The 57,671-nt window shown below is 72.0% G+C and carries 24 protein-coding genes, 1 tRNA gene and 2 pseudogenes (2 of these 27 running past the window's edge); 2 read left to right on the plus strand and 25 right to left on the minus strand.

Annotation, left to right across the window (positions count from 1 at the left end; all coding sequences use genetic code 11):
* From OG568_RS23665 to OG568_RS23750, 18 genes are all read right to left on the minus strand, one after another.
* Positions 1-1,206: the start of a non-ribosomal peptide synthetase gene (locus OG568_RS23665; protein ID WP_329533010.1), read on the minus strand. Its footprint begins 4,785 nt before the window's first position; the window shows 1,206 of its 5,991 coding nt (coding positions 1-1,206); its start codon is at positions 1,204-1,206; the stop codon falls past the left edge of the window.
* Position 1,207: 1 nt separating this feature from the next.
* Positions 1,208-4,486 (minus strand): amino acid adenylation domain-containing protein, encoded by a 3,279-nt coding sequence (locus OG568_RS23670; protein WP_329533011.1) that lies wholly within the window; start codon positions 4,484-4,486, stop codon positions 1,208-1,210.
* Positions 4,483-5,301, minus strand: a complete 819-nt coding sequence (locus OG568_RS23675) for a thioesterase II family protein (protein ID WP_329533012.1) — start codon at positions 5,299-5,301, stop codon at positions 4,483-4,485. The genes OG568_RS23670 and OG568_RS23675 overlap by 4 nt, the downstream gene beginning before the upstream one ends.
* 218 nt (positions 5,302-5,519) lie before the next feature.
* Complete coding sequence (locus OG568_RS23680; protein ID WP_266437956.1) at positions 5,520-6,182, minus strand: DUF4097 family beta strand repeat-containing protein; 663 nt, start codon at positions 6,180-6,182, stop codon at positions 5,520-5,522.
* Between the two features lie 38 nt (positions 6,183-6,220).
* Complete coding sequence (locus OG568_RS23685) at positions 6,221-8,473, minus strand: MMPL family transporter (protein WP_329533013.1); 2,253 nt, start codon at positions 8,471-8,473, stop codon at positions 6,221-6,223.
* 215 nt (positions 8,474-8,688) lie between these two features.
* Complete coding sequence (locus OG568_RS23690) at positions 8,689-8,982, minus strand: hypothetical protein (RefSeq protein ID WP_434481827.1); 294 nt, start codon at positions 8,980-8,982, stop codon at positions 8,689-8,691.
* Positions 8,979-9,341: an ArsR/SmtB family transcription factor gene (locus tag OG568_RS23695; protein ID WP_266437962.1), complete on the minus strand. Its 363-nt coding sequence runs from the start codon at positions 9,339-9,341 to the stop codon at positions 8,979-8,981. The genes OG568_RS23690 and OG568_RS23695 overlap by 4 nt, the downstream gene beginning before the upstream one ends.
* 247 nt (positions 9,342-9,588) lie before the next feature.
* Positions 9,589-10,848, minus strand: coding sequence for an MFS transporter (locus tag OG568_RS23700; protein ID WP_329533014.1), 1,260 nt, complete (start codon positions 10,846-10,848; stop codon positions 9,589-9,591).
* The gene (locus OG568_RS23705) at positions 10,845-11,819 is read right to left on the minus strand and encodes an ornithine carbamoyltransferase (RefSeq protein WP_329533015.1); all 975 of its coding nucleotides are present in this window, start codon (positions 11,817-11,819) and stop codon (positions 10,845-10,847) included. The genes OG568_RS23700 and OG568_RS23705 overlap by 4 nt, the downstream gene beginning before the upstream one ends.
* An 88-nt stretch (positions 11,820-11,907) precedes the next feature.
* Positions 11,908-32,232 carry a non-ribosomal peptide synthetase gene (locus OG568_RS23710; RefSeq protein WP_329533016.1) on the minus strand — a complete coding sequence of 6,775 codons (20,325 nt, stop codon included), beginning with the start codon at positions 32,230-32,232 and terminating at the stop codon, positions 11,908-11,910.
* Entirely contained in the window at positions 32,229-37,214 is a 4,986-nt protein-coding gene (locus OG568_RS23715) for a non-ribosomal peptide synthetase (protein WP_329533017.1), read from the minus strand. The genes OG568_RS23710 and OG568_RS23715 overlap by 4 nt, the downstream gene beginning before the upstream one ends.
* A 102-nt stretch (positions 37,215-37,316) precedes the next feature.
* Positions 37,317-37,526, minus strand: a complete 210-nt coding sequence (locus OG568_RS23720; protein ID WP_266584470.1) for an MbtH family protein — start codon at positions 37,524-37,526, stop codon at positions 37,317-37,319.
* Between the two features lie 261 nt (positions 37,527-37,787).
* A complete protein-coding gene (locus OG568_RS23725) occupies positions 37,788-38,726 on the minus strand; it encodes a TauD/TfdA family dioxygenase (RefSeq protein WP_095853351.1) in 939 nt (312 codons plus the stop codon).
* Between the two features lie 59 nt (positions 38,727-38,785).
* Entirely contained in the window at positions 38,786-39,775 is a 990-nt protein-coding gene (gene sbnB / locus OG568_RS23730) for a 2,3-diaminopropionate biosynthesis protein SbnB (protein ID WP_329533018.1), read from the minus strand.
* A gap of 8 nt (positions 39,776-39,783) precedes the next feature.
* Entirely contained in the window at positions 39,784-40,731 is a 948-nt protein-coding gene (gene sbnA / locus OG568_RS23735) for a 2,3-diaminopropionate biosynthesis protein SbnA (RefSeq protein WP_329533019.1), read from the minus strand.
* A gap of 200 nt (positions 40,732-40,931) precedes the next feature.
* On the minus strand, positions 40,932-43,670 hold the full coding sequence (locus OG568_RS23740) for an amino acid adenylation domain-containing protein (protein WP_329533020.1): 2,739 nt from the start codon (positions 43,668-43,670) through the stop codon (positions 40,932-40,934).
* Positions 43,671-43,858: 188 nt separating this feature from the next.
* Complete coding sequence (locus tag OG568_RS23745) at positions 43,859-44,938, minus strand: hypothetical protein (protein WP_329533021.1); 1,080 nt, start codon at positions 44,936-44,938, stop codon at positions 43,859-43,861.
* A 165-nt stretch (positions 44,939-45,103) separates the two neighbouring features.
* The gene (locus OG568_RS23750; RefSeq protein WP_329533022.1) at positions 45,104-45,361 is read right to left on the minus strand and encodes a hypothetical protein; all 258 of its coding nucleotides are present in this window, start codon (positions 45,359-45,361) and stop codon (positions 45,104-45,106) included.
* Between the two features lie 330 nt (positions 45,362-45,691).
* Here OG568_RS23750 and OG568_RS23755 point away from each other — a divergent pair, with 330 nt between their 5' ends.
* Positions 45,692-45,952, plus strand: a complete 261-nt coding sequence (locus tag OG568_RS23755) for a hypothetical protein (protein WP_329533023.1) — start codon at positions 45,692-45,694, stop codon at positions 45,950-45,952.
* 617 nt (positions 45,953-46,569) lie between these two features.
* On the opposite strand, the pseudogene OG568_RS23760 reads toward OG568_RS23755, so the two are convergent.
* Positions 46,570-46,953: pseudogene (locus OG568_RS23760) on the minus strand (NUDIX domain-containing protein); the annotation flags it as partial.
* A gap of 4 nt (positions 46,954-46,957) precedes the next feature.
* Positions 46,958-47,327 (minus strand): annotated as a pseudogene (locus tag OG568_RS23765) (hypothetical protein); the annotation flags it as partial.
* Positions 47,328-47,390: 63 nt separating this feature from the next.
* On the opposite strand from OG568_RS23765, the gene OG568_RS23770 reads away from it, so the two are divergent.
* Positions 47,391-48,128, plus strand: coding sequence for a site-specific integrase (locus OG568_RS23770; RefSeq protein ID WP_443077736.1), 738 nt, complete (start codon positions 47,391-47,393; stop codon positions 48,126-48,128).
* Between the two features lie 142 nt (positions 48,129-48,270).
* On the opposite strand, the gene OG568_RS23775 is transcribed toward OG568_RS23770, so the two are convergent.
* The 5 genes from OG568_RS23775 to topA form a co-directional block, all read right to left on the minus strand.
* A tRNA-Thr gene (locus OG568_RS23775) sits at positions 48,271-48,344 on the minus strand.
* A gap of 107 nt (positions 48,345-48,451) precedes the next feature.
* Positions 48,452-50,011, minus strand: a complete 1,560-nt coding sequence (locus OG568_RS23780; protein ID WP_329533024.1) for an alpha/beta hydrolase — start codon at positions 50,009-50,011, stop codon at positions 48,452-48,454.
* Positions 50,012-50,258: 247 nt separating this feature from the next.
* Complete coding sequence (locus OG568_RS23785; RefSeq protein ID WP_329533025.1) at positions 50,259-51,464, minus strand: DNA polymerase III subunit delta'; 1,206 nt, start codon at positions 51,462-51,464, stop codon at positions 50,259-50,261.
* 142 nt (positions 51,465-51,606) lie between these two features.
* Complete coding sequence (gene tmk / locus OG568_RS23790) at positions 51,607-54,831, minus strand: dTMP kinase (RefSeq protein WP_329533026.1); 3,225 nt, start codon at positions 54,829-54,831, stop codon at positions 51,607-51,609.
* Between the two features lie 180 nt (positions 54,832-55,011).
* Positions 55,012-57,671, minus strand: partial view of a type I DNA topoisomerase gene (topA, locus tag OG568_RS23795; RefSeq protein WP_266627117.1) — the 3' portion only. Its footprint extends 154 nt past the window's final position; only the last 2,660 of its 2,814 coding nucleotides appear in the window; the start codon falls outside the window, past its right edge; its stop codon occupies positions 55,012-55,014.

Here is a 57,671-nt window from a genome sequence, read left to right on the forward strand (position 1 = left end):
GTCGAGCGGGAAGTTCTGGAAGACGGTGGTGGTGTCGAAGAGGGTGCCGTGCCCGGCGGCCCGCTGGACGCTCACGAGGCCGAGGTGGTGGTGGTCGAGCAGTTCGGCCTGTTCGGCCTGGAGCCGGGCGAGCGCGGTCAGGGCGGGCTCGTCCTCATGGAGCCGGATCCGGACCGGGACGGTGTTGAGGAGCATCCCCACCATCCGTTCCGCTCCCGCGAGCTGCGCCGGACGGCCGGAGACCGTGCCGCCGAGGACGATGTCGTCGCGGCCGGTGAGCCGGCCGAGCAGCAGGCCCCAGGCGAACTGGACCACCGTGTTGGCGGTGACGCCGTGCACGCGGCCGTGCTCGGCGAGCCGGTCGGCGACCGCGGCGGGGAGCTGCGCCCTGACCTCGTCCTGCGGGGCGGGCGGCAGGTCGGCCGCGTGCGGGGCGTACAGGGTGGGTTCGGCGAGCCCGTCGAGCGCGGCCGCCCAGGCCTTCTCGGCGCCCGGCCGGTCCTGGGCACGCTGCCAGGCGAGGAAGGAGCGGTACGGGACGGCCGGGGGCAGTGCCGCGTCCGGGCCGTCGGCGTACAGCGTGAACAGCTCGGTCAGCAGCAGCGGCACCGACCAGCCGTCCCACAGGATGTGGTGGGCGGTCAGCACCAGCCGGTGCCGCCCGGTGTCGAGCCCGAGCAGCGCGAACCGCAGCAGCGGCGGACGCGACAGGTCGAAGCCCCGGGTGCGCTGGGCCGCGGCGAGCCGGGCGGCCTCGTCCTCGCGCTCGTCCTCGCCGAGTCCGTCGAGGTCGAACTCCTCCCAGGCGAGGGGCACATGCCGGTGCACCAGTTGGACCGGACGCTTGAGCCCCGCGTGCCGGAAGGCGGCGCGCAGCGCGGTGTGCCGGGCGATCAGCCGCTCGGCGGCCGAGCGGAGCGCGGCCCGGTCGAGCGCACCCTGCAGGTCGATCCGGATCTGAGTGGCGTACGCGTCCACGGCGCCCGCGGCCCGCGCGTCGGCGGCGTGGAGCAGGAAACCCTCCTGGAGCGGGGAGAGCGGCAGCAGCTCCTCGATGCCCTCGGGGAGGGCGCGGGCAGGGCGCGCGGCGGGCGCGGATCTTGATGCCTCGACGGCCGGGACCGGCCCGCGTGGCGTCTCCCGCGGCGTCTCCCGTGCTGTGTTCGGTGCCGTGTTCTGTGCCGTGTTCTGTGCCGTCGGTGTCATGTCAGTGCCCCGCTTCCACGGCCAGGTCGGCGTCGGCCAGGCCGAGCTCGTCGGCGAACCCGGCTTCCAGTACGGCCAGTTCGTCGTCGTCCAGCTCGATGAGCGGCTCGTCGGAGAGGGCCGGGGCAGCCGGCGCCGGCCGTGCGGACTCGGCGATCGCGGCGGCCGTGCGCAGCCGGAAGACGTCGCGGGAGCTGATCACCAAGCCGGCCTCGCGGACCCGGGCGACCACCTGCATCGCCATGATGGAGTCGCCGCCCAGTTCGAAGAAGGAGTCCTCGACGCCGGCCCCGGCGATGCCGAGGACCTGCTGGAAGGCGGCCGCGAGGATCTCCTCACGGGCGCCGGCCGGGCCCCGGCCGCCTCCCGCGGTGGGGGCCTCGGGGGCGGGCAGCGCCGCACGGTCGACCTTGCCGTTCGGCGTCAGCGGCAGCTCGTCGAGCGCCACGATCGCCGAGGGCACCATGAACTCGGGTAGCCCGCCCGAGAGTTCGGCGGCCAGCCGCTCCGGCCGGAGGTCCTCGCCGACGACGTACGCCACCAGGCGGCGGGCACCGGGGCGGTCCTCGCGGACGAGGACGATCGTCCCGGCCACGCCGTCGAGCGCCATCAGGGCGGCCTCGATCTCGCCGAGCTCGATGCGGAAGCCGCGCACCTTCACCTGGTGGTCGGTGCGGCCCACGTACGCGAGTACGCCGTCGGCGCGCCAGCGCACCAGGTCACCGGTGCGGTACATGCGCGAGCCGGGCGCCCCGAACGGGTCGGCGACGAACCGCTCGGCGGTCAGACCCGGGCGGCGCACATAGCCGCGCGCCAGGCCCGCGCCCGCCAGGTACAGCTCGCCCGCGACCCCGGCCGGGACCGGGCGCAGGCCGCCGTCCAGGACGTACGCCCGCATGTTGTCGAGGGCGGCACCGATCGGCGGCACGTCGTCGACGGTGTCGAGCGGGAAGTGGGTGGCGTAGGTGGTGGTCTCGGTCGGCCCGTAGACATGGGCGAGCGCGAGCTCGGGGCAGGCCTCGCGGACCCGGCGCATGGCGGCGGGGGTGGCGGCCTCGCCACCGGTCAGGACGGTGCGCAGGGGCGCGAAGGCGGCCGGGTCCTCCCCCGCGATCAGGTTGAACAGGGCGGTGGTCAGGAAGACCCCGGTGAGACCGTGGCGGGCGGCGAGCTCCCGCAGGCCCGGCGCGTCGAGCCCGGCGGGCGGAGCCACGACGATCCGGCCGCCGGAGAGCAGCGGCACCCAGATCTCGTAGGTGGAGGCGTCGAAGGCGTGCGGGGAGTGCATGAGCAGGCGCTCGTGGGCGCCGCCCCGCCAGCGCCGGTCGGCGGCGAACGCGGCCACGTCGCGGTGCGCGACGGCGACACCCTTGGGCACGCCCGTCGAGCCGGAGGTGTAGATGACGTACGCCAACTGGGCGCTGTCGATGGGGATTTCCAGGTTGCCGGGATCGGCGTCGGCATCGGCGGCGTGGGCGGTGGTGCCGGCGACCCGCAGGACGGTGACGTCGGCGGCGAAGCCGAGGGCCGCGTCGTCCCGGTCGGTGATCAGGACCGGGGCACCGGTGTCCTGGAGCACCCAGCCCATCCGCTCCGGCGGGTACCCGGCGTGCAGCGGCACGTACGCGGCGCCGGACTTGACGACGGCGAGGGTCGCCACGACGACGTCCGGCGAGCGTTCCAGGAGCATCGCGACGGGGGTCTCCGCGCCGACGCCCAGCGCGGTGAGGCGGCGGGCGAGGGCGTTGGCACGGGAGTTGAGCTCCCGGTAGGTGATCTCCCGCTCGCCCGCGGCGATCGCGACCGCGTCGGGGGTGCGGGCGGCCTGCCGCTCGAAGAGGGCGGCGAGACTGTCGTCCGGCACCGGGTACGCGGTGTCGTTCCAGCCGTCGAGGAGCTGGGCCAGGGAGTCGGCCGGCAGCAGGTCGACCGTGGCGAAGGAGCGGTCGGGTGTCTCGGTGACCTCCTCCAGGAAGTGCAGGAACCACTCCTGGCAGGCGGCGAGGTCGGCGTCGGTGTAGCGCTCGGGGTTGCCGTCGAAGTCGATGCGCAGGCCGGTGCCGTCGCCCCGGTCGTAGAGGGCGACGGACAGGTTGTCGACCGGGCCGAGGCCCAGGTTGTGGATGTCGGCGCGACAGCCCGCGAACCTCAGCTCGTAGTCGAACGCCATGATGTTGACGACCGGGCCCATCAGGCCCTGGTCGCTGCCGGTCAGGCCCAGGTCGCGGCGGAGGTCCTCGTAGCGGGCCCGCTGGTGCTTGAGCGCGCCGCGCGCCTCCCGGGTGACCCGGGGCATCAGCTCACGCATGGAGTCGCCCGGGGCGACCTCGATGCGCAGCGGCAGCACGTTGGAGGCGAGCAGCGGAGTGCGGCGGATCGCGGGGGTGGCGCGGCCCGTGACCGGGAGGCCGACGACGACCTCGCGCTGTCCGGTGACGCGGTGCAGGAACGCGGCGGTGGCGGCGACGGCGAACAGCGGCCAGCGGGTACGGCAGCCGCGCGCGGCCACGGCGAGGTGGTCGGCGTACTCCTGCGGCAGCCTGCTGGTGCGGCGGATCCGCACGGCGGGCGGGGCCGCCGCGGCGCCGGGGCCGCCGGAAAGGTGGTCGCTGAGCAGCGCGGGTGCGGGCATCCCGGCGAGCCGCCCGCTCCAGTACTCCCGGTCGTCGCCGGCCTGTTCGCCCGCGCGGTACGCGGCGTCCTCGGCGAGGGTCTCGGCGAGCGGGGCGAACGGTTCGAGGCCGCCCTCGACGGCGGTGGTGCCCGCCAGCTCCGTGTAGGCGTCGGCGACCTTGCGGGAGATCAGCGAGCCTCCGAAGCCGTCGATGAGGATGTGGTGGACGCGCTGGTAGTAGAGGAAGCGGTCGTCGGCGACGCGGAACAGCGCGAACGTACTGAGGTGGCCCTCGGCCAGGTCGATCGGGCGCTCCATGTCGTCGTCGATCCACGCCCGGGCGGCGTCGAACGCCTCCGGTTCGGTGCGCAGGTCGAAGTACGGGAGCCCGGGCAGCGGCCCGTCGTCGACGAGCTGCCAGAGGCCCCCGTCGGGGTCCTCGACGACGCGGCGGACCCGCAGCGTCTCGGCGTCCGTGAGGAGCCGGTGCCAGGCGGCCTCCATCAGCTTCGGGTCGAGCTCGCCCGTGATGTCGAAGTACTCGGCGATGTTGTAGGCGAAGCCGGTGCGGTCGAGGCCGTGCGCGAACCAGACTCCGGTCTGCGGCACCGACAGCGGCAGCCGCCGCAGGGCGGGAGCGGGCGGGTCGGACGGGTGGCGGTTCACGGGCGGGTCCCCCTGTCGGCGGGTGCGGTCACGGTCGTCGCGCGGACGGTCCCGGGCAGTTGGGCGGCGAGCCGGTCGGTGAGCAGCTGCATCAATTGCTCACCCGCCGTCTCCAGGTAGAAGTGGCCGCCGGGCAGGGTGTGCACCTCGTGTCCGGCCACGGTGTGCCGCGCCCACTGGGCGGCGTCGTCCGGTGTGCAGGAGCGGTCGCTGTCGCCGGTGACGACGGTGACCGGGCAGGTCAGCGGGGCGCCCGCGGTGAACCGGTACTTCTCGATGAGGCGGAAGTCACCGCGCAGCACGGGCAGCGTCAGCTCACGCAGCTCGGGGTTGTCGAGCAGGGCGGCCCCGGCGCCGCCGAGGGCGCGTACGTACTCCATGGCATCGGCGTCGCCGCTGAAGCTCAGGGCGCGGCTGATATCGATGTGCGGGGCCTTGCGGGCGGAGACGAACAGCCGGATGGGGGCACCCGGGTGGGTGGCGCGCAGCCGGCGCGCGGTCTCGAACGCGACGGTGCCGCCCATGCTGTGGCCGAAGAACGCGGCGGGCTTGTCCAGGCGCGGTCTGATGGCCTCGGTGACACCTGCGGCGAGCTCTTCGAGGGTCTCGGCGAGCGGTTCGCCGTAGCGGTCCTGGCGGCCCGGGTACTGAACGGCCACCAGCTCGATGTCCGGCGGAGCGAGCCGGGCCAGCTCGCGAAAGGTGCTGGCCGCGCCGCCCGCGTGCGGGAAACAGAACAGCCGCAGTCTGGCGGCCGGACGGACGGCGAACACCCGCAACCAGTCGGTGCCGGTGGCGGCCTGGACAACAGTCATGAGCGCGGCAACTCCCTGCTCGTCAGCGGTGGTTCGGTGGAGGCGGTGAGATGCACCGCGACAACGGTGAAGCCCCGGACGGATATCCGTCCGGGGCTTCACTCTGCCGGGAGTGCCTATATTTTTCCGTTACGCGACCATGACGGGGGACGTGAAGGCCCCGTACGGAGACGGCCCTCCAGGAGTCTCGTGAACTGCCGGTTCCCGACAGGACTTGGCTAGGCGGACTGGACGGTGACGTCGCCGCCCGCGCTGTGCGCCTTGACCTTGTTGGCCGAGCCGTCGTTGACCGGCACGTCGACCTTCTTGTTGCCGCCGTCGGTGGAGGCGTCGACGGCGTACGAGCCCTTGGGGAGTTTGACCGTCACGTTGCCGCCCTCGCTGTCGGCGTTGACGCTGGCGGGTGCCGTGCCGAAGGCCACGTCGACGTTGCCGCCGCCGGTCTTGGCGACGACGGTGCCGCCGAGGCCGGTGCCGGTGATGTTGCCGCCGCCGGTGCTGGCGTCGACCTTGACGCCGGCCGGCACCTCGATGCGGTAGTCCACGGAGCACTTGGAGGAGGAGCCGCCGCAGTCGCCGCCCTTGAGGGCCAGCGCGCCGCCGGAGACGGAGTGCTCGGTCTTCGGCTTGCTGTCGCTGTACTCCAACCGCTCGGTCACCTTGATCGCGCTGCCGGTGCCGGCCACGATCTCGATGTTCCCGCCGTTGTTGTCGACGCTCACCCCGGTGACCTTGTCGGTCACGTCGTACGACTGGCTGGAGCTGGAGGCGGACTTGCCGAGGCCGTCCGACTCCTGGCACCCGGTGGTGACGACCGCCGCGGCCGCCACGGTCACCGCGCACACGACGAACTTCTTGAGGCTCCTGCTGTCAATGCTCACGAGGATCTACCTTCTCATCTTCCGTGCGGGGGGTCGGCTTATCGGCGGGACGTGGCGAGGTCGGCGGACTCCGCCTCGGGCGCGGCGAGTTCGCCGGTGGCGGAGACGGGCGCCGGGGTGGCGGCCTGCGGGCGCTTGCCCCAGGCGCGGTCGCCGAGGAGGGTCAGCGCGGCAGGCAGGAGCAGGCCGCGGACGATGGTCGCGTCGATGGCGATCGCGGCGGCCATGCCGACGCCGAGCATCTTGTACTCGATGCCGGACATCGTGGCGAAGAGCGCGAAGACGGAGATCATCACGACCGCGGCGCTGGTGACGACGCCGGCGCTGGAGCCGACCCCGCTGACCACCGCGTCCTTGGCGCTGTCGCCGCGCTGCCACAGCTCGCGGACCCGGCTGAGGATGAAGACGTGGTAGTCCATGCTCAGGCCGAACAGGATCACGAACATGAAGAGCGGGAGCCAGCTGACGATTCCGCCGTAGGAGTCGAAGCCGAGCAGACCGCCCAGGCCGCCGTTCTGGAAGCCGAGGACGACCAGGCCGTAGGCCGCCCCGATGGAGAGCAGGTTGAGCGCGATGGAGACGAGGGCGACGACCGGCGCGCGGAAGGCGAGGGTCAGCACGACCAGCGCGAGGACCAGGACGAAGGCGAAGACCCAGGGGGCGCGGCCGCTGAGCGCGGAGGCGAAGTCGTGCTGTCCGGCGATGGAGCCGGTGACGGCGTACTCCAGGCCCTTGGTGTCCTTGAAGGCCTTCGGCAGGGCGTCGTCGCGGAGCGTCCTGAGCGCGTCGGTGGAGACCTTGTCGGTGCCGGAACCGGCCAGCGGAACCTTGATGACCAGGGCCTCGCCGACCTTGTGGGTGGAGATCTGCTCGCCGAGGGCCGGGCTGTCGGCGGCCTCGCGGCGCAGTTCGGCGACGGCCGCGTCGGCCTTGCCGGTGGTGGCGCCCTCGCCCCAGACGACGACCGAGGCCGGGGCGGGACCGCCGGGGAAGGCCTCCTGAATGCGGACGCCGGCGTCGACGGCCTCGATGGAGCGCGGCAGCGAGCGGGTCTGGCCCGGGTCGGAGAGCTTCATGTGGAGCGCCGGCGCGGCCAGGGCGAGCAGCAGGACCACGGCGGCGCCGCCCATCAGCAGCGGCCTGCGCACCACGCCGCGGGCGATGGCGGTCCAGGTACGGGACTCGGTGGCGGCGGTGCGGCGGCGGCCCAGGAAGGGGATGCGCAGCGCGTCGACGCGGCGGCCGAGCAGGGAGAGGGTGGCGGGCAGTACGGTGACCGAGCCGAGGACGGCGAGGCCGACCACGAGAACGGTGCCGACGGCCATGCCGTTGAAGACGTCGATGCCGGTGATGAAGAGCCCGGCGACGGAGAGCATCACGGTGATACCGGAGACGACGACCGCGTGGCCGGAGGTGCGGGCGCTGGCCTCCAGGGCCTCGATGGCGGACCTGCCCGCGGCGCGCTCCTCGCGTTCGCGGCGCAGGTAGAAGAGCGAGTAGTCGACGCCGACCGCCATGCCGATCAGCAGGACCACGGAGGAGACCGTGCTGTTGGCGGGGATGAAGTTGCCCACGACGCCGAGCAGGCCGAGGGCGGCGAGCACCGAGGTGACGGCGAGCAGCACCGGGATGCCGGCGGCGACCAGGGCGCCGAAGACCACCAGCAGGATGATCAGGGTGAGCGGCAGCGAGGTCAGCTCCGCCTTGGCGAGGTCCTTGTCGGCGGCGTCGTTGACGGCCGTCTGCAGGGACAGGTCGCCGGCCTCGGCGATGCGCACGTCCGGGTGGGCGGCCTTGGTCTTCTGCACGGCGGCGAGCACCGATTCGAAGTGCGCGTCGACCTGCTCCTCGGGGCCCGCGACGGTGAGGCCGACCAGGCCGGAGTGGCCGTCCTTGGAGATCTGCTCCGCGCCCTCGGCGCCGAGGGGGGACGCCACGTCGGTGGCGGCGCCGCCGATCGCCTTCAGGTTGGCGACCAGGTCCCGGGCGGCCTGCTGCAGCTTGGCGTCGTCGGCGAACCTCGCGGAGGTCCGGTTCTTGGCCTCGACCAGCACGGACTCCTGGTAGGGCTCCTCGACGTCCTGGTCGCGGATGATTTTCTGGGCCCGGCCGGACTCACCGGGGTCGGAGGTCTGCGCGCCGGACCCGGCCGCACCGCCGATCAGCACGGCGAGCACCACCAGCAGGAGCCAGCCCCCGATCGTCTTCTTGGCATTGCGGGCGGACCAGCCGGCGACCCGTACGGTCAGCGGCCTGCGCCCTTCCCCCAGCGGTGACGTGGGGGGTGTCATGCTCGGCATGAGATGGTCTCCTATGCAGGGGAGTGCAGTGCGGTAGCGGACGCACGCCGGCCGGGGTCACGGCCTTCGGTTCCTAGGCCTTGCCGTGACACCAAGATCGGCTGTGCGGGACTTTCGTGTATTCCCTTGCCCGGGCCGCGCCACCGAGCGCCAACTCGGTGGTGCGGCCCACGGCACGCAGGGGGGTGGGACCAGGCCGCTCGGCCCTATTCGATCTCGCGCATCATCTTCTCCATCGAGACGATGGCCTGACGCGCCTGCGTGAGCTCTTCGGACGTACGGCGGTGAAGCTCCACGTTGTCCTCGAGCAGTTGGGCGTACTTGGCGGTGAGCCGGCGGTACTCGTCCTCCCGGGCGGCCAGCATGCGGGCCCGCCAGGTGGCGGCGATCTGCCAGACGATCACGATCAGCAGCAGGAAGACGCCGCCCGACGCCACGAGGCCCGTCGAGTCGCCGCTCCACGGATCACTGGCCAGCTTCACCGTCTCGTACCCGTTCACTTCGCTCCCTTTGTGGTGCTCGCGGTCTCGTTCTTGCTCTCGTCCTGATCGGTCAGGGTCCGGGCCGCGTCGGCCACGGTCTCGGGGGTCAGATGCAGGACGAAGGGGGTGACTTCGAAGTACTTCATCGCCTTACCGCCCTCCGACAGTTCGAGTACTCCGGTCACGAGCCCTGCCGCCTCGAGGCGCTGCAGATGCATATGGAGCAGCGGGCGGCTCATACCGATCTCGCGGGCGAGCCGGCTGACGTAGTTACGCCCCTCCGACAGCGCCGCGATGATCCGCATCCGGTGCGGATTCCCGAGCGCTGCCAGCATCTGCAACACCTCATCACCGGTCGGGGTCAGGAATGTTTCCATCGCGACCTCTTTCATGTGTAAGAAAACCATGACAGGTGCCCGAGGTACCTGTCAACAGTTTCTTACACGTGAAAGACAGACGCTGTGGAGTTGTCCCGCCGCGCCGCATGGCGGAGCACCGGACCCATGGGGGCGTCCGGTGCTCCGAGCCTTCCGTGCGGCTCTATATCCCTTCGATATTCGGGTATGCCGACGACGGGCACCCGGAGTCGGCCCACGCCGCCGGGTGCCCGCCGACCGGGCCGGATCAGCCCTGCCGCTCCTCCGCGCCCATGCCGCGCACCGCGGGCGTGGCCAGGGCCACGAGGGCGAGGACGGCCATCGCGGCGGCCACGCCCAGAACGCTCCGGTACGTGCCCGCCGCGGCCAGCAGCAGCCCGCCGGCCAGGGCTCCCAGCGAGTTCATGCCGGAGCCGACGAGGCCGAACACGCTCATCGCGCGGCCCTGCATCTCGTCCGGGGTCACCCGGACCTGGTGCACCCCGGCGGCCACGTTGAGCAGCGCCCCGGCCCAGCTGGTGCCCGCGCACAGCGCGCCGAGTACCACCGGCTGCCCGGTCAGCGCGATCCCGGCGATCAGGCCCGCCCAGCCGAGCAGCGCACCGATCAGGATCGCGGGCAGCGGCAGCCGCTTCATGAACCAGGAGGCGGTCAGCGCGCCCAGGACGCCGCCGACGCCCTCGATGATCCCGATGACGGCCATGTACGAAGGCGGGTACCCGCCCTCCTTGACGATCAGCACCAGGGCCAGATTGAGGATCTGGAACAGCAGGTTGCTGCCGCCGACGATGACGATCGCGGCCCGCATGAAGCGCTGTCGCCACACCCAGGCGATGCCCTCGCCGATCTCGGCCCGCATCGACCGTCCGGCCTCCTCGTCCCGCTCGTCCTGGAACGACTTGGGGATGAGCAGCAGCGTGACCAGCGCGAAGAAGTGGGTGAACGCGGCCACCCCGAACGGCAGCCAGCGGAACGCCTGGAAGAGGACCGCCGCGCTCGGCTGCCCGAGCAGCCCGGCGGCCTGGCCGCGCGCCTCGTTCTGCGACAGCGCGGCCGACAGGTGGTCGGGGTGCACGACGTGGCGTACGGCGGCCCGCTCGGCGAGCTTGTAGAAGATCACCGCGCCGCCCTCCAGGAACGCCGCGGCCATCACGTGCGGCACCGACAGCACCCCGAACCACAGCGCGGCGGCCAAACTGCCCATCGAGACGAGCCCGACCGCGTCGCACACCACCATCAGCCGCCGCCGGTCCCAACGGTCCACCAGCGCGCCGGCCGGCAGCAGCAGGAGCAGCTGTGGCAACAGTGCCGCCGAGCCGACCAGGCCGGCGTCGGCGGGCGAGCCCGTGTACCAGAGCATCAGCAGCGGGTACGCGGAGACCGCGGCTCGGACGCCGAACTGGGACAGTCCCGCACCGGACCACAGCAGCAGGAAGTTCTTGTTGCGGCGCAGCGGGGGCGGCTTCTCGGTCTCCTCGGGGACCTCGGCCTGATCGAGCAGGGTCACCGGCCCGCCGCCACGGCCATCGGCTCGGAACACGGGACGCCGCCGACGGTGCCGAGGCGGCACCACTCCAGGACCGCCATCGCGCTGTGCATCTTGTTCTCCGCCTGGTCGAAGGCGATGCTGTGGCGCCCGTCCAGGACGTCGGCGGCCACCTCCTCGCCGCGGTGCGCGGGCAGGTCGTGCATGAAGACCGCGCGCGGGCTGGTCTTCCACAGGTCGGCGGTGACCCGGAACGGCAGGAAGCCGGCGCGCCAGTTGGGGTCGGCCTTGGCGGTGCCGGTGGTCTGCCAGCGCGTGGTGTAGATGACGTCGAAGTCGCCCGGGAGGGCGTCCATGTGGTGGTGCTCGACGACCGACGAGCCGGTCCGGGCGGCCTGTTCGTCCGCCCGGCGCCGTACCTGCCCGGCCAGCCCGTACCCCTGGGGCGTCCGCAGCTCCAGCGTGGTGCCGTTGAAGCGGCTCAGGCCGAGGGCGAGCGCGGCGGCGGTGTTGTTGCCCTCGCCGAGGTACAGCACCCGCAGCCCGTCGACCCGGCCGAACCGCCGCAGCAGCGTGGTGAGATCGGTGAGGCCCTGCGTGGGGTGCTCGTCCGCGCTCATCGCGTTGACCACCGACATCCGCCGCTGTGCGGCCCAGCCGCGCAGCTCGGCGGGGTCGCCCGCGGTCCGTGCGACCAGCACGTCCAGCATCCGGGAGAAGACCCGGCCGGTGTCCTCGGTGGTCTCGCCGGTGTTCAGCTGCAGGTCGTCCGGCCCGTACGAGAGGATCTGGCCGCCGAGCCGCAGCGCCCCGGCCGAGAAGGCGGTACGGGTCCGAGTGGAGGTCTTGCGGAAGTAGACGCCGGTGACGGTGCCGGCCAGCGGGCCTCCGTGGGCGGCGGTGCCGGCGGAGAAGTCGGCGCCGCGGGCCACGATCGCGCGGAGTTCGGCGTCGGAGAGGTCGTCGAGGGAGATGAGGTGCCGAGGGGTCACTGTGTGCTCCTGGGTGCGTCGATGGCGGCCGGTCCGACGGGGTGGACCAACGAGGCCCTGCCGGACCGGCCACCGGAAAGGGGCGGGGTCAGACGGTGTCCATGGCGGCGGCGATCGCCTTGACCACGTGCTCGCCCGCGTCCCCGTTGGTCAGCACGACCAGTCCGGAGCCCGCGGTGAGCCGGGTGACGGACACCCCGTGGTACCCCGTCGGGGTGCCGCCGTGGCCGAACTGGGTGTCGGCGCCGTTGGCGTCGACCACGGTGCCCAGACCGTAGAAGGTGTCCCGGTGGGGCGTGAGCAGCTCGGCCGCCGTCTCCTCACGCAGCAGCGCGAGCGGCCTGCCGAGCGCCGAACGGCGGATCTCCAGGGCCAGCTTGGCGAGGTCGGGCGCGGTGGACCAGAGGCCGGCGGCAGCCGCGTCGGGGCGGATCCGGCGGCCGCCCTCGATCTGCCGGCCCTCGGCGTCGTGACCGAGCGCGACCTTGCCCACGCGCCCCGGCATGACAGGGAAGCCCTGGTCGAAGCTGCTGTCCCGCATGCCGAGCGGGTCGAGCACCAGGGTCCGCATCAACTGGTGGAACGGCTCGCCGGTGGCGTCCGTCATGGCCTGCTGGAGCACCGAGTAATGGACGTTGGCCTTGCGGAAGACCGTGCCGGGTTCGAGGTCCCGGCCGACCGGGGCGGTCGTCGTGGGCCCGCTGCCGTGCAGCAGGTCGAGCAGGGTCGGTACCGCGTCGCCGGGCTGGAAGCCCTTGCCCGGGGTCGGCGTGAGACCGGCCAGGTGGCCGAGCAACTGCCGTACCGTGACCGGGACCTGACCGTCCGGCACGCGCCAGCCGCGCAGATAGGTGTTGACGTCCTCGTCGAGGGCGAGCACCCCGTCCCCGACCAGCCGCAGCGCGCCGAAGGCGGTGACGTGCTTGCTGAGCGAGCCGACCTGGAACGTCGTGACCGGCGTGACCGGGATCCCACCCGCGGCGAGGCCGTGTGCCTCGGCGGCGACCAGTTCGCCGCCGATGATGACGGCGACGCTGACCCCGGGCACCCGGTACCGCTCCAACACCTCGGCCGGCACCGGCAGCAGGCTCGCCGGGGCGGGCCCGGGGGCGGGCTTGGGCGCGGCGGCCGCGACCGCCTCGTCGACGGCCGCCGCCAGCTCCGCCAGCGTCTCGTGCTGGTAGAGCATGAACAGCGAGAGCGGCAGCTGGGCCTCACGGGCGGCGGCGACCACCTGGATGACCAGAATGGAGTGGCCGCCACGGGCGAAGAAGCTGTCGGTGGCGCCCACCCGCTCCACCCCGAGCACCCTCGACCAGATGGCCGCGAGGGCGGTCTCGGTCGGGGTGGCGGGCTCCACGAACTCGCCCTCGCTGTCGGCCTCTTCGGGGCCGGGCAGCGCCTTGCGGTCGACCTTCCCGTTGGCGTTCAGCGGCATCGAGTCGAGGACCGTGAACGTCGCCGGGACCATGTAGTCGGGCAGCTTCCCGGTGCAGTGCCGGGCGAGCGCGCCCGCCTCGACGGCCTCGTCGAGCACCACGTACGCGGCGAGCCGCACATCGCCCGGGGCGTGCTCACGGCCCGTGACGAAAGCCGCGCGGACCGCCGGGTGGCCGAGCAGGACGGCCTGGATCTCGCCGGTCTCCACCCGGTAGCCGCGGATCTTGACCTGGTCGTCGGCGCGGCCGAGGAACTCGACCGTGCCGTCGGCCAGCCAGCGCGCCAGGTCGCCGGTGCGGTAGATCCGGGCACCCGGGGGACCGTACGGGTCGGGCAGGAACGTCTCGGCGGTCAGGGCGGCGCGGCCGATGTAGCCGCGGGCGACTCCGGTGCCGCCGACGTACAGCTCGCCGACGGCCCCGGCCGGTACCCGGCGCATCCCGCCGTCCAGGACGCGCATCACCATGCCGGGAAGCGGGCGCCCGATCGGCACCACCTCGGCGGCGAGAGGCCACGTCAGCGGAAGGACACTGGTGCCGACGGAGGCCTCGGTCGGCCCGTACTCGTTGATGAGCCGTCCCGCTCCCAGCACCTCGGCCCAGCGGGAGGCGAGTTCGCCCTGGAGCGCCTCGCCCGCGACCACGATCACTCCGGCGAGGTCCCGGGCCTGCTCGTCGCTCACCTGGTGCGAGAGCACCTCCAGGTGGCCGGGGGTGAGCTTGAGGAAGGCGTACGGGCCATGGGCGAGCAGCCGCTCCCCCAGCTCGGACAGGTCGAGATCCTGCGGCAGCAGCACCACGGGCCGGCCGGCGAGCAGCGGCGCCCACAGGTTGGGGACGACCAGGTCGAAGGCGACCGAGGAGAAGACCGCGCCGCCGCCGATGCCCGCGCCGACGAGTTCGCGGACCGCCCAGCCCAGATGGTTGGCGAGCCCCCGGTGGGAGACCGCGACACCCTTGGGGCGGCCGGTGGAACCCGAGGTGTAGATGGCGTAGGCGAGCCGGTCCGGTTCGCCGGGGACGCCGGCGGGGGCCGTCGGCCGGGCCGCGATCGCGGCGGCGTCGGCCGCCAGGTCGACGACCGTGACCCCGGCGGCGAACCGGTCGGTGTACCCGGTGCCGGTCAGCGCGAGGGTGGCGCCCGCGTCGTCGAGCATCGTCTCGATACGGGCGGCCGGGAACGCCGGGTCGAGCGGGATGTAGGCCGCTCCGGCCTTCCACACGCCGAGCAGCGCGGCGTGCAGGTCCGGGCCCCGGTCGAGGAGCACACCGACGAGCGACTCGGTGCCGACTCCCTGGGCGAGCAGGTGGTGCGCGATCTGATTGCCGCGCGCCTCCAACTCGGCGTAGGTCAGGGCGAACCCGTCCCCGGCGACCGCGACGGCGTCCGGGGTGCGGGCGGCCCGCTCGGCGAACACCTCGTACACCGGGCGGTCGGTGGTCGCCCCCTCGGGAGCCGCCTCCCAGCCCGCGATCCGGCCGGTCTCGTCGGGCGGCAAGCAGCCGGAGCGGGCGTCGCCGTCCGCACCGCCCGCCATCTCCACCAGGACCTGGCGGTAGAGGGCGGCGATCCGCTCGCCATGGGCCCGGGCGACCGCGCGGGGCGCGCAGCGCAGCTGGAGCCGGCCGGGGGCGGTGCCGACGGAGAAGCCGAACTCGTTGGAGCTGGCGCCGATACTGGCATCCGCGTCGACCCGGGCGCCCAGGTCCTGCTGCCCGGCGGCGACCGAGGTGAAGTCCTGATAGCTGAAGTACACCTCGACCAGCCGGGAGCCGTCGCCGAACTCCCGCTGGATGGCGGGCATCGGGAAGTGCCGGTGCGGCCAGCCGGCGAGCTCCGCGGCGAGGGTCCGCTCGACGAGCTCGCGCCAGGTGCGGGCGCCGTCGGTGTACCCGATGGGCTGGATGTTCAGGAACATGCCGTGCACCCGGTCGGCGCCGGCCGCCTCGGGCCGCACGTGCGAGGTGAGGCCGGTCAGGAAGGCGGGCTCGGGAGTGAGCAGGCTGAGCGCCTTGAGATGGCCCGCGAGCAGCACGCTCTTCAGCGGCGCCTGGGCCTGCGCGGCGAGCCGTTCCAGGCCCTCGGTCAGGTCGGCGTAGCCGACGTCGAGGAGGTACATCTCCTCGGACGCGTCCGGGTCGGTCTCGCCCCAGCCGGCCGGCAGCGCGAACCGCTCGTGTCCGGCGACGACGGCCTGCCAGTGGGCCCGGTCCTCCCCCGACTCCAGGGCCCGCGCCTCGGCGGCGACGGTGTCGGCGAAGCGCACGGAGGGTGCCTCGTGGGCGGGCAGCTTCCCGGCCAGGGCCCCGTCGTACAGCGCGAGCAGTTCGGTGAGCAGCCCGCCCAGGCTCCAGCCGTCCAGGATCACATGGGAGTTGACGGCGGTGAGCTGGCGGCTCCCGTCGGCGCACAGGTGGACGGTGACGTCCAGCAGGGGCGCGGCGGCCGGATCGAGCGCGGTCCGGCCACGCTCGTCGACGTAGGCCTCGATGGCGGCGGTGGCACCGGCCTCGCCGAGCCCGGTCAGGTCGACGACCTTCAGCCGGAGTTCTGTGGTGCCGTGCACCAGTTGCAGCGGGACGCTGTAGGTGTCGAGGTCGACGCTGGTGCGCAGCACGTCGTGCCGGGCCACCAGGGCGTCCAGGGCCCGCTGGAACGCGGCGGCGTCGAAGGGCCGTGCGTCGCGCAGCCGCAGGCTGGTCACCAGGTGGTAGTCGGGTCGCTCGGGCGCTGACAGCATCTCGATCTGCATGCCGAGCTGGTTCTGCGTCAGCGGATAGGCGTCCACCACACCGGCGGGCAGCAGCTCACGGTCTGCCGTGGATATCTGGGCGTACGGCGCGACCGGGGCCGGGGCGGCGGCGGGCGCGGCACCGGTGCGCCCCGCGAGCAGCTCGGCGAGCGGGCCGAGGACCGGCCGCTCCATGAGCTCGCGCACGCTCAGCTCGTACCCGGCGTCCCGCAGTGTGCCCACGAGCAGTACGGCCCGGATGGAGTCGCCGCCGAGGTCGAAGAAGCTGTCGTGGACGCCGGCCTTGTCGACGCCGAGCACCGACTGGAACACCGCGGCGACCTGGGCCTCGATGGGCGTGCGGGGAGCGACGTAGTCGGCGGCCGAGCGGAGCTGACCGCCCTCCTCCGGGGCGGGCAGGGCGCGCTTGTCGAGCTTGCCGTTGGTGGTGAGCGGAAGGGTGTCGAGCGCCACGAAGGCGGCCGGAACCATGTACTCGGGCAGGGTCCGCGCCAGGTGTGCGCGCAGGGCGCCCGCGTCGGGGAGGAACTGCCCGGCCGCCACGAGGTAGCCGACGAGTCGCTTGTCGCCGGGGGTGTCCTCGCGGACGACCACGACGGCCTGGGCGATGTCCTCGTGCGCGGTCAACGCGGCCGAGATCTCGCCGAGCTCGATGCGGTAGCCGCGGATCTTGACCTGGTCGTCGATACGGCCCAGGAACTCGAGGCTGCCGTCCTCACGGCGGCGGGCGAGGTCACCACTGCGGTACATCCGGCCGCCGGCCGGCCCGAACGGGTTCGGCACGAACCGCTCCGCGGTCAGGTCCGGACGCCCGAGGTAACCGCGCGCCACACCCGGGCCCGCCACATGGATCTCACCCTCGGTGCCGACAGGCACCTCGGCGCCCTGGGCGTCGAGCAGGTGCACGGTCAGGTCGGCCAGCGGACGGCCGACCGGGTTGCCCGCGCCCGGTGCGAAATCCCGCTTGGTGAGCCGGTGGTAGGTGGTGTGCACGGTGGTCTCGGTGATGCCGTACATGTTGACGAGCGAGGTGCGACCGAGGCCCAGTCTGTCCGTCCATGGCTGGAGTTCGGAGACCTCCAGCTTCTCCCCCGCGAAAATCACCGCACGCAGGGAAAGCTGCTTGACCCGGCGGTCACCGGAGGCGGCGGCCGCGACCAGGGACCGGAAAGCCGTCGGCGTCTGGGAGAGAACCGACACCTCCTCCCCCACCAGCAGATCCAAGAACTCCTCCGGCGCACGCGTCACCGCCTGCGGAACCACCACCAGCCGCCCACCATGAGCCAGCGCACCCCACATCTCGAAAACCGACACATCAAAGGCATACGAGTGCGCCATCGACCACACATCGCACTCATCGAACCCGTAATGCTCCTGCGCCGTCTCCAACAACCGCACGACATTGGCATGCGTCAGCACCACACCCTTGGGCCGACCCGTCGAACCCGACGTATAGATCGTGTAGATCACATTGTCCGGATCAGAGACCCGCACCGGATTCTCCACCGACGCCGCAGCCAACGCGGCACACGTCTCCTCCGCGTCCAGCACCACCACCGCACCCGCAAACACACCCGACAACGACGGCAACAACCCCGACGTCGTCACCACCACCCGCGCCCCCGCGTCCCCCAGCACAAACCCCAGACGCTCCACCGGATTCGCCGGATCCAACGGCAGATAACCCGCCCCCGACTTCAGCACACCCAACAACGTGGGAACCAGATCCACACCCCGCTCCAGATGCACACCCACCAGATCCTCCGGACCCACACCCGCCGCACGCAACACATGCGCCAACCGGTTCGCCCGCTCATTCACCTCCCCATACGACAACGACAACCCACCCGCCACCACCGCCACCGAACCCGGCGACCCCACCACCCACGCCTCGAACAACTCATGTGCGAGAACGCCCACTTCAGCCTCCCCCTGTACTGGTTCCGTGGTTCCGAACTCGTCGAGCCCGATCTCTCCGTCGAGCGCGATCTCTCCGTCGAGCCCGTTCGCGATCGACTCCAGAACCTCGCGGTACATCCGGGCCAGGAGCTCGCCGTTGGCGCGGGTGATCAGGCCGGTGTCGCTGTGGATGCCGATCTTGCGGTCGCCGTGCGCGTGCACGGAGAGCCCGAACTCGGTCGGCGCCTCGCTGATGCCCGTCCCGGTGTCCACCAGGTCGGTGTCGGTCTGGTGGAAGTCGATGTAGTTGAAGTGGACGTCGAGCAGGCGCCGTCGGCCGCCCCAGGCACGCTGGATGGCGGGCAGCGGGTAGCGGCGGTGGGCCCAGATCTCCGTCTCGCGGCGGAACACCTGGGCGATCGCCTCGCGCCAGGAGCGCGCCCCGCGCTCGTGGGCGAACGGCAGCGTGTTGAGGTGCATGCCGATCACCTGGTCGGCGCCGACGGCCTCGGGCCGGGCGTGGAAGACCACACCGGTGTGGAAGGCCGCGGCGTCCGTGAGGCGGCCCATGACGGTCAGGTGGGCGGTGAGCAGCACGGTCTTGAGCGGCACGTCCGCCTCGGCGGCCCGCGCGCGCAGGGCCTCGGCGAGCGAGTCCAGCGGCACGTCGATGCCGTACGGCTCCGCGGTGGCCGGGTCGCCGGCCCAGGCGGCGGGCGGGGCGAGCCGGGCGTGCTCCTTGACGATCCGCTCCCAGTAGCCGCGGTCGGCGGCGCTGTCCAGCGAGTCGAGTTCCCCCGCGACGAAGTCCGCGAAGCGCACCGGCGGGGCCTGGTACGGGGCGGACTCGCCCGAGTCGCGGAACTCCCGGTAGGCGTTCACAAGCTCCATCTCCAGGGTGTGCTGGCTCCAGCCCTCGACGATCACGTGGGACTGGGTCAGGGTCAGCCACCAGGCGTCGTCGCTCTCCAGGTGGATGGCGACGCGCAGCAGCGGGGCGACACGGAAGTCGAACAGGTCGGCGCGCTCGGCGGCGACGTACGCGAGCAGTTCGCGCTCGCCGTCCACCGGGCCGGTCCCCCTCAAATCGTCGATCCGGACGGGCACTTCGGCCGTCGCGTGCACCACCTGCATCGGTACGCCGTAGCCGGTGATGTGCACCGAGGTGCGCAGCACGTCGTGGCGGGCGGTGACGGTGCGGACGGCGGCGCGCAGCGCGTCGGCGTCGAAGGGCCGGTCGTCGCGGATCCGCTTGGAGACCACCGTGTGGTAGTTGTTGCGGCCGTTCTCGGAGAGCAGTTCGGCGACCATGCCGAGCTGGACCTGGCCGAGCGGGTAGGCGTCGACGGCGTCGGCGGGCAGCAGCGCCCGGTCGGCCGCGCCGATCAGGGAGAACGGGCGGACCGCACCGGCCTGGACGGTCAACCTGTCGCGCCCGGCTGCCAGTTCGGCCAGGGCCGCGACCGTGCGGTGCTCGAAGACGTCCCGCACGGACACGTCGTAGTCCCGGCCGCGCAGCGCTCCGACGACGGTGACGGCGCGGATCGAGTCGCCGCCCCGGTCGAAGAAGCCGTCCTGGGCGCCGATCCGGCGGGCCCCGAGGGCCTGCTCCCAGACCTCGGCGACCGCGCGCTCGGCCTCGGTGGCGGGCTCGGCATACGCCGCGTCGGCGTCCGCGTCCGCCTCGGGGACCGGCAGGCCGCGCCGGTCGACCTTGCCGTTCGGGGTGAGCGGCAGGGCGTCCAGGGTGACGTAGGCGCCGGGGACCATCGCCGGCGGCAGCTGATCGGCGAGCTCGGCGCGTAGCGCGGCCACGTCGAGCGTGTCGTCCTCGGCGGGCACCAGGTAGGCGACCAGGAGCTGGACGCCCGGGGTGTCCTCACGGACGACCGCGGCGGCGTCGGCGACCTCGGGCCGGTCGACGAGCACGGCCTCGATCTCGCCGAGTTCGATGCGCTGGCCTCGGATCTTCACCTGGTGGTCGACGCGGCCCAGGAACTCGACGTCGCCCTCCCGGTTCCAGGCGACGACGTCACCGGTCCGGTACAGGCGGGAGCCGGCCAGGCCGTACGGGTCGGGCACGAACCGCTCGGCCGTCAGACCGGGGCGGCCACCGTAGCCGCGGGCGACGCCGACGCCACCCGCGTAGAGCTCGCCGGGGACACCGACCGGGACCGGGGCCAGGTGCTCGTCCAGTACGTGCAGCCGGAAGTTGCGGACCGGCCTTCCGATGGTGACGCGGGTGTCGCCGATCTCGTCACCGGCCCGGATCAGGGCGTGTGTGATGTCGTCGGAGCACTCGGTCGGGCCGTAGGCGTTGACCATCGGCACGTGCGGGAAGCGGTCGAACCAGCGGCGGCACAGGTCCGGCGGCAGCGCCTCGCCGGTCACCACCATCCAGCGCAGGGACGGGAGCCGGACATCGAGGGCGCCCGCGTCCATCGCGTCGAGCGCGGCGCGCAGCAGTGACGGTACGACTTCGAGGACGGTGATGTGCTCGTCGGCGGTGCGCGGGAACAAGGACAGTGGGTCGAGGGCGGTGTCCGCGTCGGCCACCCGGACCCGGCCGCCGACCGCGAACGCGGCGAGCATCTGCCACACCGAGATGTCGAAGGCCATCGACGCGTTCTGCACGATGCTGTCGGCGTCGGTCAGTTCCAGGTCCTCGACCTTGGCGAGCAGGTGGTTGGCCATGCCGTGCCGGTGGACGTGGACGCCCTTGGGCCTGCCGGTGGAGCCGGAGGTGTAGATGACGTACGCCAGGTCGTCGGGGTGGGCGGTCTCCGGCAGATCGGTGGCGTCCTGCGCGGCCCAGTCGGCCGGCTCGTCGAGCAGCACCGCGGCGGCGTCGATCCCGGCCAGGGCGTCGGCGTACGAACCCTGGGTGATCAGCACCTTCACCTGCGCGTCGGCGGCCATGAAGGCGAGCCGGGACGCCGGGTAGCCCGGGTCGAGCGGCAGGTAGGCGCCGCCCGCCTTGAGCACCGCGAGGACGGCGAGGACCGTCTTGGGGGAACGGTCGGCGCTGATGCCGACCACCGTGTCGGGGCCGACGCCGAGGCCGCGCAGGTGACGGGCGAGCCGGTTGGCCTCCGCGTTGGCGGCGGCGTAGCTGAGCGCGGTGGTGTCGTCGGAGATCGCCGGCCGGTCGGGGTACTTGGCGGCATACCGCTCGAACTCCCGCTCGATGCTGATCCAGGACGGCGTACGGGCCGTGTCCGCCCAGGAGTCGAGCAGTTCCGCGTCGGCGGCGCACAGACGGGTCGTGCGGGCATCGCCTTCGACGCCCTCGGCGGCCATCGCCTCCAGGACCGACCGGTACATCGCGGCCAGGCGGTCCGCCGCGTCCCGGCCCAGCACCGAGGTGTCGGTCTTCAGGGTGAGACCCCCGCCGGAGGTCGAGACCTCCAGGGCGAACTCGGTGGAGCCCGAGCCGAGCCCGGCCGCGAGATCGAGCTGCCGGCCGTCCAGGTTGTGGAAGTCCTGGTAGTTGAAGATCACCTCGATGAGGCGCCCGGCCGTGCCGGCGGTGCGCTGGATCTCCGGCAGCGGGAAGCGGCGGTGCGGCCAGAGCGCGACCTCGCGGTCGAAGACCTGGCGCACCAGCTCCCGCCAGGTGCGGGCGGTACGGGGGTGCGGGAACGGCAAGGTGTTGACGTACATGCCGAACACCCGGTCGGAGCCCAGGACTTCGGTGCGCGTGTCGCAGATCAGCCCCGTGTGGAAGGCGGGCTCGTCGGTGAGTTGGCTGAGCACCTTGAGGTGGGCGGCGAGCAGCACGCTCTTGACGGAGACCCCGGCCCTGGTGGCGAAGGCGCGCAGCGGCGCCTCCAGGTCCATCAGCTCCACGGTGACCGCGTAGTCCTCGGCCGCGCCCGTGCGGTCCGCCCAGTCGGCGGGCAGCACGAACGGCGTGTACCCCTGCACCACGCCCTGCCAGTGCGCGCGGTCCTCGGCCGACTCCAGGGAGGCCAGCTCGGCGGCCACGGTGTCCGCGAAGCGGACATCCGGCGCCTGGTACGTCTCGGGCGCGCGGCCCGCCGCGAACGCCCGATAGCAGGCGATGACCTCCATCAGCATCGCGTGCTGCGACCAGCCCTCGGTGATCATGTGGGACTGGGTGAGCCCCAGCCACCACCCGTCACCCACGACATGCACCGCGACCCTCAGCTGCGGAGCGGCCGCCGGGTCGAGCAACTCGGCCCGCTCCTCGGCCTGGTGGGCTCGCAGCGCCGCGTCGACGCCCGCCGCGTCCAGGTCGCTCAGGTCGTGCACCGCGACCGGGGTCCCGGCCGAGGCGTGCACGAACTGCAGCGGCCGGGAGGCCGTGGACAGGTCGAAGGACGTGCGCAGCACCTCGTGCCGGGCCGTGACGGTGCGCACCGCCGCGCGGAGCGCGTCCGCGTCGAACGGCCGCTCGTCGCGGACCTTGTAGCTCGCGGTCGAGTGGTACGCCGCCGGGGCGCCGTCCCGCGAACCGGCCACCATCTCGACGAGCATGCCGGTCTGCACCTGGGTCAGCGGGTACGCGTCGACCACGCCGACCGGCAGCAGCGCCCGGTCCGCCGCACTGATCATCGCGAACCGCTCGACCGTGCGGAACTCCTCGACCGGGGCGGTGCGGCCCGCGAGCAGCTCGGCGACCGAGGCGATGGTGCGCCGCTCGAAGACGTCCCGGACGGACACGTCGAGACCGGCCGCGCGCATCGCGCCGACCAGCGCGACGGCGCGGATCGAGTCGCCGCCGAGGTCGAAGAACGCGTCCTCGACGCCGACCGAGTCCAGACCGAGGACGTCGGCCCAGATCAGCGCGAGCCGCTGCTCCTGCGGGGTGCGCGGGGCGACCGAGCCGGCCGCCACCGCCAGGTCGGAGCGGTCCGGCGCGGGCAGGGCCCGCTTGTCGAGCTTGCCGTTGGTGGTGAGCGGAATGGTGTCGAGCGCCACGAAGAGGGCCGGGACCATGTAGTCCGGCAGTGCGCGGCCCAGGCTCTCACGCAGCGTGCGCAGATCGGCGAGTCCGCCCTCGGCGGGCACCGCGTACGCCACGAGCTGCTTGTCGCCGGGGGTGTCCTCGCGGACGACCACGACGGCCTGGGCGATGGACGGCTCGGCGGCGAGCGCGGCGGCGATCTCACCCAGTTCGATGCGGTAGCCCCGGATCTTGACCTGGTCGTCGATACGGCCCAGGACTTCCAGGCCTCCGTCGGCCAGCCGCTTGGCCACGTCGCCGCTGCGGTACATCCGGCCGCCGGCCGGCCCGAACGGGTTCGGCACGAACCGCTCCGCGGTCAGGTCCGGACGTCCGAGGTAACCGCGCGCCACACCCGGGCCCGCCACATGGATCTCGCCGGGGACACCGACCGGCACCGGCCGGCCGTCCGCGTCGAGCAGCAGCACCGAGAGGTCGGAGAGCGGATGCCCGACCCGGCTGGCCGCCGGACGGGCCAGGTCCACACCGTCCACCTGGTGGTAGGTGGTGTGCACGGTGGTCTCGGTGATGCCGTACATGTTGACGAGCACGGGAGCGTCGAGACCCAGTCTGTCCGTCCACGGCTGGAGTTCGGAGACCTCCAGCTTCTCCCCCGCGAAGACGACAGCACGCAGGGAAAGCTCGTCAACACGCGGATCACCGGAGGCGGCGGCCGCGACCAGGGACCGGAAAGCCGTCGGCGTCTGGGAGAGAACCGACACCTCCTCCCCCACCAGCAGATCCAAGAACTCCTCCGGCGCACGCGTCACCGCCTGCGGAACCACCACCAGCCGCCCACCATGAGCCAGCGCACCCCACATCTCGAAAACCGACACATCAAAGGCATACGAGTGCGCCATCGACCACACATCGCACTCATCGAACCCGTAATGCTCCTGCGCCGTCTCCAACAACCGCACGACATTGGCATGCGTCAGCACCACACCCTTGGGCCGACCCGTCGAACCCGACGTATAGATCGTGTAGATCACATTGTCCGGATCAGAGACCCGCACCGGATTCTCCACCGACGCCGCAGCCAACGCGGCACACGTCTCCTCCGCGTCCAGCACCACCACCGCACCCGCAAACACACCCGACAACGACGGCAACAACCCCGACGTCGTCACCACCACCCGCGCCCCCGCGTCCCCCAGCACAAACCCCAGACGCTCCACCGGATTCGCCGGATCCAACGGCAGATAACCCGCCCCCGACTTCAGCACACCCAACAACGTGGGAACCAGATCCACACCCCGCTCCAGATGCACACCCACCAGATCCTCCGGACCCACACCCGCCGCACGCAACACATGCGCCAACCGGTTCGCCCGCTCATTCACCTCCCCATACGACAACGACAACCCACCCGCCACCACCGCCACCGAACCCGGCGACCCCACCACCCACGCCTCGAACAACTCATGAGCGAGAGAGGTGACTTCGGAGCCCGGGATCCGGGCGTCACGTACAAGCAGGTCGTACTCCCCGGCCGTCACCCGAACCGCGCCGGCGTCGCCGTCGATGCCCTCGGCGGCCATCGCCTCCAGGACCGAGCGGTACATGCCCGCGACGCGCTCCGCGTTCTCGGCGGACAGGACGTGCGAACTGGCGCGGAGGCTGATGAAGCCGCCGATGGCGGTGACGCCGAGGCCGAACTCGGTGGAGCTGCTGTTGATGCCGTTGCCCTCGTCGACGACCTGGTCCTCCCCGACGAGGTGGAAGTCGAGGTAGACGAAGTAGACGTCGATCAGGCGGCGGCCGCCGCTCTCGATGGCCGGCAGCGGGAAGTTCCGGTGCGGCCAGGCCGCGACCTCACCGTCGAAGGCCTGCCTCACCAGCTCACCCCAGGTCCGGGAGGACCGGTCGTGGGCGTGCGGCATGGTATTGAGATACATGCCCAACAGGCGCTCGGAGCCGGGGACTTCGGGCCTCTGGTGGCCGACGATGCCGGTGAAGAAGCGCTCCTCGTCGGTCAGCTGCGACATCACCTTCAGGTGGGCCGCGTGCAGCACCGCCTTGATCGGCACTCCCGCCTTGGTCGCGAGGCCGCGCAGCGCGGGCTCCAGGTCGCGGAAGGAGAAGCCGGCCCCCACCGTCTCGGGGGGTGCGGTGCGGTCGCCGTGCCAGTCGGCGGGCAGCGCGAACGGCGCGTGGGTGTCCACGATGCCCTGCCAGTAGGCGCGGTCCTCGGCGTCGTCGAGGGACGCGAGCTCGGCGGCGACGGTGTCCGCGAAGCGCACGGGCGGCGCCTCGTACGGGGCGGGCTCGGCGTCGTCGCGCAGCGCCCGGTAGACCTCGACCAGTTCGTTGAGCAGGGTGTGGTAGCTCCAGCCCTCCAGCATGGCGTGGCTCTTGGTGAAGGTCAGCCGCCAGGCCGCGTCGCTCTGGACGTGGACGAAGATCCGCAGCAGTGGCGCGGACGACGTCATGTCGAAGAGGGTGGCCCGCTCGGTGGCGGCGAACTCCGCCAGCTCCGCCGCCAGTCGGTCCTCGTCGAGGTGGCGCACGTCGGCCCGGTCCAGCGGGATGGCGACCTCGCTGTGCACCAGTTGCATCGGCACGCTGTACCCGGTCAGGTCGGCCGAGGTGCGCAGGATGTCGTGGCGGGCACCGACGATCTCCACGGCCCGCCGAAGGGCGCCGAAGTCGAACGGCGCGCCGTCACGGACCAGGAAGGAGGTCAGGTCGTGATAGTTGTTACGGCCGTCCGACGCGAGGGTCTCGACGAGCATGCCGGTCTGGTTCTGCGACAGCGGGTAGGCGTCGCTCAGGCCCTCGGGCAGCAGCGCCCGGTCCGCGTCCGAGAGCAGCGCGAACGGCTCGACGGCGGTGACCTGTGCGGTGGGCGCGGGGCGCCCGGTGACGGACTCGCAGAGCGCGGCGACGGTGGCCTTCTCGAAGACCTCACGGACGCCGACCTCGAACCCCGCCGCGCGCAACGCGCCGACCAGACCGACCGCGCGGATCGAGTCGCCGCCCAGCTGGAAGAAGCTGTCGAGGACACCGACCCGCTCCAGGCCCAGGTGCTCGGCCCAGACCGCGGCCATCCGCTCCTCGGCGGGGGTGCGTGGCGCGACGTGCGGGGCCGCGTCGAAGGCGGCGGCGTCAGGGGCGGGCAGGGCGCGCTGGTCCAGCTTGCCGTTGGCGGTCAGCGGGATGCGCTCCAGCGCCAGGTAGGCGGAGGGCAGCAGGTACGGGGGCAGCCGGTCGGCGGCGTACGCGTCGAGCTCGGCGTGCGGGGGCAGTTCGCCCTCCGGGACGGCGGGAACGACGTAGGCGACAAGCTGCTTGCCGGTGGCGCTCTCATGGACGCGGACGCGGGCCTCGCCGATCGCCGGGTGGCCGCCGAGAACGGCCTCGATCTCGCCGGGCTCGACGCGGTAGCCGCGGATCTTGACCTGTCCGTCGATACGGCCGAGGAAGTCGACCGTGCCGTCGGCGAGGACCCGGGCGAGGTCGCCGGTGCGATAGAGGCGGGCGCCGGCCGGGCCGAACGGGTCGGGCAGGAAGGACGCCGCCGTCTGGGCCGGGCGGCCCGCATAACCGCGGGCGAGGCCGTGGCCGCCGACGTACAGCTCGCCGGTGCCGCCGACCGGTACCGGCTGGAGGTTGTCGTCGAGGACACGCATCGTGGTGCCCGGCAGCGGACGGCCCACGGGCACGATCTCGGTGGCCTGGGGACCGGTGACGTCGTGGACGCTGTTGCCGACGGTGATCTCGGTCGGGCCGTACTCGTTGACGACACGGCCGCCGCCGACGAGGTCGAGCCAGCGCTCCGCGGTGCGGCTGAGCAGGGCCTCGCCGCCGACGACGAGCACCGGCGCGAGGCCGTGCGCGCGCTCGCCGTCGAACTGCTGGCCCAGCATCTCCAGATGGCCGGGGGTCAGCTTGAGGAAGCCGTACGGGCCCGACTCGGCCAGCCAGTCGCCGAGCTCGGACAGGTCGCGCTCGGAGCCGAACAGGTTCAGCGCGCCGCCGGTCATCAGCGGGGCGTACAGCGTCGGCACGACCAGGTCGAAGGCGACGGACGAGAACAGCGCGGTGTCGCCGGGGGCGCCGCCGAGGTAGTCGGCGACCGCCCAGTCCAGATAGCCGGCGAGCGAGCGGTGGGTGATCTGGACGCCCTTGGGCCTGCCGGTGGAGCCGGAGGTGTAGATGACATAGGCGAGCTGCTCGGGGTCGGCCCCGGGCAGCGGGTTCGGGTCCAGGACCTCCGTACCCTCACCGATACCCCGGACGCCGGCGTCCTCATCGAGGAGCAGGACCCGGCCGCCGAATCCGGCGAAGCGATCGGCGTACTCGGCCTGGGTGACGACGACGGGGCAGCCGGCGTCGGCGACGACGGTCGCGATGCGCTCGGCCGGCCAGGAGCCGTCCATCGGGACGTACGCCGCTCCGGCCCGCCACACCGCGAGGAGGGCGACCGGCAGGTCGACGGTCGGGTCGAGAAGCACACCGACCACGGATTCGGGACCCGCGCCGGCCGCGCGAACGCGGCGGGCCAGGGCCTCCGAACGGGCGGACAGCCCCGCGTAGTCGAGGGAACCCGAGGCGTCGCGGACGGCGACCGCGCCGGGCGTACGGGCCGCGGTGGCCACGATCGCGTCGAGCGCGGTGCGGCTGACCGGCTCGGTGGCAGGGCCCTCGGCGGCGGCGAGCAGGGCGGCCCGCTCGCCCTCTGGCAGGAAGGTGCGGGTGGCGTCGCCGTCCGCGCCGGCGGCCATGGCCTCCAGGACCGACCGGTACATCGCGGCGAGCCGCTCGGCGTGGGCCGGGGTGACGGCGCGGGTGTCGGCGGTCAGGATGACATGCCCGGCGCGCGAGGAGACGCTGAGCGGGAACTCGGTGGGGCTGTCGTCGATGCCGGCCAGCTCGTCCACCAGGTCCGTGTCGATCTGCCGGAAGTCCTGGTAGTTGAAGTAGACGTCCATGAGGCGGCCGGTGCCGCCCCAGTCGCGCTGGACGGCGGGCAACGGGTACCGGCGGTGACCCCACAGCTCGACCTCGGCCGCGAAGGTCCGGCCCACCAGCTCACGCCAGGTGCGGGCGCCCTTGGTGTGCGGGAACGGCAGCGTGTTGAGGTACATGCCGTAGACGCGGTCGGCGCCTGTCTCCTCGGGGCGCGCGTCGCAGACCAGGCCGGTGTGGAAGGCATGCTCGTGGGTGAGCTGGCCGAGCACCTTGAGATGGGCGGCGATCATGACGCTCTTGAGGGAGGCGTCGGCGGCCGTGGCCAGCGCGCGCAGGCCCGGCTCCAGGTCCTGCCAGGAGATGCCGGTCTGGAAGGTGGTGTGCGCGGCCCCTGGCTCGCCCCAGGTGGTGGGCAGGATGAACTTGGCGTGGTTCTCGGTGACTTCGGTCCAGTACGCCTGGTCGTCGGCCGAGTCGAGGGCGGCGAGCTCGCCCGCGATGAAGTCGGCGAAGCGCAGCGAGGGCAGCTCCGCCGGCTCCGGGTCGCGGCCGTCACGTATGGCCTGATAGGTCGTCAACAGCTCCATCAGGAGGGAGTGGTGACTCCAGCCTTCCAGGATGGGGTGGCACTCGGTGACCGAGATCCACCAGCCGCCGTCATCCGTGGTGTGCGCATGGAAGCGCATCAGCGACGGCACCGCCAGGTCGAAGAGGCGGGCCCGCTCAGTGACGGTGAGGGCGCGCAGCGCGGCCTCCACCTGCTCGGCGTCGAGGCCGGTCAGATCCTGTGCGGTGATGGGCAGTTCGGCGGTGGCGTGGACGAGCTGGAGGGGTCGCGAGTAGGACGCCAGGTCGATGGACGTGCGGAGCACCTCGTGCCGGGCGGTGACGATACGGCCGGCCGCGACGAGGGCGTCGAGCGAGAAGGGATGCTCGTCACGGATCCGGAAGGTGGAGACGTTGTGGTAGTGGTTGCGGCCGTCGTCCATCAGCATCTCGATGACCATGCCCAGCTGGTTCTGGCCCAGCGGGTAGGCGTCGACGACGTCGGCGGGCAGGACGGCCCGGTCCTCGTCGCCGATCAGCTCGAAGGGGGCGACGCGGCGCTCGGCGGCGGCCGTGGCGGCGGGGCGGCCGGTGGTCAGCTCGGTGAGGCGGGCAACCGTACGGCAGTCGAAGACGTCGCGGACCGCGACCTCGTGGCCGGCCTCGCGGAGCTCGCCGACCAGGGCGACGGCGCGGATCGAGTCACCGCCCAGCTCGAAGAAGCTGTCGTGGACGCCGACCCGCTCGACGCCGAGCACCGAACGCCAGACGGCGGCGACGGACTCCTCGTCCGGGGTGCGCGGCGCGGTGAACTCGCCCGCGGCGCGCAGCTGGAGGGCGGCGTCGGGGGCGGGCAGGGCGCGCTTGTCGAGCTTGCCGTTGGTGGTGAGCGGAATGGTGTCGAGCGCCACGAAGGCGGCCGGAACCATGTACTCGGGCAGCTCGCGGGCGAGGGCCGCGCGGATCTCGGCGACCGGCAGCCCGGCACCGGACCGCGCCGGGACGAGGTAGCCGACGAGTCGCTTGTCGCCGGGGGTGTCCTCGCGGACGACCACGACGGCCTGGGCGATGTCCTCGTGCGCGGTCAACGCGGCCGAGATCTCGCCGAGCTCGATGCGGTAGCCGCGGATCTTGACCTGGTCGTCGATACGGCCCAGGAACTCGAGGCTGCCGTCCTCACGGCGGCGGGCGAGGTCACCACTGCGGTACATCCGGCCGCCGGCCGGCCCGAACGGGTTCGGCACGAACCGCTCCGCGGTCAGGTCCGGACGCCCGAGGTAACCGCGCGCCACACCCGGGCCCGCCACATGGATCTCACCCGGTACACCGACGGGCGCGAGCGAACCCGAGGCGTCCAGCAGATAGACCGAAAGGTCGCTGAGCGGGTAGCCCACGCGATTCGCCGCCAGGCCGTCGACGTCCTGTTCCTCGACCTTGTGGTAGGTGGTGTGCACGGTGGTCTCGGTGATGCCGTACATGTTGACGAGCACGGGAGCGTCAAGGCCCAGTCTGTCCGTCCACGGCTGGAGTTCGGAGACCTCCAGCTTCTCCCCCGCGAAGACGACAGCACGCAGGGAAAGCTCGTCAACACGCGGATCACCGGAGGCCGCGGCCGCCACCAGGGACCGGAAAGCCGTCGGCGTCTGGGAGAGAACCGACACCTCCTCCCCCACCAGCAGATCCAAGAACTCCTCCGGCGCACGCGTCACCGCCTGCGGAACCACCACCAGCCGCCCACCATGAGCCAGCGCACCCCACATCTCGAAAACCGACACATCAAAGGCATACGAGTGCGCCATCGACCACACATCGCACTCATCGAACCCGTAATGCTCCTGCGCCGTCTCCAACAACCGCACGACATTGGCATGCGTCAGCACCACACCCTTGGGCCGACCCGTCGAACCCGACGTATAGATCGTGTAGATCACATTGTCCGGATCAGAGACCCGCACCGGATTCTCCACCGACGCCGCAGCCAACGCGGCACACGTCTCCTCCGCGTCCAGCACCACCACCGCACCCGCAAACACACCCGACAACGACGGCAACAACCCCGACGTCGTCACCACCACCCGCGCCCCCGCGTCCCCCAGCACAAACCCCAGACGCTCCACCGGATTCGCCGGATCCAACGGCAGATAACCCGCCCCCGACTTCAGCACACCCAACAACGTGGGAACCAGATCCACACCCCGCTCCAGATGCACACCCACCAGATCCTCCGGACCCACACCCGCCGCACGCAACACATGCGCCAGCCGGTTCGCCCGCTCATTCACCTCCCCATACGACAACGACAACCCACCCGCCACCACCGCCACCGAACCCGGCGACCCCACCACCCACGCCTCGAACAACTCATGAGCGAGAGAGGTGACCGGCTCGGTGGTGCGGTGGCCGTCCAGAGCGCCGGTGACGATGGCGCGCTCGGCCTCGCTGAGGATGTCGATGGCCGCGAGGCGGGTGTCCGGGGCGCTCAGGACCTGGTCGAGCAGGCGCACGAAGTTGCCGGCGAGGCGGCGGACCGTGCTCTGGTCGAAGAGGGCGGTGGCGTACTGGAAGCGGGCCCTGAGAGAGCCGTCGGGCAGTTCCTGCACCTGGAGGGCGAGGTCGCACTTGGCGATGCCGTCGCTGTCACCGAACGGGTCCACCGTGAGGCCGGGCAGCTCGAAGGAGTCCAGGCGCCACTCGTGCAGGGTGAAGGCGACCTGGTAGAGGGGGGTGCGGGACTGGTCGCGCTCCGGCTGGAGCTCGTCGACCAGCTGCGCGAACGGCACCTGCTGGTGATCGAAGGCGTCCAGAATGTGCCGGCGACCTGATGCGACGAGCCCGCCGAACGTGGCCTGATCGTCCCACCCGGCGCGCAGGACGAGGGTGTTGATGCCGTAGCCGATGAGCTGCTGGAGCTCGGGGCGGCCGCGCCCGGAGACGACGGTTCCGACGGTCACGTCCCGCTTTCCGGTGTAGCGGGCGATCAGCGTCTGGTAAGCGGTGAGCAGCACGGTGAACGGCGTGGTGTCGTGGTTCAGCGCGGCTTCTCGGACCCGGTCGGCGAGCCCGTCGGGCAGCTCGAAGTCCAGGTCGGCGCCCGCGTGGTCGCGGACGGCCGGGCGCGGCCGGTCGGTCGGCAGGTCGGTCGCCTCGACGCCGGCCAGGCGCTCGCGCCAGTAGTCGAGGTGAGCCTCGGCGCCGGGGCCGACGAGCTGCTGCCGCTGCCAGGCCGCGTAGTCGGCGTACTGGAGGGTGAGCGGCGGCAGCTGAGCCTCGCGGCCGGAGACGAACGCGGCGTACAAGGCGCTGAGTTCGCCGCCGAAGACGCGGGTGGACCAGGCGTCGCAGGCGATGTGGTGGAAGACGAAGGCCAGGATGTGGTCGTCGTCGGCGAGGCGCAGCAGCGTGCCGCGCACCGGCCACTCGGTGGCCAGGTCGAAGCCGGTGGCGAGCTGCTCGCGCAGCACCTCGGTGGCCTTCCGCTCGCGCTCGGCGGCCGGTGCCTCGGTGAGCGGGACGACCGGCAGCGGCAGCGCGCGGGCGCCGGGCGCGTCCACGACCTGGACCGGGCCGCCGTTCTCGAAGGCGTACCGGGTGCGCAGGATCTCGTGGCGGGCGGCGATCGTCTCGAAGGCGCGGCCGAGGGCGGCGGCGTCGAGGGTGCCGCGAAGCCGCAGCACCAGCGGCACCAGATACTCGGTGCTGTCCGGCTCCAGGCGGTTGAGGAACCACATCTGCTGCTGGCCGGCGCTGAGCGCCAGGGGGGCGCTGCGGTCGGCACGGGTGATCTCGTCGCGGCGGGCACCGCGGCGGCCGGCCAGGCGGCGGCGCAGCAGTTCGTCGCGGAGCGAGGCGCCCGACGGGGCGGGCACGGCGGTGGTTGCTTCCTCGGTGCTCATGCGTTCTGCTCCTTCAGCAGCATCGAGTCCGCCATCACTTCGGAGTCGGACATCTCGGCGATCTCCGCGCGGATCCGGTCCTCGATCGTCTGCGCCAGTTCGGCGACGGTCGGGCCCTCGAACACGGCGCGTACGGGCAGGGTGATCTCGAAGTCGGTCTGGATCGCGGCGATGAGCCGGATCGCGAGGATCGAATTTCCACCGGCGTGGAAGAAGTTGTCGTCAAGGCCTGCCTCGATCCCGCAGGCGTCGCGCCAGATGTCGAGGAGGCGCTCCTCGACGGGGTCGGCGGGGCGCGCGCGCCGCGGCGGTTCGGCCGCCGCCGGCTCGGGCAGGGCGCGCCGGTCGACCTTGCCGTTCGGGTTGAGCGGGATGCGCTCCAGCTCGGTGAAGCTGCCCGGGACCATGTACGGGGGCAGCAACAGGGCGCTGTGGGCGGCGAGGGATGCGGCGTCCGCGTCGCCGCCGGGGACGGCGGTGAAGTAGGCGGCGAGCCGGACCCGGGCGCCGCTGCCGACCGGCACGACGACCGCGTCGGCGACGCCGGGGTGGTCGAGCAGGACCGCGCGGATCTCGCCGGTCTCCACCCGGTAGCCGCGGATCTTGACCTGGTCGTCGGTGCGGCCGAGGAACTCCACGGCGCCGCCGTCGAGCCAGCGTGCCAGGTCCCCGGTGCGGTAGAAGCGGGCTCCGGCGGGCCCGTACGGGTCGGGCAGGAACTTCTCGGCGGTCAGGCCGGGGCGGCCGACATAGCCGCGGGCGACTCCGGTGCCGCCGACGTACAGTTCGCCGACCGCGCCGACGGGGACGGGCCGCATCCGCTCGTCCAGGACGCGCATGACCATGCCGGGCAGCGGGCCGCCGATGGGCACGACGCCGGGTCCGGTGCCGGTCGCCACCGGGTGGACGCTGGTGCCTACGGACGCCTCGGTGGGACCGTACTCGTTGATGAGCCGGCCGCCCTCACCAAGCAGCGCAGCCCAGGTGGCGGCGAGCGAGCCGTCCAGGGCCTCGCCCGCGACCACCACGACCGGGGCCAGCGATGCTGCCTGACGTTCGGTCAACTGCTGGGTCAGGACGTCGAGATGGCCCGGCGTCAGCTTGAGGAAGCTGAACGGGGCGTGCGCGGCCAGGCGCTCGCCGAGTTCGGACAGGTCGAGATCCTGCGGAAGGAGCAGCACCCGCCGGCCGGTGAGCAGCGGCGCCCACAGGTTGGGGACGACCAGGTCGAAGGCGACCGAGGAGAAGACCGCGCCGCCGCCGGTGCCCGCGCCCGCGAGCTCGGCGGCCGCCCAGTTCAGGTGGTTGGCGAGGCCGCGGTGGGTGACCGCGACGCCCTTGGGGCGGCCGGTCGAGCCGGAGGTGTAGATGATGTACGCCAGGTCGTCGAAGTGGGCCTCCAGCGGCGGCGTCCAGGCGTCCTGGGCGGCGATCGCGTCGGCGTCGGCCCCGTCGATCCGTACGACCGTGCCGTCGAACACCCCTGTTTCGTAGGCGTTCTGGGTGACCAGGACCCGGGCGTCGGCGTCGGCGAGCATCCCGGTGACACGCTCGACGGGGAAGGCCGGGTCGATCGGTACGTACGCCGCGCCGGCCTGCCAGACGGCGAGCAGTGTGGCGTGCAGCTCCGGGCCCCGGTCGAGCAGGACACCGACAGTGCTGCCCCTGTCGACTCCGATCGAGCACAGGTGGCGGGCGATCCGCGCGGCGCGGGCCGCCAGCTCCCGGTAGGTCAGGGCGGACCCGTCGCCCTCGACGGCGGTGGCGTGCGGGGTTCGCACGGCCTGCGCGGCGAACATCTGCGGCGTCGACATGACGGGCTGGGGCATCTCGGCGGTGCCCCAGCGGGTCAGCTCGGCGTGCTCACCGGGGGTGAGCAGGTCGAGGGCGCCGAGCGCGCGGTCGGGGTCGGCCGTGGCGGACGCGAGCAGGGTGGTCAGGCCGGCGGCGAGGCGGGCTGCGGTGGCCTCCTCGTACAGGCTGGTCGCGTACTCCAGGCCGCCCACCAGCGTGCCGTCGGCGGCCGGGCGCAGCAGCAGGGTGAGGTCGGTGTGGGTGATCCGCCACATCCTGCGGACCGTCTCGGTGTCGCCGTCGACGGCGGCGTTGAAGTCCTCGCCGTGCAGGTCGAAGGCGGCCTGGTAGAGCGGGGTGCGTGACAGGTCGCGGTCGGGCGCCAGTTCGTCGACGAGGAGGTCGAACGGCAGGTCCTGGTGGCTGAAGGCGTCCCGGGTGATGGCGGCGACCCTGGCGACCGCGTCGTTGAAGCCGAGTTCGCCGTCGAGCACACAGCGCAGCACCACGTTGTTGAGGAAGAAGCCGACGACGCCGTCGAGTTCGGGCCGCTCGCGCCCGGCGGCCGGGGTGCCGACCGGCAGGTCCCACTGGCCGCTGTGCCGGGCGAGGACGGTGGCGTACGCGGTGAGCAGGACGGTGAACCGGGTGGTGCCGTGCTCGCGGGCGATCGTGTCGACGGCCGCGAGGGTGCCGGCGTCGATGGTGACCGGGGTGATGCCGCCGCGGCCGTCGCGGACGGCGGGACGCGGGTGGTCGGTGGGCAGGGCGAGTGGCTGGTGTCCGTCGAGGACGGCGCGCCAGTGCGTGAGCTCGCGCCCGACGGCCTCGCCCGTGAGCCGTTCCTGCTGCCAGGCCGCGAAGTCGGCGTACTGGACGGCGAGTTGCGGTAGGACCGGCTGCTCGCCGGCCGTCAGCGCGGCGAGGACCTGGTGGAACTCGCGCTCCAGGACGGCGGTGGACCAGCCGTCGGTGGTGATGTGGTGCATGGCGACGGCGAGCAGCTCGCTGTCGTCGTCGAGCGTGATGTGCGCGGCCCGCAGCAGCTCACCGCCGTCGAGGCGGAAGCCGGTGCCGAGCAGCTCGGCGAGGACGGCGGGCAGCCCCTCGCGGCCGGTGGTGATCGCGCGGACCGGGACGCCGGTCGGCGCCTCGATGAACTGGCGTGGCTCGCCGTCCACTTCGGCGTACCGGGTGCGCAGCGCCTCGTGCCGGGCGACCAGGGTGTCCAGGGCCCGCCCGACGAGTTCGGAAGCGGTGCCTGCGGGCACCTTGAGCAGCAGACCGGCGACCCACTCGGGACTGGCCGGATGCATCTTGTCCATGAACCACAGGCGGCGCTGCCCGTACGAGAGCGGAAGGCCGCCCTCGCGCGAAACGGGCCGCACGGGCGCGGAGTCCTCCCCGGCGGCCGCCGTCAGCAGGGCCGCGTGGTCGGCGAGGGTGGGGGCGCCGAGCAGGGCGCGCAAGGAGATGTCGCGGCCGGTGGCGGCGCGCAGCCGGGCGGCGACCCGGGTGAGCTGGAGCGAGGTGCCGCCGCCGCGGAAGAAGTCGCTGGAGGTGGTGAGCGGGCCGAAGTCGAGGACACTCTGCCAGGCCTCGGCGACCAGGAGCTCGGCCTCGGTGGCGGGGGCGGTGCCCGCCGGTTCGGCGACCGCGTCGGGCGAGGGCAGCGCCCGCCGGTCGACCTTGCCGGTCGGGCCCAGCGGGAAGGACTCCAGTTCGATCAGGGCGGCCGGCACATGGGTGCTGGGCAGCCGCTCCAGCAGGTGGCCGCGCAGCTCGGTCTCGGCGACCGGCTCGCGGATCACGTAGTAGGCGGCGAGCCGCTTGGCGCCGTCGGCCGCGGCGTAGGGACGGACCACGGCACCGGCGATCGCCGGGTGCGCGGCCAGCTGGGCCTCGACCTCGGCGGGTTCGATGCGTACGCCGTTGACCTTGACCTGGTCGTCCATGCGGCCCAGGTATTCGAGTACGCCGTCGGCACGCCAGCTGACCCGGTCGCCGGTGCGGTACAGACGGCTGCCGTCCTTGGCGAACGGGTCGGGCACGAAGCGCTCGGCGGTCTGGCCGGGGCGGCCGAGATAGCCGCGCGCCACACCGGCACCGCCCGCGAGCAGCTCGCCGGGGACACCGACGCCGACCGGGCTGCCGGACGCGTCCACGACCAGGACGCGCGTCTTCTCGATGGGGCGGCCGATCGGCACCGGGCCGGTCAGCTGGGCGGGGTCGAACCGGTGCGCGGTGACGTCGATGGAGCACTCGGTCGGACCATAGGTGTTCCACAACTCGGCGTCGCTCACCGCCCGCAGCCGTTGGGCGAGTTCGGCGTGCAGCGGCTCACCGGCACAGCACACCAGGCGCAGCTCGCCGCACTTCTGCCAGCCGTCCTCGGCGACGAGCAGGCGCAGCACGGACGGCACGACCTGCAGCACGGTGATCCGGTGCTCGCCGACCGCGCGGACCAGGGCGGCCGGATCGCGTTCGGCACCGGCCGGGGCGAGCACCACGGTGCCGCCGCTGACCAGCGGGGCGAAGACCTCCCAGACATGGGCGTCGAAAACCAGGGCGGTCTTCTGCAGCACCCGGTCGGCGGTCGAGAGTCCGTGCTGTCGCACCGCCCAGCCGATGCGGTTGGCGATGCCGGCGTGGCTGACCACGACGCCCTTGGGGGTGCCGGTGGAGCCGGAGGTGTGCAGGACGTAGGCGGCGTTGGTGCTGTGCACGCCGGTGACCGGGGCGCCGGCGGGCTGCTCCCGGAGTTCGGCGGCGAGGTCCTCGGGGACGACGGGCCGGGCCCCGGCGTCGGTGACGGCGGCGCTGCCCCGGGCGTCGGTGAGGACGAGTGCGGTGCCGGACGCGGCGATCAGCGCGGAGGTGCGGGACCGCGGCGCCTCGGTGTCCAGCGGCAGGTAGGCGGCACCGGCCCGCCAGATGGCGAGCAGTCCGACGACCAGGTCGAGGCCGCGGGCGAGCCGGACGCCGACCGGCAGGTCGGGTCCGGCGCCCTGGGCCCTCAGCAGGTGGGCGAGCCGGTTGCTGCGGGCGTCGAGCTCCGCGTACGTCATCCGCTGCCGACCGTGCTCCACGGCGATCGCTTCCGGAGTCAGCGAAGCCTGACGGCCGACGAGCACGGGGGTGAGCTGGGCTGCATCGGCCGATGCGTCCGTCCGTGACTCGGGAAACATGGAGGGTGTGCTCCTCGTGTGGTGAGTGACTGATCGAGAGCGGGGGTGCCGGGCGGGAGCCCGGTCGTACGCGTGGTGCGCCGTCGGCCGGAGCCGGGCCGGTTACGCGGCGTCCATCCGACGGCGGAGGCTGGCCGGGCGCAGGTCGGTCCAGATCCGCTCGATGTGGGCCAGGCACTCCTCGCGGGTGCCCTCGGTGCCCTCGGCGTGCCAGCCGGCCGGCAGGTCCCGGTCGGCCCACCAGATCGAGTACTGCTCCTCGTCGTTGAGCACGACGCGGTGGGTGATGGCGGATTCGTGCTGCTCGGACACGGTGGTCTCCTGTGTTTTCGGTGGAGCGGTGGTGTGCTGGTCGTAATGCGTTGGCCAGTTTTCGATCCGGGCCCATATCCGGCCTATACGAGGCCTGAAACAGACCGGCGGGGCCCGGCCGGTGGCGGGGGTCCACCGGCTGGGCCCCGCTGCGGGGGGGGCCTACGGAGGTTGGCCAACCGGGGTTGGCCAACGGAGATTGACCAACCGGGGTCGGCCAACGGAAGTTGACCTACGAAGGTTGGCCGGTCGGACCGGCCGTCAGTCGGACATCGCGACGAGGATCCTGCGCGGGCCGGTGAACGGGCGGCGGCCATGGCCGACCAGCAGGTTGTCGATGAGCAGCAGGTCGCCCTCGTACCAGTCGACGTTCACCGCGTTCTCCAGGCCACGGTCGCGCACCTGCAGGACGTACTCGTCCGGGATCGGGCTGCCGTCCGCGAAGGTCACGGACTGCGGCAGCTCGTCGGCCGGCATGATCTGGGCGAGCGCCTTCGCGGTGTCGTCGCCGAGCGAGGCCGGGTGCCACTGGTCGGACTGGTTGAACCAGACCTCGGCGCCGGTGACCGGGTGGCGCATCGTGGAGTGGCGCAGCTGGCTGACCTTCAGGCTGTTGCCCGGCCCCCAGCTCCACTCGGCCTCCGCCTCCTTGAGGAAGACGTCGACCTCGTCCCGGTCCCCGGTTTCGAAGGTGTCCTGCCAGCTCTTGCCGAGGCCCTTGCCGCCATGCAGGTTCTGCGTGTAGCGCACCCCGGCCTCGAAGGCCTCGCGGACCTCCGGGTCGAGGGCCTCCAGCCACAGCGCGGCGTCGACGACCGGGGTGGCACCGCCGGTCTCCGGCGCGACGGCGCAGTAGAAGGCGAGCCGGGTCGGCCAGGCGTGGGCGTACGACATCTCGTTGTGCATCGAGATGGTGTACTCCTGCGGGTACTCCGTCGAGGTGTACACGTTGGAGCCAACCTTGGTGCGCGGCGAGTTGCCGTGCACGTAGGCGAGGCGGCGGGGCAGCAGCCGGTCGAGGACCGGGTCCAGACCCTCGCCGGGCACCTTGAACCCGCGGAAGACCACGGCCTTCTCGCGGACGAGCAGCCCGGCCAGGTCGATGCTGTCGAGGTGCTCGACGAGCGCCTCCGGGGTCGCCGCTGCGCCCACGTCGCCCGGAGTGATCTCCAGCGGCGACCAGCCGTTGCGGTCGGTCATGGTGGTTCCTCTCGTGTCGTCGTTCAGGTGATGCCGGTACGCCGCCGAGCGGCCCGGGGCTACGGCAGGAAGCCCTCCACCTCCACGCCCAGCCCCTTCTGCCGGGCCGTGGTCAGCACGTCGTCGGCCAGCGCGATGTCGAGGACACCGAGCCCGAAGGGCGCGTAGACGATCGTGCGGCCCGGCTGGGGAGTGAACGTGCTCTCGTCCAGGAGGAGTTCGCCGATCGTCGGGTCGATGAAGTCGTGGTGGCCGGCGAACTGCTCGGCCAGGTGGAGCGAGGTGCGCTCGCGCAGCGCGTGGTCGACGTCGTCGACGATGTTGTGCGCGTCGAGCAGCGACTCGGGCAGCAGGTCGCGCAGGGAGATGTGCAGGACGACCGTGCCGGGCACGGCGGCCCTCAGGTCCAGGTGCGGTTCGATGGCGGACGTCGCGATGGAGACCAGGCCGTGGGCGGCGAGCGCCTCCTCGGCGGTGGTGACGGTGACCACCCGCGCCTCCGGGGCGGCCTCGGCCGCCTGGGCGGCGAACGAAGCGGCCCGCTCGGCCGAACTGTCGTACAGCGTCACGGTCTTGAGGCCGGGGACGGCCGCCCGGGTGTGACGCAGGATCTCCAGGTTGATGACGCCGCAGCCGATCAGCGAGAGGCCGTCCGGGCGGCGGTCGCGGGTGAGCAGTTCGGCGGCGAGCGCCGCGCTGGCGGCGGTGCGCTTGGCGGAGATCAGCGAGCCCTCGACGAGCGCCTCGGGGCGGCCGGTCTCCAGGGAGTTGAGGATGATCGCCGCGTTGGCGCGCTGAATGCCCCGGTCGATGTTGGCCGGGAAGGACGAGATCCACTTCATACCCGCGGCCGGCTTCTCTCCGCCCCGGTAGGCGGGCAGGCCGATGATGCGATTGCGCGGCTGTCCGGGAAAGCGAAGGAATATGGAGTGCGGCACCGCGGTGTCGCCCTGTGCGTGAATGCGGTAGGCGTCCGCGACGGCCTCGATGTTCTCGAGTTCACGGCCGTTCAGAATCTGCCCGACCTCGGAGTGCCGGATGATGAGCATGACGGGGTTCAGTCCTTCCAGAGGTGCGCGACTTCACCGAAATTTCGGCGCACCCACGTGTCGGAATAAATCGTGTCGAGATAACGGTCGCCGCCGTCGGGGAAGACGAGCGCGACGGTCGAGTCGGCCGGGATCTCGTCCCTCAGCCGGGCCAGCGCGGCGACGGTCGCCCCGGACGAGCCGCCGGCCAGGATGGCCTCGCGGTGGATGAGCCTGCGGCAGGCCACCACGCAGTCCAGGTCGGAGACGTGGACCACCCGGTCGGCGGCGGTCGGGTCCATCAGGGCCGGCACGACCGACGCCCCGTGCCCGGGGATGAGACGGCGGGTGGACTCCAGGCCGAAGATGGCGCTGCCCTCCGCGTCCACCGCGACGATGGTGGTGTCCATCCCCTGCTCGCGGATGTGGTCGGCGCAGCCCCGCAACGTGCCGAAGGTGCTGACCGAGCAGAACAGGTAGTCCACCCGGCCGTCGAGGGCGCGCGCAATCTCCCTCATGGTCTTCTCGTGGGCCCGCGGGTTGAGCAGGTTGGCGTACTGGTTGGGCCAGAACGCGTACGGCGTCCGCGCGACGAGTTCCCGCACACGGCGCAGCCGCATCGGCAGGTACTCGCCGGTCAGCTCGTCCCGCTCGGTCACCACCTCGATCTCGGCGCCGTAGGCGCGCAGGATCGCCAGGTTCTGCTCCGTGGTCTTTCCGTCCACCACACAGATGAAGCGGAACCCGAAGTAGCGGCATATCTGGGCGAGTCCGACCGCCAGGTTCCCCGAGCTGGACTCGACCACCACGGAGCGGCCGCGTACCAGCTCGCCGCTCTCGATCGCGCTGCTCAGCATGCTGAGCCCGGACCGGTCCTTGATACTGCCGCCCGGATTGAATCTCTCTATCTTGGCGAATACCCGGGCCTCAAACCCCGGCAGCAGCCTCTCCAATTCCACGAGCGGGGTGTTCCCCACGGTCGAAAGAATTCCTGAGAATGGTGGCTCCGACACGACTGTCACCTCCCGAACATTGATCGCGTCGAATGCTCGACGTGCTCCTTGACATTCTTGAGGTTTCGCCTATCCGGCAGCTATATTCCCGTCATATCGCAAGCATTTTGGGCGCCATATTTCGCGGCAATCGAGCCAATGTCGCCGGAACTTTCAGGTTGGGGCTAGCCCCGTTCGGTCCGTACACCGCGCGGCCTCACCTGGTCGTCGACGCGCCCGTGGAGCTCCAGGGTGCCGTCCGCCCGCCAGCTCGCCAGGTCGCCCGTGCGGTACATCCTCGCTCCCGGCCGCAGCCCGTACGGGTCGGCCAGGAACCGCTCGGCGGTGAGTCCGGGACGGTTCATGTACCCGTCGGCCAGGTCGTCGCCCGCCAGGTACAGTTCGCCGGTCGCACCGGGCGGCACCGGCCGCAGCCACCGGTCGAGCACATAGCAGCGGGCGTTGGCGACCGGCCGCCCGATCGGAAGCCGCGTCCCGCCCGCCCCGTCCTCGGGACCGACCGGGTGGACGGTGGCCGCCATGGTCGACTCGGTCGGCCCGTACTGGTTGACCAGCCGCCAGTCCGCGCCGATCGAGGCTGCCCGCCGCAGGTGCGCGGCGGTCAGCTCCTCACCGCTGACCAGGCCCATCCGCAGCCAGGGCGACGGCACGTCCCCCTCGCCCGCCGCATCCCGCGCGGCGTCCGCGAGCGCGTCCAGCATCGTCGGCGTCAGAGCGGGCAGCACGGTCACCCGGTGCCGCCTGAGCAGGGCGAACAGCGCGGCCGGGTCCTGGGCCTCGTCCTGCTCCGCCAGGACGAGCCGGGAGCCCGCTGTCAGCGGCCCGAAGATGTCCCGCACCGACGGGTCGCAGGACACCGACGCCAGGTTCAGGACGGTGTCGTCGCCCCCGAGCCCCGTCAGATCGTGCAGATAGGACAGATAGCCCGCCACGGCCTCGTGCCGGATCACCACGCCCTTGGGCCGACCCGTCGAACCGGAGGTGTGGATGACGTACGCCGGATGCCTGGCCGCGCCTTCCTGCGCGGCGGGGTTGTTCTCGGACCACCCGCCGGTGTCCCGCACCTCCGCCGGCTCCGCGAGTACGGCGACGGACTTGACGTCGTCCAGCATGAACGCGATCCGCTCGGCCGGATACCCGGGGTCCACGGGCAGATACGCCGCCCCCGACTTCATGACCGCGAGGAGCGCCACCACCAGCTCCACCGAGGGCGGCAGCGACACCGCGACCACGGTGCGCGGCCCTGCCCCCTGGTCGATCAGCCGGTGCGCCAGCCGGTTGGCCCGCGCGTTCAGCTCCGCGTAGGTGAGCCGCTCCTCGCCGTGGATCAGGGCGATCCGGGTCGGCGTGGTGGCGGCCTGCGCCTCGAACAGTCCGTGCACGGTCGCCGGCATCAGCTCGACGGCGGTGTCGTTCCACTCCTCGAGCAGCCGCTCCCGCTCGCCCGGAAGCAGTAGGGGCACATCGCCCACCAGGGCATCGGGGTCGGCGGCGAAGGCGGCGAGGAATCGGGCGAACCGGCTCAGGTGGGCGGTGAGTTCGGACTCTGTGTAGCGCGAGGGATGGCCGGCCAGCCGGATCTGGAGACCGCCCTCACCGGGCACCGGACAGGCCGCGATCTCCAGGTCTTCGACGGGGCCGGAGGTGAGCCGGTGAGCGCTAGCCAGGGTGCCGCCGAAGGAGATGCCGAGGTCGAAGCCCATGATGTCGACCATCGGGCCGAACTGCCGATGTGCGCTCTCGGAGCCGCCGTCGCGCAGGTCACGGAGCAGTTCCTCGTAGCGGTACTGCTGGTGGCGCAGGGTCTGGCGGGTCTCGTCGAGCGCACTGCGGATGAGGGTACGGACGGTCGTGTCACGGTCCGCCCTGATGCGCAGCGGAAGGATGTTGGCCGTCATGCCGGGCGTCCGCCGCGCGACCTCCGTGACACGGCCGACGACCGGCAGGCTGAGCAGGATGTCGTCCCGGCCGGTCATACGGTGCAGGTAGGCGGCGACGGCGGCGACGAGACCGGTGGACCACTTGGTGCCGGCCGGCCGGGCGATCGCGCCGAGCCGGTCCAGGGTCTCCCGCGGAATGCACCCCGCGCTCCGTACGAGCTCCTCCGCGCCCTGCGTGCGCTCCGTACGCCCTCGCGGCCGGGCCAGGCCGAGGGACAGGCCGACGGGCTCCGGCCGGTCGGCCATGCGCCCGGCCCAGTGGGCACGGTCCTCGGTGAATCGTTCCGACGCCCGGTACTCGGCCTGTGCCGCGTGGAGCTCGGCGAGGCCCGGCAGGGCGCCCTCCGAAGGATCCCGGCCCTCGCGCAGAGCGGTGTAGATCTCGGCGGTGCGGCGCAGCACGAGCACACCGCTGTGCCCGTCGAGGACCACATGGTGGGCGCGCTGGTAGAAGAAGTGCCGTTCGGGGGCGACGGTGATCAGCGCGAAGGCGAACAGCGGATCCCGGCCGAGGTCGACGGGCCGGGCCAGGTCGGCGCGCATCCAGTCATGGGCGGCCGCCTCGTCGGTGGCCCGGACCAGCGGCAGCTCCCAGTCGAGGGGCGGCCCGACCTCCTGCCGGATCCCGTCGTCCACGTACTGCCCCAAACGCCCCCCGGCCCAGCCCGCCCCCTGCCCGTCGGCTTCGGCTTCGGCTTCGGCTTCGGCTTCGGCTTCGGCTTCGGCTTCGGCTTCGGCTTCGGCTTCGGCTTCGACGAATCGCACCCGCAGCGCCTCGGTCTCGGTCACGGCGAGGCGGGCGGCTTCCTGGAAGTCCGGGACATGCAGCGGTCCGCGCACATCGGTGTAGAGGCCGACGTTGTACTGCTGACTGCCGGCGCCGGCCCGGAGGTCATGCCAGATGCCTGACTGGCCTGCCAGGAGCGGGAGTTGAAGATACGGAACCGGGGCGGGGCGGGGCATCGGTCACTCCGTTTCGGAGGAAGGGTCTTGAGCGACGTCGTGAAGGGGACGGGGAGAGGACGCGGAGGGGATCACGGGTGACGAGGGAGGCAATGCACAGGGGCCGGTTCCGGCACGATGGAGTGACCGTGCCGGAACCGGCTGGGGGTGCCGAAACCGCGGCAGGGGAGTCCCGGCCGCGCGGATCGTCAGCCGGCGGCCGGCGCCGCGAGCCTGGCGGCGAACGGCGACGAGCTGCCGAAGAGGGACATGGTCCGGCCGGCCACCCACAGGCTCCCGTCGGTAGCCGTGGTCAGCCGGACGCCGTCCGCCGAGTAGGAGACGGGACCGGTGACGGCCTCCCAGGCCTGTCCGTTCCAGCGGGCGAAGGCGCCGTCGGTGCCGGAGTGCAGACCGGCGTACAACTGTCCGCAGTAGAAAGCCAGATCGGCGAAGCTCGTGACTCCCTTCAGGGTGATGTCCGCGCGGGTCCAACCGGTGCCGTTCCAGTGCAGGGCGGTGGTGCCGCCGACGACCCACACATCACTGGAGCCGCGGGCGACGACCTTGGTGAGGGAGCCCGCGAGGCCGGTGGGCGTGGCGACCTCCTTCCAGTTGGCGCCGTCGTACTTCACGACGTACGGACGGCAGTTGGTGCCCGCGGTATCCGTGCAGGTCTGTCCGGCCGCCCAGATGTCGGTGGCGGAGTTGACCTGGACGGAGTTCAGCTTGGTACTGCCGCCGGCGGCCTGCGGGAGCTTGGTGACCTTCCAGGAGGTGCCGTCCCAGTGCCCGACGACGCCCGGGACACTCGTGGCGGTGTCCGTTCGCGACTCGCCCACGGCCCACACATCGGTGGCCGAAACCGCCTTGAGGCCAAGGAAGTTGACGGACGCGTCGGCCGGGTTCCGCTTCTCCCAGGCCGTGCCGTTCCAGTGGCTGACGGAACGGGACTGCTGGTACTTCTTGCCCAGGACCCAGAAGTCGTTGGCAGACGTGGCGGCCCAGATCCCGTCGTCCGCACGATCCTTCTCGTAGGTCAGCTCCTTCCAAGCCGTCCCCTGACGCAGCCAGTAACGGACGACTTCGGCGTCCCCGCTGTTGCGGCCCCAGACGGTCTGGCCGAAGGCGGTGCTGCCGTCGCCGACCGGCAGAACGTCATAGAGCGAGCCGTCGGTGTTGGGCTTGGCAAGGGTCTCCCAACCGGGCGACGCCGCCTGGGCCGGGCCTGCGGCGAGCGACAGGGTGGCGCCGCCCGCCAGCAGGACGACGGCGGCTTTGCGGAGCAAGGCGGATGTGGCGCTTGAAGGAAGACTTGAAGGCAGAGTGGACATGGAACCTCCGAGAATCGGCGATATCGGTGGGGTGAGGAGCGGCCGGTGCGGATGTGCCCGGCCGCGTTGCGGCTCTCGTCGCGCCGCGAACGGCGTGTTCCGCCGGACACCGAACGGGCCTCAGGCCGCCGGGACGTCGACGGAAGCGACGGAGCCGAACTCGTCGACGGCTTGGTGACAAGTCCGGGCCGTGGCGTCGCGGGAGGTCTTCTTCACTCCGCTGCACACCGCGCGGACCCGCTTGAGGTCGCCATGGAGGGCGCCACCGAGGAGGTACTCGTCGGCGCTGGTGGTGCCGACCGCGGGCGCGGTGAGTCCGGGAACGGCCGAGAGCGCGGCGGCGGTGCCGACGACCAGCATGGCGGGACGGCGACGCACGGGTCCTCCACGGATTCGGTACCCCGCCGGCCAGTCCCGGCGAGCGCCTCCAAACCTCCGCGATCCGCCTATACGCCTTCTCTATCGGGCAACCCTCGGTCTGCGAACCGGAGCGGTTCCCGACGTGCACGAAGCCAGGTGCGACAGGGGCCGTGCGATGCGGTGGTGGCGACATGACATGAACACCTCACTGCCGCAGGTGCCGCCGCAGAGCCCTTCGTCCTGGTCGTCGACCCTGCCGTGGCCGACCCCACTCGGGCTCGAGACGGAAAGCGGCCGGTGTGGGCCTACGCCCACGTACCGAACGGGAGCTCCCAGGACCCCGTGCCCATGGTGCAGGCACGCATCGAGCACTACGCGCCCGGCTTCGGAGACACCGTCATTGCCGGCCGCCGTATCAGCGCCCGCGACTACGAGACCTACGACCCCAACTACATCGGCGGGGACATCAACGGCGGTGCTGTGACCCTGAAGCAGAGCGTGCTCGGCCCAGCCCTCCGTGTGAATCCCTACCGCACGCCGCTCCGCGGCGTGTACCTGTGCTCCGCATCCACACCACCAGGACCTGGCGTGCGCGGAATGTCCGGTTAACCGGCCGCCCGTTCCGCGCTGAGGCACGAATTCGGCATTCACACAGCACCAAGCCTCGCCCCTCACCAGATCGCCCACACCGGTCCATGAGGTGGCGGGCACGACAGGCCGCCGAGGTCCCTCGTACACCGCCTGCGCGGCCTGGGTACGTCGCTTACTCGCCCTGGCCCGCGCCCCAAACGACCGCAGACCGGAAACTCGTTAATGTGCGAGCCATGACAGCTGATGAACATGAAAAACCTGGCACGGAGCACGAGTTAGCGGCGTCCCCTGGGAGCTGGGCGGGCCCGGTCGGCGGCTTCCTCTTGATGCTCTCTGGACTCGGTCTGCTCCTGTGGGGGTTTCTGGGCCGGTCCAGCTCCAGCCCTTCACTCATCTACCAGGCCGCGAAGGTCGTGGCGATCGGCCTGGTGGTCACCGGTACCACTCTGGTGGCGCGCCGACGCGACTCGTCACGGCGCCCCGACGCAGAGGCAGAGCCTCCTCCACGGTCGTGACACGTAACCGGCGCTGCCGTGAGTCAAAGGAACCGCCGGCCCCCGCCACTGACAACGCGTCGTGACATGGGAAGAGTTGCCTCGAAATCAGGGCGTGCCAACCATCGTCTCGGAAGCTGTCTACTCCCAGCCGTCGAGAGACACTTGTGGTCCACCGGCGAGGTAGCGGTTCAGGGCGCTGGCGGTAGTGCCGACGAAATCCTCAGGGACGGCGTCGGCGTCGACCCATCGAACCTGCGCGTGCTTCCGTGGTTCGCGGTTTTCCGGTTCGCCAGTCCACTCGTGGGCGGTGAAGACGACTGTGAGGAAGCCGCCTGGGGCCTCGACGCCCCAGGCGCCGTGGATGATGTGGGCGACCTTGAGAGACTCGGGCTTCACCGTCAGGCCGGTCTCTTCGTGCAGTTCGCGTACGGCGGTTTCGGTGATGGGCTCGCCAGGTTCGCTCTTGCCGACGGGGAGGTCCCACATGCCCTGGGCGAACTTGGCGTTCTGGCTGCGCTGAAGGTTACTTCTCGGGGTCCCACCGGATCAGGGCGTCTCGGTGCTGTTGTTCGGTGCCGATGTGGTCGGCGAGATCGGTGAGGGTGCGGGCAGTGTGGCTGGCCACAGCGCCGGCCGCGGGGTCGCTGACGCGGGAGTAGCTGGGACATCCACGTCCTCCGCCCCGAAGTGCCGGTGCGGGCGCGGAGCGTGCGGGCGGTGGCCTCATCCCCGTGGGCGAGAGGCATGGCGACGCCAGCGGCGGTGAAGGCGGCCACAGCGAGGAAGCGGCGGCGCTCGACGTCGGCGCGGCCAAGGTCGGTTGCGGCCAGGACGGGATCCCGTTCGGCCGGCCCCTCGGTATCCGGTGCGTGTAGACCGATCTCGGTCTGGCAGATCATCACGTTCAACCCGGCGGCCCACGTCGAGATCGACCCCGTCCGCATGCCGAAGGCGCCCTGGTGTGGACGGACGAGCGGGTCGCCCGGTGGCAGCGGACCGGCGAGAAGCCCTCTCCCGTCATGGTCTGGACGCCGGAACAGACCGGCGCCTTCCTCGACTTCGTCGCCGAGGACCGGCTGTACGCCATGTGGCACCTGATCGCCTTCCGGGGCCTGCGTCGCGGTGAGGCGTGCGGCCAGCCGTGGTCGGAGACCAACCTCGACCGGCACTCCCTCACGGTCACCGGACAACTCGTCCAGGACGGCTGGGAGGTCGAGGCGTCGGAGCCGAAGACGGACAGCGGCTTCCGAGTCGTCACCCTCGACGACGACACCGTCGACGTACTGGAGCGGCACCGGAAGCAGCAGGAGGCGGACCGCGCGGAGTGGGGCTCTGCCTGGATCGAGACCGGCCTCGTCTGCACGCAGGAAGACGGCTCCTGGCTACACCCCGGCAAGGTCACCGACCTCTTCGAGCGGCTCGTCGCAGCGTCCAACCTCCCGCCGATCCGGCTGCACGACCTCCGGCACGGCGCGGCCACGCTCATGCTCGCCGCCGACATCGACATCGACATCGACATCGACATCGACATCAAGATCGTGTCAGACACTCTCGGGCACAGCGACACCCGCATCACGCGGGACATCTACCAGAGTGTCCTCCCCCACATCGGCAAGAACGCTGCCGAGGCGAAGGTCAAGGCGAAAGGCCGGGCCAAGAGCAAGAAGAAGGGTGAACGCCGGAAGCCCGACCAGTAGGCCGCGGCACCGTTCCGCTCACGCATCGCTCACGCAAGCCCCTCCACGGGGTCCCAGCCGTGCGTCTCGCCACGCCCTGACCGGCTCCGAAAAAAGCAAAAGCCCCAGTTCACGGCGAGTGAGAATCCTGGGGCTTCTACAGAGCCGCCTTCGGGATTCGAACCCGAGACCTACGCATTACGAGTGCGTTGCTCTGGCCATCTGAGCTAAGGCGGCGCGCTGTCCGCACTATGGTGCGATCAGCAACGTCGGTAAGTCTACACAGTTTCCGGGGGTGCTCCGTACACGCCCCGGGAGGACCGGTTCCGGGGCGTGCGGGAGGGCTATGCGCAGCGCTTTCCCTTCGCGGGAGGGGTGCCCTGGAGGAGGTAGCGGTTGATCGTGGAGTCGATGCAGACGCTGCCGCGGCCGTACGCGGTGTGGCCGTCGCCGACGTAGGTGAGGAGGACGCCGGAGGAGAGCTGGGAGGCGAGGGACTTGGCCCAGGCGTAGGGGGTGGCCGGGTCCCGGGTGGTGCCGACCACGAGGATCGGGCCCGCGCCCTTCGCCTCGATGCGGTGAGGCTCGCCGGTGTGCCTCACGGGCCAGTACGCGCAGTTCAGGGAGGCCCAGGCCAGGCCGTCGCCGAAGACGGGGGACGCCTTCTCGAACGCGGGAAGGTCCTTCTCCACCTGCTCGGGCGTGGCGAAGGCGGCCGGGAGGTCGAGGCAGTTCACGGCCGCGTTGGCGAACATCAGGTTCGCGTACTTGCCCTTGGCGTCGCGCTCGTAATAGCTGTCCGAGAGGGCGAGCAGACCCGCGCCGTCCTTGTCCTTCATCGCCGCGGTGAGCGCCTCACGCAGCTGCGGCCAGGCCGCCTCGTCGTACATCGCCGCGATCACGCCCGTCGTCGCGAGTGCCTCGCCGAGCTTGCGGCCACCCGCGTCGCCCGCCGGGATCGGGGCCGCGTCGAGCCGCTTGAAGAAGGCGCTGAGATTCTTGCCGACCTGGTCCGGACTCGTGCCCGGGCCACCCAGCGGGCAGCTGCTCTGGCGTACGCAGTCCTTCGCGAAGGACTGGAACGCCGTCTCGAAGCCCGCCGTCTGGTCCAGGTTGAGTTGGCGTGCGGACAGGGACGGGTCCATCGCGCCGTCCAGGACCATACGGCCCACCCGGTCCGGGAACAGGCCCGCGTACGTCGCCCCGAGGAACGTGCCGTACGACGCCCCCACGTAGTTCAGCTTCGGGTCGCCCAGGACCGCGCGCAGGATGTCCATGTCCCGGGCCGCCTCGACCGTGGACACGTGCCGCAACAGGCTGGGCGAGCGTCGGCCACAGCCCTCGGCGAACTTCTTGTACGCGTCGACCAGTTCGCCCGTCTCCTTCTTGTCGTCGGGCGTGACGTCCGTCTCCGTGTACGTGTCCATCTGGCGGCCGGTGAGGCACTCGACGGGCTCGCTGCGGGCCACCCCGCGGGGGTCGACCGCGACCATGTCGTAGCGGGCACGCACCTCCGCCGGGTAGCCGACCCCCGCGTACGCCTGCAGATAGCCCACCGCCGAGCCGCCCGGGCCGCCCGGGTTGACCAGCAGCGAGCCGATGCGCTTGCCGGGGCCTGTCGCCTTCTTGCGGGCCACGGCCAGCTTGACCTCGCCCGAGGCCGGTTTCGCGTAGTCGAGCGGCGCCTTCATCGTGGCGCACTCGAAGCCGGCGGTGCCGCAGCTGCGCCAGGCCAGCTTCTGGTCGTAGTACGAGGACAGCGCGGACGGTGTGGCGCGGGGCAGCGCGGCCAGCACCGCGTCGGCCGACGTCGTGGACGTCCTGGTCGAACTCCCCGTGGAGCAGGCGGAGACGAGCAGCGCGGTGGCGGCCAGCAGCGCGCCGCCCGTGCGGACGGTACGCATCGCGCCGAGGGGTCGGTCCGGCCGACGGGACCGGGGCGGCCGAGGGGTGCGCCTGAAGTACCTGGAGTACATCTCGCGAGCGTAACCCTGCGCGATGCAATGATCACCAACAGTCGCGGATCTGCCTCTTACGAGTGATGCGGTCAACACCGTGACTCAGCTCCTCGTGCCCACACCTCGCCTCAGCTCCTCACTCCGGCCCCTCAGCCCGGGCCCGGCTGCCGGCTGCGCGCACGCACTCCTCGGCTCAGCCCGCCCGCAGCGCCATCGTCATCGCCTCCACCGCCAGCAGCGGGGCCACATTGCGGTCCAGTGCCTCGCGGCACGCGGCGATCGCGTCGATCCGGCGGAGGGTCGCCTCCGGTGAGCTGCCGCGGGCGAGGCGCTCGAGTACATCCTCGGCCTCCGTGTTGGCGAGGGCCACCCGGGAACCGAGCTGGAGAGCGAGGACATCGCGGTAGAAGCCGGTGAGGTCGATGAGGGCCAGGTCCAGGCTGTCGCGCTGCGTACGCGTTCTCCGGCGCTTCTGCCGGTCCTCCAGCTCCTTCATGACACCCGCGGTGCCACGCGGCATACGGCCGCCCTGCGACGCGCCGAGGGCCGCCTTCAGGTCTTCGGTCTCCTTGACGTCGACTTCCTCCGCGAGCTGCTTCGCGTCCTCCGCGGCCGTGTCGATCAGCTCCTGGGCCGCCTTGAGGCAGCCGCCGATGTCGTCGACCCGCAGCGGGAGCTTGAGGACGGCGGCCCGGCGCTCACGGGCACTCTGGTCCGTGGCGAGGCGGCGGGCCCGCCCGATGTGCCCCTGTGTCGCGCGGGCGGCGGCCGCCGCGACACCGGGCTCGATGCCGTCACGGCGGACGAGGATGTCGGCGACCGCGTCCACCGGCGGGGTGCGCAGGGTGAGCAGGCGGCAGCGGGAGCGGATGGTGGGCAGGACGTCCTCGATGGAGGGCGCGCAGAGCAGCCAGACCGTACGGGGAGCCGGTTCCTCGACGGCCTTCAGAAGGACGTTGCCCGCGCCCTCAGTGAGGCGGTCCGCGTCCTCCAGGACGATGACCTGCCAGCGGCCGGTCGCCGGGGACATCTGGGCACGGCGGACCAGGTCGCGGGTCTCCTTCACGCCGATGGAGAGGAGGTCGGTGCGGACGATCTGCACATCGGCGTGCGTCCCGATCAGGCTGGTGTGGCAACCGTCACAGAAGCCGCAGCCGGGCACTCCGCCCAGCGCGCGGTCGGGGCTCACGCACTGGAGCGCAGCCGCGAAGGCTCGCGCGGCGGTGGAACGGCCGGAGCCGGGCGGGCCGGTGAACAGCCAGGCGTGCGTCATCTTGGACGCCTCGGGGAGCGGGGTGTCCGCGGCGACCGCGGTGACGAGGGCGTCGGCGTCTCGAGCGGCGGCGACGAGCTGCTCGCTCACCTTGTCCTGGCCCACCAGGTCGTCCCATACGGGCACGGGGCACCGCCCTTTCGTCGCACTTTGCCTTGCCGCGTCCATTGTGCGGGTCGCCACTGACAACGGGTCCCCCCGACCGTCCCCCCGGCCGCCGCTCTCGGCACCGGCTCTCAGCGGCACCGGCTCTCAGCGGCACCGGCTCTCAGCCGCGGCGGCCGCTCCGCCCCTCGCGCCCGTCGTCCGGCTCGTCCTCGTCACGCGGGCCCAGCAGCTCGTCCGCCAGAGTCGGAAGGTCGTCGAGCGGGGTTTCCTCCGCCCAGTCGGGACGGGGGCGGCGGCGGGGAGCACCCTCGGCATCGACCTGCGGCAGCTCGCGCGTACGGTCGGCGGCCTCTGCGGGCCGGGCCCCCTCGGGCCGGGGCTCCGGCCGCTCGTCGCGGAAGAAGCCCGAGGGCACCCGGCCCGTGGGATCACCCGCGCCGGCGCCCGTCGCGGCATTCGTGCCCGCGTCCCGTACAGGGGGAAGCACGGCCGTCTCGTCGGCCGCGCCCGCGTCCCGTACCGGCGGCAGCACAGTGGTCTCGTCCGCGGCCCCCGGAACCACCGGCCGGAGAACGGCCGTCTTCTCGGCCGCCTCCTCGGGCACGGGCGGCTTCGGCAGCTTGGCCGTCTCCTCCGAGTCGGAACGGGAACCCTCGTGGCGCTCTCCGGAGCGCGTCACGACCGGCGTGGGCAACGTCGTCTCGTTGTCGGCCACGGGACCCGCGACCGCCGACTCACCAGAACCCACAGCCGCCGAAGCGGAAGTCGAAGCCGCCGTGGCCGCGGCCGCCGCCGCTGCTGCCGCCGCCGACTCCGCAGCGGTCCGCCGCGCTTCCTCCGCCCTCAGCAGCGCCTCCTCGGCCTTGCGCTGCTTCTCCAGGCGGCGCTCCTCCGCCTCGGCCCGCAGCCGTGCCTGCTCCTCGGCCAGCTTGCGCAGCCGGTCCTCCTCGGCGGCCCGTGCCTGCTCCTCGGCCAGCAGCCGCGCCCGCTCCTCCTCGGCCCGGCGGCGGGCCTCCTCGGCGCGCTGCCGGGCCTCCTCCGCCTGCCGCTCGGCCTCGCGCCGCTGGGCCTCCTCCAGCTCGCGCTGCTTGCGCTCCTCTTCCTCCGCCCGCAGCCGGGCGAGCTGTTCCTGGCGCTCGCGCTCCAGTCGCTCTTCCTCGGCCTTGCGGGCGGCCTCTTCCTCGGCCTTGCGCCGGGCCGCCTCCTCGGCCGCCTTGCGTGCCTCCTCCTGGGCCTTCACCTCGGCCTCGGAGAGGGGCAGCATCACGTCGAGCCGGTGCCGGACGACGGTGGTGACCGCCTCGGGCTCCTGGGCGGCGTCGACGACCAGGTACCGGCCCGGGTCGGCCGCGGCCAGCGTCAGGAATCCGGACCGCACACGCGTGTGGAACTCGACCGGCTCCGACTCCAGGCGGTCGGGCGCCTCCGTGAAGCGCTCGCGCGCCGCCTCCGGGGAGACGTCGAGGAGCACCGTCAGATGCGGCACCAGTCCGTTCGTCGCCCACCGGTTGATGCGGGCGATCTCGGTCGGGGACAGGTCCCGGCCAGCTCCCTGATAGGCCACCGACGAGTCGATGTAGCGGTCGGAGACGACGACGGCACCCCGCTCCAGCGCGGGGCGCACCACCGTGTCCACGTGCTCGGCACGGTCGGCGGCGTACAGCAGCGCCTCCGCGCGGTGCGAAAGGCCCGCCGACGACACGTCCAGCAGGATCGACCGCAGTCGCTTGCCGACCGGCGTGGCGCCCGGCTCGCGGGTCACCACGACCTCGTGGCCCTTCGCCCGGATCCACTCCGCGAGCGCTTCCGCTTGTGTCGACTTCCCGGCGCCGTCGCCGCCCTCCAGGGCGATGAAGAACCCGTTCGCGGTGGGAGTCTGCACCGGGTCGTCGCCGCCGCGCAGCGCGTCCAGCAGGTCGTGTCGCAGCGGCACTCCGGAGCGGTCGTCGACCTTGGCGAGCACCAGGGCGGCGACCGGCAGCAGCAGAGCGCCGACCAGCATCAGCGTGAAGGCGGCGCCTCCGTGCGCGAACACGAACTTGCCGTTCTCGAGCCGGTGCGGGCCGATCGCCGCGGCCACCACGGGCGCCAGCAGGGCGCCGAGCGCCACGGAGACCCGTACGACCGCGTGCAGGTGTTCCGTCGTACGCGCCCGCCGGTACTCCTCGGTCTCCTGGTCGAGCAGCGCGTGCCCGGTGTTCGCGGCGACGCCCGCGCCGATGCCCGCGAGGGCGGCGATCAGCAACACCGTGGTGACGTCCGGGACCAGACCGGCGGCCAGCAGCGCGATCCCGGTGAAGGCGATCACCAGCGAGAGCAGCCTGCGCCGTGACAGCGACGGCAGCACGGAGGGGGCCGTCCGGATGCCGATGACGACGCCCCCGGTCAGCGCCAGCACCAGCAGGCCGTACGTGACCGGTCCGCCGCCCAGGTCCTTGGCCTGCAGCACGGAGACGGCGACGGCGGCGGCGATCGCCGCGGCGACGGCCGCGCAGGCGAGCACCAGGAGCGGGATCACGCCGGTACGGCCCTTGTCGACGTCCGTGCCCGTCCTGGGGCGGCGCAGACCCTCCAGGGGCGAGCGCGCACGCGGGGTGCGGGTGTCGGGCAGCTGGAGGGACGTGAGCACGGAGAGCGAGGCGGCGAACAGTCCGGCGGCGACGTACGAGGCGAGCGCCGCCTGGTGCTGGTCGAACCAGGCGATCCCGGCACCGAGCAGGTTGCTGACGAGTGACACCACGACGAGCGTGGCGGCCGCGATCGGCACCGCCACGAAGGCCGTACGCAGCGACAGGCGCCGCAGCGCGTCCAGGTGATCCGGCAGCGGACGTACGGTGGCGCCCTCCAGCGGCGGCGCGGGCAGCAGCGCGGGCGCCGCGCTCTCCCGGCACACCGTCCAGAAGCGCTCGGCGACGCCGGTCACGAAGGCGACGACGAGGAGGGCCGCGAGTGCGCTGTCGGGGGTCCAGTCGATCCACAGGGGCGCGAGGAGCATGAGCACGGCGCGCAGTCCGTCGGCTCCGACCATGGTCCAGCGCCGGTCGAGCGGCCCTTCCTGGGACGTCAGCGAGGTGAGCGGCCCGAGGAGTACGGCTCCGAAGAGCAGCGTGGCCAGAATGCGTGCCCCGAAGACGGCCGCCACGGCGAGGGCGACCCCACGGTAACCACCGCCGAAGGAGCCCTCCGCGATCGCCGCCTGAAGGACGAGGACGACCAGCACGAGCAGGGCCAGGACGTCGCCGACACCGCCCACCAAGTGGGCGCTCCACAGCCGTTTCAGCTGAGGTCGGCGCAGCAGCGCGCGGACGGCGCGCTCGCGGGAATCCGCGACCAGGGCGTCGTCGGTGGCCGGGTTGGGGGCCGTTGGCTGCTCGGCTCGCGTCATCCTGCAAGCCTATCCGGCCCCAGTGACTGCCCGAAGGGGTGCCCGAACATGTGGACGCCCCCACACCGAAAGGTGTAGGGGCGTCCACATGTGAATCCGACAGAGACCGCGAGACCCGGCAGGGACCGCGAGAGACCTGGCGCAGGCCGCGAAACCCGACCCAGGCCGCGGACCCGGACCTCAGTTCTCCGAAGCCGCCGTCTTCTTGGCGGCGGCCTTCTTGGCCGGAGCCTTCTTGGCGGCCGTCTTCGAAGTCGTCGTCTTCTTTGCGGCCGTCTTCTTGGCCGGGGCCTTCTTGGTCGCCGTCTTCTTGGCGGCGGCCTTCTTCGCCGTCTTCTTGGCGGGAGCCTTGGCGCGCTTCTCGGCCAGCAGCTCGTAGCCGCGCTCCGGGGTGATCTCCTCGACGCTGTCGGCGGAGCGCAGGGTCGCGTTGGTCTCGCCGTCGGTCACGTACGGCCCGAAACGGCCGTCCTTGACCACGACGGGCTTCCCGCTGACGGGGTCCTCGCCCAGCTCCTTGAGCGGCGGCTTGGCGGCCGCACGCCCGCGCTGCTTGGGCTGGGAGTAGATCTCCAGCGCCTCTTCCAGGGTGATGCTGAAGAGCTGGTCCTCGGACTGCAGGGAGCGCGAGTCCGTGCCCTTCTTCAGGTACGGCCCGTAGCGCCCGTTCTGCGCGGTGATCTCCACGCCTTCGGCGTCCTTGCCGACGACGCGCGGCAGGGACATCAGTTTGAGGGCTTCGTCGAGCGTCACCGTGTCGAGCGACATCGACTTGAAGAGTGAGGCGGTACGCGGCTTGACGGCGTTCTTGCCCGTCTTCGGGGTGCCCTCGGGGAGCACCTCGGTGACGTACGGGCCGTAGCGGCCGGCCCTGGCGATGATCTGGTGGCCCGACTCCGGGTCCGTGCCGAGTTCGAAGTCACCGCTCGGCTTGGCGAGCAGCTCCTCCGCGAGCTCGACGCCCAGCTCGTCCGGGGCCAGGTCCTCGGGAACGTCCGCGCGCTGGTGGTTCTCGGAGTCCTTCTCGCCGCGCTCGATGTACGGGCCGTAGCGGCCCACCCGCAGCACGATGTCGTTGCCGACCGGGAAGGACGACACCTCACGGGCGTCGATGGCGCCCAGGTCGGTGACGAGCTCCTTGAGGCCGCCCAGGTGGTCCCCGTCGCCGTTCCCGGCCTCGGCGGCGCCCCTGGCGTCGCCCTCGCCGAAGTAGAACCGCTTGAGCCACGGCACGGCCTGCGCCTCGCCCCGCGCGATGCGGTCGAGGTCGTCCTCCATCTTGGCCGTGAAGTCGTAGTCGACGAGCCGCCCGAAGTGCTTCTCCAGGAGGTTGACCACGGCGAAGGACAGGAAGGACGGCACGAGTGCCGTGCCCTTCTTGAACACGTATCCGCGGTCGAGGATGGTGCCGATGATCGACGCGTACGTCGACGGGCGGCCGATCTCGCGCTCTTCGAGCTCCTTGACCAGCGACGCCTCGGTGTAGCGGGCCGGGGGCTTGGTGGCGTGCCCGTCGACCGTGATCTCCTCGGCGGACAGCGGGTCGCCCTCGTTGACCTGCGGGAGACGGCGCTCGCGGTCGTCGAGCTCGGCGTTCGGGTCGTCCGCGCCCTCGACGTACGCCTTCAGGAAGCCGTGGAAGGTGATCGTCTTGCCGGACGCGCTGAACTCGGCGTCGCGGCCGTCGGAGGCCGTGCCCGCGATCTTCACGGTGACGGAGTTGCCGACCGCGTCCTTCATCTGGGAGGCGACGGTCCGCTTCCAGATCAACTCGTACAGCTTGAACTGGTCGCCGGTCAGGCCCGTCTCGGCCGGGGTGCGGAAACGATCACCCGAGGGACGGATCGCCTCGTGCGCCTCCTGCGCGTTCTTGACCTTCCCGGCGTACGTCCGCGGCTGGGCCGGCAGGTAGTCGGCGCCGTAGAGCTGCGTGACCTGGGCACGGGCGGCGGAGATCGCCGTGTCCGAGAGGGTCGTGGAGTCCGTACGCATGTACGTGATGAAGCCGTTCTCGTACAGCTTCTGGGCCACCTGCATGGTGGCCTTCGCGCCGAAGCCGAGCTTGCGCGAGGCCTCCTGCTGGAGGGTCGTCGTGCGGAACGGCGCGTACGGCGAGCGGCGGTACGGCTTGGACTCGACCGAGCGGACCGCGAAGTTCGTGTCCTGGAGGGCGGCGGCAAGCGCACGGGCGTTCGTCTCGTCCAGGTGGAGCGTGTTCGCGCCCTTGATCTGACCCAGCGAGTCGAAGTCGCGACCCTGGGCGATGCGCTTCCCGTCGACCGCGGTCAGACGGGCGACCAGGTTGGACGGGTCGCTGGCGTCACCGGCGCGGCCGGTGCCGAAGGTGCCGTTCAGGTCCCAGTACTCGGCGGAGCGGAAGGCGATGCGCTCACGCTCCCGCTCGACGACGAGTCGGGTCGCCACGGACTGCACGCGGCCCGCCGACAGCCGCGGCATGACCTTCTTCCACAGGACCGGCGAGACCTCGTAGCCGTAGAGGCGGTCGAGGATGCGGCGGGTCTCCTGGGCGTCGACGAGCTTCTGGTTGAGCTCGCGCGGGTTGGCGACGGCGGCCTGGATCGCCGCCTTGGTGATCTCGTGGAAGACCATCCGCTTGACCGGGACCTTGGGCTTGAGCACTTCCTGGAGGTGCCACGCGATGGCCTCGCCCTCGCGGTCCTCATCGGTGGCGAGGAAGAGTTCGTCGGAGTCGCGCAGCAGGTCCTTGAGCTTCTTGACCTGGGCCTTCTTGTCGGCGTTGACCACGTAGATGGGCTGGAAGTCGTGATCGACGTCCACGCCGAGGCGGCGCACCTCGCCGGTGTACTCCTCCGGCACCT

Source organism: Streptomyces sp. NBC_01450, assembly GCF_036227505.1.
In the GTDB taxonomy this organism is placed as follows: Bacteria; Actinomycetota; Actinomycetes; order Streptomycetales; family Streptomycetaceae; genus Streptomyces.

Excerpts from the sequence above, each read along its gene's own strand:
- OG568_RS23740 (WP_329533020.1), bottom strand. The coding sequence starts at position 43,670 with ATGCCCCGCCCCGCCCCGGTTCCGTATCTTCAACTCCCGCTCCTGGCA.
- OG568_RS23780 (WP_329533024.1), bottom strand. The coding sequence starts at position 50,011 with ATGCGTACCGTCCGCACGGGCGGCGCGCTGCTGGCCGCCACCGCGCTG.
- OG568_RS23695 (WP_266437962.1), bottom strand. The coding sequence starts at position 9,341 with ATGGAAACATTCCTGACCCCGACCGGTGATGAGGTGTTGCAGATGCTG.
- OG568_RS23715 (WP_329533017.1), bottom strand. The coding sequence starts at position 37,214 with ATGTTTCCCGAGTCACGGACGGACGCATCGGCCGATGCAGCCCAGCTC.
- OG568_RS23675 (WP_329533012.1), bottom strand. The coding sequence starts at position 5,301 with ATGACTGTTGTCCAGGCCGCCACCGGCACCGACTGGTTGCGGGTGTTC.
- sbnB (WP_329533018.1), bottom strand. The coding sequence starts at position 39,775 with ATGCTCATCATCCGGCACTCCGAGGTCGGGCAGATTCTGAACGGCCGT.
- tmk (WP_329533026.1), bottom strand. The coding sequence starts at position 54,831 with ATGACGCGAGCCGAGCAGCCAACGGCCCCCAACCCGGCCACCGACGAC.
- OG568_RS23710 (WP_329533016.1), bottom strand. The coding sequence starts at position 32,232 with ATGAGCACCGAGGAAGCAACCACCGCCGTGCCCGCCCCGTCGGGCGCC.
- OG568_RS23755 (WP_329533023.1), top strand. The coding sequence starts at position 45,692 with ATGGTGCAGGCACGCATCGAGCACTACGCGCCCGGCTTCGGAGACACC.
- OG568_RS23685 (WP_329533013.1), bottom strand. The coding sequence starts at position 8,473 with ATGACACCCCCCACGTCACCGCTGGGGGAAGGGCGCAGGCCGCTGACC.
- OG568_RS23725 (WP_095853351.1), bottom strand. The coding sequence starts at position 38,726 with ATGACCGACCGCAACGGCTGGTCGCCGCTGGAGATCACTCCGGGCGAC.